This window comes from Actinobacillus vicugnae (genome assembly GCF_901687125.1).
GTDB classification, from domain to species: Bacteria; Pseudomonadota; Gammaproteobacteria; order Enterobacterales; family Pasteurellaceae; genus Actinobacillus; species Actinobacillus vicugnae.
In genome coordinates this window covers 115344-169451 of record NZ_CABFJY010000011.1, presented here as the reverse complement: position 1 = coordinate 169451, position 54108 = coordinate 115344, and the positions used below count along the sequence as shown (strand labels likewise).

At 40.4% G+C, this 54108-nt stretch carries 67 protein-coding genes, 3 tRNA genes and 1 pseudogene (2 of these 71 running past the window's edge); 40 read left to right on the top strand and 31 right to left on the bottom strand.

Annotated features, from left to right (window positions below; genetic code table 11):
- Nucleotides 1-469, top strand: partial view of a C40 family peptidase gene (locus F8M47_RS03940; protein ID WP_150538934.1) — the 3' portion only. The gene continues 128 nt to the left of window position 1, outside the view; 469 of the gene's 597 nt are visible here — the last part of the coding sequence; its start codon lies off the left edge, out of view; its stop codon occupies nucleotides 467-469.
- Between the two features lie 44 nt (nucleotides 470-513).
- Here the strand turns inward: F8M47_RS03940 and F8M47_RS03935 are convergent, their stop codons facing one another.
- Together F8M47_RS03935 and grcA are read right to left on the bottom strand one after the other, a co-directional pair.
- A complete protein-coding gene (locus F8M47_RS03935) occupies nucleotides 514-972 on the bottom strand; it encodes a LexA family protein (protein ID WP_150538889.1) in 459 nt (152 codons plus the stop codon).
- A gap of 227 nt (nucleotides 973-1199) precedes the next feature.
- On the bottom strand, nucleotides 1200-1586 hold the full coding sequence (grcA, locus tag F8M47_RS03930) for an autonomous glycyl radical cofactor GrcA (protein ID WP_150538888.1): 387 nt from the start codon (nucleotides 1584-1586) through the stop codon (nucleotides 1200-1202).
- A 204-nt stretch (nucleotides 1587-1790) separates the two neighbouring features.
- Here grcA and ung point away from each other — a divergent pair, with 204 nt between their 5' ends.
- The 3 genes and pseudogenes from ung (at nucleotide 1791) to F8M47_RS03915 (ending at nucleotide 4731) form a co-directional block, all read left to right on the top strand.
- Nucleotides 1791-2462, top strand: coding sequence for a uracil-DNA glycosylase (gene ung / locus F8M47_RS03925; RefSeq protein ID WP_150538887.1), 672 nt, complete (start codon nucleotides 1791-1793; stop codon nucleotides 2460-2462).
- A gap of 242 nt (nucleotides 2463-2704) precedes the next feature.
- A pseudogene (locus F8M47_RS03920) lies at nucleotides 2705-3685 on the top strand (putative oxygenase MesX).
- A 20-nt stretch (nucleotides 3686-3705) separates the two neighbouring features.
- The gene (locus F8M47_RS03915) at nucleotides 3706-4731 is read left to right on the top strand and encodes a methionine synthase (RefSeq protein ID WP_150538886.1); all 1026 of its coding nucleotides are present in this window, start codon (nucleotides 3706-3708) and stop codon (nucleotides 4729-4731) included.
- Between the two features lie 458 nt (nucleotides 4732-5189).
- On the opposite strand, the gene hrpA is transcribed toward F8M47_RS03915, so the two are convergent.
- The 3 genes from hrpA to F8M47_RS03900 are packed head-to-tail and all read right to left on the bottom strand — an operon-like array spanning nucleotide 5190 to nucleotide 9711.
- On the bottom strand, nucleotides 5190-9095 hold the full coding sequence (hrpA, locus tag F8M47_RS03910; RefSeq protein WP_150538885.1) for an ATP-dependent RNA helicase HrpA: 3906 nt from the start codon (nucleotides 9093-9095) through the stop codon (nucleotides 5190-5192).
- A 24-nt stretch (nucleotides 9096-9119) separates the two neighbouring features.
- Nucleotides 9120-9464 (bottom strand): type II toxin-antitoxin system PemK/MazF family toxin, encoded by a 345-nt coding sequence (locus F8M47_RS03905; protein ID WP_150538884.1) that lies wholly within the window; start codon nucleotides 9462-9464, stop codon nucleotides 9120-9122.
- A gap of 1 nt (nucleotide 9465) precedes the next feature.
- A complete protein-coding gene (locus F8M47_RS03900) occupies nucleotides 9466-9711 on the bottom strand; it encodes an AbrB/MazE/SpoVT family DNA-binding domain-containing protein (RefSeq protein ID WP_150538883.1) in 246 nt (81 codons plus the stop codon).
- Nucleotides 9712-9825: 114 nt separating this feature from the next.
- Here F8M47_RS03900 and F8M47_RS03895 point away from each other — a divergent pair, with 114 nt between their 5' ends.
- Entirely contained in the window at nucleotides 9826-10068 is a 243-nt protein-coding gene (locus F8M47_RS03895) for a hypothetical protein (protein ID WP_150538882.1), read from the top strand.
- Between the two features lie 62 nt (nucleotides 10069-10130).
- On the opposite strand, the gene F8M47_RS03890 is transcribed toward F8M47_RS03895, so the two are convergent.
- Together F8M47_RS03890 and grpE are read right to left on the bottom strand one after the other, a co-directional pair.
- The gene (locus F8M47_RS03890) at nucleotides 10131-10583 is read right to left on the bottom strand and encodes a DUF441 domain-containing protein (RefSeq protein WP_150538881.1); all 453 of its coding nucleotides are present in this window, start codon (nucleotides 10581-10583) and stop codon (nucleotides 10131-10133) included.
- Between the two features lie 65 nt (nucleotides 10584-10648).
- The gene (gene grpE / locus F8M47_RS03885) at nucleotides 10649-11245 is read right to left on the bottom strand and encodes a nucleotide exchange factor GrpE (protein WP_150538880.1); all 597 of its coding nucleotides are present in this window, start codon (nucleotides 11243-11245) and stop codon (nucleotides 10649-10651) included.
- A gap of 248 nt (nucleotides 11246-11493) precedes the next feature.
- Between grpE and F8M47_RS03880 the strand changes: the two genes are divergently transcribed.
- Nucleotides 11494-12576, top strand: coding sequence for an extracellular solute-binding protein (locus tag F8M47_RS03880; RefSeq protein ID WP_150538879.1), 1083 nt, complete (start codon nucleotides 11494-11496; stop codon nucleotides 12574-12576).
- A 185-nt stretch (nucleotides 12577-12761) separates the two neighbouring features.
- Here the strand turns inward: F8M47_RS03880 and gdhA are convergent, their stop codons facing one another.
- The 3 genes from gdhA to yejK form a co-directional block, all read right to left on the bottom strand.
- Nucleotides 12762-14102 carry an NADP-specific glutamate dehydrogenase gene (gene gdhA / locus F8M47_RS03875; protein WP_150538878.1) on the bottom strand — a complete coding sequence of 447 codons (1341 nt, stop codon included), beginning with the start codon at nucleotides 14100-14102 and terminating at the stop codon, nucleotides 12762-12764.
- 342 nt (nucleotides 14103-14444) lie between these two features.
- The gene (gene bamE, locus F8M47_RS03870; RefSeq protein ID WP_150538933.1) at nucleotides 14445-14789 is read right to left on the bottom strand and encodes an outer membrane protein assembly factor BamE; all 345 of its coding nucleotides are present in this window, start codon (nucleotides 14787-14789) and stop codon (nucleotides 14445-14447) included.
- Between the two features lie 70 nt (nucleotides 14790-14859).
- Nucleotides 14860-15861, bottom strand: coding sequence for a nucleoid-associated protein YejK (yejK, locus tag F8M47_RS03865; protein WP_150538877.1), 1002 nt, complete (start codon nucleotides 15859-15861; stop codon nucleotides 14860-14862).
- A gap of 93 nt (nucleotides 15862-15954) precedes the next feature.
- Between yejK and F8M47_RS03860 the strand changes: the two genes are divergently transcribed.
- From F8M47_RS03860 to F8M47_RS03850, 3 genes are all read left to right on the top strand, one after another.
- Nucleotides 15955-16344, top strand: coding sequence for a RidA family protein (locus tag F8M47_RS03860; protein ID WP_150538876.1), 390 nt, complete (start codon nucleotides 15955-15957; stop codon nucleotides 16342-16344).
- A gap of 26 nt (nucleotides 16345-16370) precedes the next feature.
- The gene (gene pgeF, locus F8M47_RS03855) at nucleotides 16371-17114 is read left to right on the top strand and encodes a peptidoglycan editing factor PgeF (protein ID WP_150538875.1); all 744 of its coding nucleotides are present in this window, start codon (nucleotides 16371-16373) and stop codon (nucleotides 17112-17114) included.
- 89 nt (nucleotides 17115-17203) lie between these two features.
- Nucleotides 17204-17280: transfer RNA gene (locus F8M47_RS03850), tRNA-Ile, on the top strand.
- A gap of 65 nt (nucleotides 17281-17345) precedes the next feature.
- On the opposite strand, the gene F8M47_RS03845 is transcribed toward F8M47_RS03850, so the two are convergent.
- From F8M47_RS03845 to F8M47_RS03765, 18 genes are all read right to left on the bottom strand, one after another.
- Nucleotides 17346-18362, bottom strand: coding sequence for a tyrosine-type recombinase/integrase (locus F8M47_RS03845; protein WP_005616866.1), 1017 nt, complete (start codon nucleotides 18360-18362; stop codon nucleotides 17346-17348).
- Nucleotides 18266-18568: a helix-turn-helix domain-containing protein gene (locus F8M47_RS12435; protein ID WP_113667366.1), complete on the bottom strand. Its 303-nt coding sequence runs from the start codon at nucleotides 18566-18568 to the stop codon at nucleotides 18266-18268. Before F8M47_RS12435 ends, F8M47_RS03845 begins: the two co-directional genes overlap by 97 nt.
- 16 nt (nucleotides 18569-18584) lie before the next feature.
- Nucleotides 18585-18806 (bottom strand): hypothetical protein, encoded by a 222-nt coding sequence (locus F8M47_RS03835; protein ID WP_150538874.1) that lies wholly within the window; start codon nucleotides 18804-18806, stop codon nucleotides 18585-18587.
- Between the two features lie 174 nt (nucleotides 18807-18980).
- A complete protein-coding gene (locus F8M47_RS03830) occupies nucleotides 18981-20249 on the bottom strand; it encodes a DNA cytosine methyltransferase (protein ID WP_150538873.1) in 1269 nt (422 codons plus the stop codon).
- Between the two features lie 48 nt (nucleotides 20250-20297).
- A complete protein-coding gene (locus tag F8M47_RS03825; protein ID WP_150538872.1) occupies nucleotides 20298-20528 on the bottom strand; it encodes a DUF551 domain-containing protein in 231 nt (76 codons plus the stop codon).
- The gene (locus F8M47_RS03820) at nucleotides 20512-20943 is read right to left on the bottom strand and encodes a DUF551 domain-containing protein (RefSeq protein WP_150538871.1); all 432 of its coding nucleotides are present in this window, start codon (nucleotides 20941-20943) and stop codon (nucleotides 20512-20514) included. Before F8M47_RS03820 ends, F8M47_RS03825 begins: the two co-directional genes overlap by 17 nt.
- Nucleotides 20936-21394 (bottom strand): nucleoside triphosphate pyrophosphohydrolase family protein, encoded by a 459-nt coding sequence (locus F8M47_RS03815; RefSeq protein ID WP_150538870.1) that lies wholly within the window; start codon nucleotides 21392-21394, stop codon nucleotides 20936-20938. Before F8M47_RS03815 ends, F8M47_RS03820 begins: the two co-directional genes overlap by 8 nt.
- Nucleotides 21395-21405: 11 nt before the next feature.
- Nucleotides 21406-22008 carry a hypothetical protein gene (locus F8M47_RS03810; protein ID WP_150538869.1) on the bottom strand — a complete coding sequence of 201 codons (603 nt, stop codon included), beginning with the start codon at nucleotides 22006-22008 and terminating at the stop codon, nucleotides 21406-21408.
- Nucleotides 22009-22011: 3 nt separating this feature from the next.
- Nucleotides 22012-22170: a hypothetical protein gene (locus F8M47_RS12050; RefSeq protein WP_167509596.1), complete on the bottom strand. Its 159-nt coding sequence runs from the start codon at nucleotides 22168-22170 to the stop codon at nucleotides 22012-22014.
- A 37-nt stretch (nucleotides 22171-22207) separates the two neighbouring features.
- Nucleotides 22208-22867, bottom strand: a complete 660-nt coding sequence (locus tag F8M47_RS03805; RefSeq protein WP_150538868.1) for a hypothetical protein — start codon at nucleotides 22865-22867, stop codon at nucleotides 22208-22210.
- A gap of 133 nt (nucleotides 22868-23000) precedes the next feature.
- A complete protein-coding gene (locus F8M47_RS03800; protein ID WP_150538867.1) occupies nucleotides 23001-23798 on the bottom strand; it encodes a YfdQ family protein in 798 nt (265 codons plus the stop codon).
- A 40-nt stretch (nucleotides 23799-23838) separates the two neighbouring features.
- A complete protein-coding gene (locus F8M47_RS03795) occupies nucleotides 23839-24198 on the bottom strand; it encodes a hypothetical protein (RefSeq protein ID WP_150538866.1) in 360 nt (119 codons plus the stop codon).
- A gap of 61 nt (nucleotides 24199-24259) precedes the next feature.
- The gene (locus F8M47_RS03790) at nucleotides 24260-24574 is read right to left on the bottom strand and encodes a DUF6378 domain-containing protein (protein ID WP_150538865.1); all 315 of its coding nucleotides are present in this window, start codon (nucleotides 24572-24574) and stop codon (nucleotides 24260-24262) included.
- A 14-nt stretch (nucleotides 24575-24588) separates the two neighbouring features.
- Nucleotides 24589-24885 carry a hypothetical protein gene (locus tag F8M47_RS03785; protein WP_150538864.1) on the bottom strand — a complete coding sequence of 99 codons (297 nt, stop codon included), beginning with the start codon at nucleotides 24883-24885 and terminating at the stop codon, nucleotides 24589-24591.
- Nucleotides 24875-25144: a hypothetical protein gene (locus F8M47_RS03780; protein ID WP_150538863.1), complete on the bottom strand. Its 270-nt coding sequence runs from the start codon at nucleotides 25142-25144 to the stop codon at nucleotides 24875-24877. Before F8M47_RS03780 ends, F8M47_RS03785 begins: the two co-directional genes overlap by 11 nt.
- Nucleotides 25134-25376 carry a hypothetical protein gene (locus F8M47_RS03775; protein WP_244298052.1) on the bottom strand — a complete coding sequence of 81 codons (243 nt, stop codon included), beginning with the start codon at nucleotides 25374-25376 and terminating at the stop codon, nucleotides 25134-25136. The genes F8M47_RS03780 and F8M47_RS03775 overlap by 11 nt, the downstream gene beginning before the upstream one ends.
- A 513-nt stretch (nucleotides 25377-25889) precedes the next feature.
- Nucleotides 25890-25965 (bottom strand) — tRNA-Arg (locus tag F8M47_RS03770).
- Between the two features lie 2 nt (nucleotides 25966-25967).
- Nucleotides 25968-26069, bottom strand: a tRNA-Ile gene (locus tag F8M47_RS03765).
- Nucleotides 26070-26820: 751 nt separating this feature from the next.
- Between F8M47_RS03765 and F8M47_RS03760 the strand changes: the two genes are divergently transcribed.
- The gene (locus F8M47_RS03760) at nucleotides 26821-27417 is read left to right on the top strand and encodes a hypothetical protein (protein WP_150538862.1); all 597 of its coding nucleotides are present in this window, start codon (nucleotides 26821-26823) and stop codon (nucleotides 27415-27417) included.
- A 143-nt stretch (nucleotides 27418-27560) separates the two neighbouring features.
- On the opposite strand, the gene F8M47_RS03755 is transcribed toward F8M47_RS03760, so the two are convergent.
- A complete protein-coding gene (locus F8M47_RS03755; protein ID WP_150538861.1) occupies nucleotides 27561-28244 on the bottom strand; it encodes an XRE family transcriptional regulator in 684 nt (227 codons plus the stop codon).
- Between the two features lie 134 nt (nucleotides 28245-28378).
- On the opposite strand from F8M47_RS03755, the gene F8M47_RS03750 reads away from it, so the two are divergent.
- The 8 genes from F8M47_RS03750 (at nucleotide 28379) to F8M47_RS03710 (ending at nucleotide 33657) form a co-directional block, all read left to right on the top strand.
- Complete coding sequence (locus F8M47_RS03750; protein WP_150538860.1) at nucleotides 28379-28591, top strand: helix-turn-helix transcriptional regulator; 213 nt, start codon at nucleotides 28379-28381, stop codon at nucleotides 28589-28591.
- Between the two features lie 46 nt (nucleotides 28592-28637).
- Nucleotides 28638-29420, top strand: a complete 783-nt coding sequence (locus F8M47_RS03745; RefSeq protein WP_244298051.1) for a Rha family transcriptional regulator — start codon at nucleotides 28638-28640, stop codon at nucleotides 29418-29420.
- The gene (locus tag F8M47_RS12225) at nucleotides 29417-30481 is read left to right on the top strand and encodes a conserved phage C-terminal domain-containing protein (RefSeq protein WP_244298050.1); all 1065 of its coding nucleotides are present in this window, start codon (nucleotides 29417-29419) and stop codon (nucleotides 30479-30481) included. The genes F8M47_RS03745 and F8M47_RS12225 overlap by 4 nt, the downstream gene beginning before the upstream one ends.
- Before the next feature lie 2 nt (nucleotides 30482-30483).
- Nucleotides 30484-31008 (top strand): DNA N-6-adenine-methyltransferase, encoded by a 525-nt coding sequence (locus F8M47_RS03730; protein ID WP_150538859.1) that lies wholly within the window; start codon nucleotides 30484-30486, stop codon nucleotides 31006-31008.
- A 194-nt stretch (nucleotides 31009-31202) separates the two neighbouring features.
- Nucleotides 31203-32225 (top strand): DUF968 domain-containing protein, encoded by a 1023-nt coding sequence (locus F8M47_RS03725; RefSeq protein WP_150538858.1) that lies wholly within the window; start codon nucleotides 31203-31205, stop codon nucleotides 32223-32225.
- A 72-nt stretch (nucleotides 32226-32297) separates the two neighbouring features.
- Nucleotides 32298-32663: a RusA family crossover junction endodeoxyribonuclease gene (locus F8M47_RS03720; protein WP_150538857.1), complete on the top strand. Its 366-nt coding sequence runs from the start codon at nucleotides 32298-32300 to the stop codon at nucleotides 32661-32663.
- Entirely contained in the window at nucleotides 32656-33030 is a 375-nt protein-coding gene (locus F8M47_RS03715) for an antiterminator Q family protein (protein WP_150538856.1), read from the top strand. Before F8M47_RS03720 ends, F8M47_RS03715 begins: the two co-directional genes overlap by 8 nt.
- Before the next feature lie 84 nt (nucleotides 33031-33114).
- Entirely contained in the window at nucleotides 33115-33657 is a 543-nt protein-coding gene (locus F8M47_RS03710; RefSeq protein ID WP_150538855.1) for a hypothetical protein, read from the top strand.
- A gap of 29 nt (nucleotides 33658-33686) precedes the next feature.
- On the opposite strand, the gene F8M47_RS03705 is transcribed toward F8M47_RS03710, so the two are convergent.
- Both F8M47_RS03705 and F8M47_RS03700 read right to left on the bottom strand, forming a co-directional pair.
- Entirely contained in the window at nucleotides 33687-34127 is a 441-nt protein-coding gene (locus F8M47_RS03705) for an Aca2/YdiL-like domain-containing protein (RefSeq protein WP_150538854.1), read from the bottom strand.
- Nucleotides 34127-34408 carry a hypothetical protein gene (locus F8M47_RS03700; RefSeq protein ID WP_150538853.1) on the bottom strand — a complete coding sequence of 94 codons (282 nt, stop codon included), beginning with the start codon at nucleotides 34406-34408 and terminating at the stop codon, nucleotides 34127-34129. The genes F8M47_RS03705 and F8M47_RS03700 overlap by 1 nt, the downstream gene beginning before the upstream one ends.
- A gap of 268 nt (nucleotides 34409-34676) precedes the next feature.
- On the opposite strand from F8M47_RS03700, the gene F8M47_RS03695 reads away from it, so the two are divergent.
- The 22 genes from F8M47_RS03695 to F8M47_RS03590 form a co-directional block, all read left to right on the top strand.
- Nucleotides 34677-35060, top strand: coding sequence for a phage holin, lambda family (locus tag F8M47_RS03695; RefSeq protein ID WP_150538852.1), 384 nt, complete (start codon nucleotides 34677-34679; stop codon nucleotides 35058-35060).
- Entirely contained in the window at nucleotides 35047-35679 is a 633-nt protein-coding gene (locus F8M47_RS03690) for a glycoside hydrolase family 19 protein (RefSeq protein ID WP_150538851.1), read from the top strand. The genes F8M47_RS03695 and F8M47_RS03690 overlap by 14 nt, the downstream gene beginning before the upstream one ends.
- 1 nt (nucleotide 35680) lies before the next feature.
- Nucleotides 35681-36046, top strand: a complete 366-nt coding sequence (locus tag F8M47_RS03685; protein ID WP_150538850.1) for a DUF2570 family protein — start codon at nucleotides 35681-35683, stop codon at nucleotides 36044-36046.
- Complete coding sequence (gene lysC, locus F8M47_RS12430) at nucleotides 35976-36239, top strand: Rz1-like lysis system protein LysC (RefSeq protein ID WP_425292560.1); 264 nt, start codon at nucleotides 35976-35978, stop codon at nucleotides 36237-36239. The genes F8M47_RS03685 and lysC overlap by 71 nt, the downstream gene beginning before the upstream one ends.
- A 293-nt stretch (nucleotides 36240-36532) precedes the next feature.
- Nucleotides 36533-37009 carry a DUF1441 family protein gene (locus F8M47_RS03675; protein ID WP_043880767.1) on the top strand — a complete coding sequence of 159 codons (477 nt, stop codon included), beginning with the start codon at nucleotides 36533-36535 and terminating at the stop codon, nucleotides 37007-37009.
- Nucleotides 37010-37011: 2 nt separating this feature from the next.
- Nucleotides 37012-39141, top strand: coding sequence for a phage terminase large subunit family protein (locus F8M47_RS03670; RefSeq protein ID WP_150538849.1), 2130 nt, complete (start codon nucleotides 37012-37014; stop codon nucleotides 39139-39141).
- Nucleotides 39138-39356, top strand: a complete 219-nt coding sequence (locus tag F8M47_RS03665; RefSeq protein ID WP_005613588.1) for a hypothetical protein — start codon at nucleotides 39138-39140, stop codon at nucleotides 39354-39356. The genes F8M47_RS03670 and F8M47_RS03665 overlap by 4 nt, the downstream gene beginning before the upstream one ends.
- A gap of 2 nt (nucleotides 39357-39358) precedes the next feature.
- The gene (locus F8M47_RS03660) at nucleotides 39359-40876 is read left to right on the top strand and encodes a phage portal protein (RefSeq protein ID WP_150538848.1); all 1518 of its coding nucleotides are present in this window, start codon (nucleotides 39359-39361) and stop codon (nucleotides 40874-40876) included.
- Nucleotides 40857-42884 carry a ClpP-like prohead protease/major capsid protein fusion protein gene (locus F8M47_RS03655; protein ID WP_150538928.1) on the top strand — a complete coding sequence of 676 codons (2028 nt, stop codon included), beginning with the start codon at nucleotides 40857-40859 and terminating at the stop codon, nucleotides 42882-42884. Before F8M47_RS03660 ends, F8M47_RS03655 begins: the two co-directional genes overlap by 20 nt.
- 47 nt (nucleotides 42885-42931) lie before the next feature.
- Nucleotides 42932-43258, top strand: a complete 327-nt coding sequence (locus F8M47_RS03650) for a DUF2190 family protein (RefSeq protein ID WP_005613591.1) — start codon at nucleotides 42932-42934, stop codon at nucleotides 43256-43258.
- The gene (locus F8M47_RS03645; RefSeq protein ID WP_126395195.1) at nucleotides 43251-43559 is read left to right on the top strand and encodes a phage tail protein; all 309 of its coding nucleotides are present in this window, start codon (nucleotides 43251-43253) and stop codon (nucleotides 43557-43559) included. The genes F8M47_RS03650 and F8M47_RS03645 overlap by 8 nt, the downstream gene beginning before the upstream one ends.
- Before the next feature lie 2 nt (nucleotides 43560-43561).
- Nucleotides 43562-44086 carry a phage tail protein gene (locus F8M47_RS03640; RefSeq protein ID WP_126395197.1) on the top strand — a complete coding sequence of 175 codons (525 nt, stop codon included), beginning with the start codon at nucleotides 43562-43564 and terminating at the stop codon, nucleotides 44084-44086.
- Nucleotides 44083-44514 (top strand): phage tail terminator protein, encoded by a 432-nt coding sequence (gene gpU / locus F8M47_RS03635; protein ID WP_014991306.1) that lies wholly within the window; start codon nucleotides 44083-44085, stop codon nucleotides 44512-44514. The genes F8M47_RS03640 and gpU overlap by 4 nt, the downstream gene beginning before the upstream one ends.
- Nucleotides 44507-45157, top strand: a complete 651-nt coding sequence (locus F8M47_RS03630) for a phage tail protein (protein ID WP_150538847.1) — start codon at nucleotides 44507-44509, stop codon at nucleotides 45155-45157. Before gpU ends, F8M47_RS03630 begins: the two co-directional genes overlap by 8 nt.
- 55 nt (nucleotides 45158-45212) lie before the next feature.
- Nucleotides 45213-45620 carry a hypothetical protein gene (locus tag F8M47_RS03625; RefSeq protein WP_126395203.1) on the top strand — a complete coding sequence of 136 codons (408 nt, stop codon included), beginning with the start codon at nucleotides 45213-45215 and terminating at the stop codon, nucleotides 45618-45620.
- 44 nt (nucleotides 45621-45664) lie between these two features.
- Entirely contained in the window at nucleotides 45665-45913 is a 249-nt protein-coding gene (locus F8M47_RS03620) for a phage tail assembly protein T (protein ID WP_150538846.1), read from the top strand.
- A complete protein-coding gene (locus tag F8M47_RS03615; protein ID WP_244298049.1) occupies nucleotides 45910-49377 on the top strand; it encodes a phage tail tape measure protein in 3468 nt (1155 codons plus the stop codon). The genes F8M47_RS03620 and F8M47_RS03615 overlap by 4 nt, the downstream gene beginning before the upstream one ends.
- Nucleotides 49377-50114 carry a peptide-methionine (S)-S-oxide reductase gene (locus F8M47_RS03610; protein ID WP_150538845.1) on the top strand — a complete coding sequence of 246 codons (738 nt, stop codon included), beginning with the start codon at nucleotides 49377-49379 and terminating at the stop codon, nucleotides 50112-50114. The genes F8M47_RS03615 and F8M47_RS03610 overlap by 1 nt, the downstream gene beginning before the upstream one ends.
- Nucleotides 50114-50668 (top strand): hypothetical protein, encoded by a 555-nt coding sequence (locus F8M47_RS03605; protein WP_244298048.1) that lies wholly within the window; start codon nucleotides 50114-50116, stop codon nucleotides 50666-50668. The genes F8M47_RS03610 and F8M47_RS03605 overlap by 1 nt, the downstream gene beginning before the upstream one ends.
- Nucleotides 50668-51075 carry a DUF6950 family protein gene (locus tag F8M47_RS03600; protein WP_150538844.1) on the top strand — a complete coding sequence of 136 codons (408 nt, stop codon included), beginning with the start codon at nucleotides 50668-50670 and terminating at the stop codon, nucleotides 51073-51075. Before F8M47_RS03605 ends, F8M47_RS03600 begins: the two co-directional genes overlap by 1 nt.
- A 1-nt stretch (nucleotide 51076) precedes the next feature.
- On the top strand, nucleotides 51077-53119 hold the full coding sequence (locus F8M47_RS03595) for a phage tail protein (RefSeq protein WP_150538843.1): 2043 nt from the start codon (nucleotides 51077-51079) through the stop codon (nucleotides 53117-53119).
- Between the two features lie 39 nt (nucleotides 53120-53158).
- A protein-coding gene (locus tag F8M47_RS03590) for a sialate O-acetylesterase (protein WP_150538842.1) crosses the window boundary here: on the top strand, nucleotides 53159-54108 show its 5' end (the start). The gene runs 1018 nt beyond the window's last position; the window shows 950 of its 1968 coding nt (coding positions 1-950); the start codon lies at nucleotides 53159-53161; its stop codon lies off the right edge, out of view.

Sequence of the window (54108 nt, the reverse complement as noted above, 5' to 3'; positions counted from 1 at the left end):
CAAAATTGTTGCTAAAGCAGCAACAGCCGAGCAAATTAAAGCTCAAGTTGCATATAAAAATGCTAAATCAGCTACAAACAGCAAGGCTTCTGCACAAGAGTATGCTGCCAATTCTGCGACGCAAAGAGTGAATAAAATTTACCGCAAATGGGTTGGAACACGTTATCGTTTAGGTGGAGAAGGGCATAATGGTATTGATTGTTCTGCTTTTGTACAAAAAACAATGCTTGGCGCATTTAATATTGATTTACCTCGTTCAACGGCAGAACAACGTTATTCAGGACGCGCTATTTCAAAATCAGAATTACGTCCAGGTGATTTAGTATTTTTCCGTCGCAATAATCATGTTGGTGTTTATATTGGTAACGGTAAATTTGTACATGCTAGTTCAAGCCAAGGAGTTACAACGAGTTCACTTTCAGAACGCTATTGGGCAAAAACTTATACTCAATCTCGCCGAGTAATGTAAAACAAACTAGAGGTCGCTAAATATAGGTTAGCGACCTTTTTTGTTTATGCTGCATATTTTCTCTCAGTCGTTGTTTGCGCAAAACGATGACGCATTTGATGCACTACATTGGTAATTACCCCTGCAACTGTCACTTCTTGCCAGTTCTGAATACGTAAGTTTGGTTCGCTCACGTCTAATGAAAACAGAATAATTTCTTGAGTGCCTTCGTTATTCTCAATTTCTTTAAAGAATTGATAAAACTTATATTCGCCATTTTTTTCAAGCACAAGTAAATCGTTAACGAAATATTGTGCAGATTGCTCAACGATCAGCAAATCATCAAGTTCAATCCCCCAAGCAATTAAATGCGGATTTTTCACTTGAATAAAGAAGGTTTCGGTCGGGCGTTTAATGCAAAGCGAATTAAGATCTAATTTAATTGAGCGTTCGCTATTCATATCACGGTACATTGGCAGTGGTTGATATGATAATTCACGGGTAAGCGATCGAATTGAAGCCATTTTTTGTATCCTCTATCTAAACTGTTTGTTTATACAGGTTATTTTACTGATTAAAAAAACAGTGTCAATCCTGTGGAATAATTTTTTGTAAAAATATCCAGTGTTTTGTTCGCTTTATCGGTGAGAATTGTTTGGCAAGCGGTCGAATTTCGCCCGAAATTTGCAAATGAGATAATAAAAAAGCACCCGAAGGTGCTTTTTTAAGAAAATAGGCAGTAAAGCTGTTATTATAAGCTTTCTGTGAAAGTACGAGTGATTACATCACGCTGTTGTTCTGGTGTTAATGAGTTGAAACGTACTGCATAACCAGAAACACGGATGGTTAATTGTGGATATTTTTCAGGGTTTTTTACAGCATCTTCTAATGTTTCACGGCGTAAAACATTTACGTTTAAATGCTGACCACCTTCTACTTTGATTGTTGGTGCAACATTTACTGGCACTTCACGGTATGCAATTTGACCTAACTCGCTAATTGCAACGATTTGGTCTTCTTTATATGCATCACCTTTAGCTGCGATGCAGCGTGCTTCGTTTTTCTCTTCGTCTAATAACCAGAAAGAGTTTACTAAGTTGCTGTTTGAAGATTCTGTAATTTGTACGCCTTTGATCATATTGATACTCCTCAGTATTGGCTAGAAAATTATAAAATTTTTTGATAAATTCAAATTTTGTTTATGTGTGAATTTTATCATTTTTTTTGAATAATTCTACTAAAAGTTGAAAAATTGTTATCAAAAAAGCATTAATCGTATAAAAAATAAACTAAGATAAATAGAGAGACTCAACATTTTTAACAAAATTTAATAGGGTAAATTATGAACAATTGGACAGAAGCCTTGGGCGAAGAAAAGCAACAGCCTTATTTTCAACATATTTTGCAACAGGTTCAGCAAGAAAGAGCAAATGGGGTAACGGTTTATCCACCGCAAAAAGAAGTGTTTAGCGCTTTTGCTTTAACAGAATTTAAAGATGTGAAGGTGGTGATTTTAGGGCAAGATCCTTATCATGGTCCAAATCAAGCGCATGGGCTCGCTTTTTCAGTGAAACCACCCGTTGCTCCCCCTCCTTCTTTGGTGAATATGTATAAAGAACTCGCACAAGATATTGAAGGATTCCAAATTCCAGCCCATGGCTATTTAGTTGATTGGGCAAAGCAGGGAGTATTATTGCTTAATACGGTACTTACAGTACGTCAAGGGCAGGCGCATTCGCATGCGAATTTCGGTTGGGAGATTTTTACTGATAAAGTGATCGCTCAGCTCAATCAACATCGCACTAATTTAGTCTTTTTACTTTGGGGCAGTCACGCACAGAAAAAAGGGCAGTTTATCGACCGCTCGCGCCACTGTGTACTAACCGCTCCACATCCTTCACCATTATCTGCTCATCGTGGTTTTTTAGGTTGTCGCCATTTCTCACAAGCGAATGCTTATTTAGCAGCAAAAGGCATTCCAGCCATTAATTGGCAATTACCCTTAACCCTTTAGCTGGCACAAGCGGTCAAATTTTCTTAAAATTTTGCAAAAAATAACCGAAATTTGACCGCTTCTCTTTTCGTACGCAAGCACTTTATTCCCCATAAACTTAATTTGAATGGTTAATTATGAAATTTAATCATGTTCAAGATTAAAAACTATCATTTTATTTCATTTAAATCACTTGTTACACTTTGTTTACATTTTTAATTATTTATTAGCAAAAAGCATTCACAGTAGTTACAGGGGGATATATGTCTCAAGAAATTACCTTTAAGTTATACCGCACTCATTTTGATGAAAATTATGCCCCTGCGGAAGGCACTCGTTTAACCACTAATTTTGCAAACCTTGCTTGAGGCGAGAACCGTCAGCAAAATTTACGCCGTGCCATTGCAATGATTAATCGCCGTTTTAATCAATTAGCGCATTGGGATAATGCGCAAGGCGATCGCTATTCTGTTGAATTAGATATTATTTCGGTTGAGTTAAATGTTGATCAAGCAAATGCAGATTTTCCGTTTATCGAAGTGTTAGAAACTACAATTATCGATCATCATCAAAACAAACGCTATCAAGGCATTGTCGGAAATAATTTTTCTTCTTTTGTGCGCGATTATGACTTTAGCGTATTGCTACCTGCGTTTAATCAGGGTAAAGCTTCGTTTAGCGTGCCAGAGAACTATGGTGATTTACACGGTGAATTGTTTAAGCATTTCTTAAATTCTGACGTCTATCAAGCAAATTTCAGTAAAGCGCCCGTTATTTGTTTAAGTGTTTCAACCAACAAAGTGTACCAACAAACGACCAATAGCCATCCGATTCTTGGTGTGGAATATCAACAAAATGAAAATTCATTAACCGATGCTTACTTCGGCAAAATGGGGCTTAAAGTACGTTATTTTATGCCACAAAACAGCAGCGCACCTTTTGCGTTCTATCATCAAGGTGATTTGCTGAATGATTACTCAGCGCTAGAGCTGATTGCTACTATCAGTACGATGGAAAGTTTCCAAAAAATTTATCGTCCTGAGATTTATGCGGCTAATACTGCAGCGAGCAAACTTTATCAGCCAAGTCTTAATCATGATGATCATGCTACAACACTAGTTGAATACGATCGGGTTGAGCGCTCACAATTAGCGGTGGTGCAAGGGCAATACGCCGATGTGCACTTTATCCAACCATATCAAGCAGTGCTTGATAACTGGCTGGCAACACAACAAACTAAATAACGAACAGGAAAGATTTTATTATGAGCAAATTATTCCCCACATCTACTGTAGGTAGCTTACCTAAACCTTCGTGGTTGGCCGAGCCTGAAAAACTTTGGTCACCTTGGAAACCACAAGGTGATGAATTAATTGAAGCGAAAAAAGATGCTTTATTGCTCTCATTAAAAGAACAAGAGGCGGCGGGTCTTGATATCATCAGCGACGGAGAACAAACACGTCAACATTTTGTAACAACCTTTATTGAGCATTTAAGCGGTGTAGATTTTGAAAAACGAGAAACGGTGCGGATTCGTAATCGCTATGATGCAAGTGTACCCACGGTAGTTGATGCGGTTGCTCGTACCAAACCTGTGTTTGTGGAAGATGCAAAATTTTTGCGAAAATACACCGATCAATTGATTAAATGGGCATTGCCAGGCCCAATGACGATGATTGACACGCTTTATGATGCCCACTACAAAAGCCGTGAAAAACTCGCATGGGAATTTGCCAAAATTCTGAACGAAGAAGCAAAAGAACTGGAAGCCGCAGGGGTGGATATTATCCAATTTGATGAACCTGCGTTTAATGTATTTTTTGACGAAGTAAATGATTGGGGCATTGCTGCACTTGAGCGAGCAATCGAAGGGCTAAAATGCGAAACTGCCGTGCATATTTGCTACGGCTACGGCATTAAAGCAAATACCGATTGGAAACAAACACTTGGTTCAGAATGGCGCCAATACGAAGAATCTTTCCCAAAATTGCAACAATCTAAGATCGATATTATCTCACTGGAATGCCAAAACTCACGTGTACCAATGGATTTAATCGAACTCGTTCGCGGCAAAAAAGTAATGCTTGGCGCAATTGATGTCGCAACGCATAAGATCGAAACCGCCGAAGAAGTGGCTAACACCTTACGCAAAGCATTGCAATTTGTGGATGCAGATAAGCTTTACCCTTGCACCAACTGCGGAATGGCACCGCTGCCACGTGCTGTCGCCCGAGGGAAACTCCACGCACTGAGCGCTGGCGCTGAGATCTTGCGTAGGGAGCTCAAGTAAAAATATTGCGTTATTTATAAAATGTAGGGGCGAGTCCTGTGTCCGCCCGCATAAAAATTTGTGTATTGACTTCTGATAGCGTATCTTCCAACTCATATCTTTTTTGTTGAACTCGTATCAGTAGACGAGAATCCGTCTCTCCCGCAAGAGGTGAGAGTTTGAGTTTATGACAAGCGGTTAAATTTTTCTGATTTTCTGCAAATGCAAAATTTTGAGGAAATTTTCCCGCTTGTTACCTGCTCACTTCGCCAATTACTTCTGCCAAATCTCCCCAAACCCCTCTGTGCTAAAGAGGGGATTTTCTTTAAAAATTAACAGGTTATGAAATTTCGATTACTTATGAACAGGAGATAAGATAGAGCCATAAAGTGGCTCAGTAGGCTAGCAGAGCCTCGTAACCACGTACGGCTCGTGCGTGGGCGGCAATCGAAATACATCGTTTACATCGGGTGCTACATTTATTTTACTTCCCCAATCGCCACCAAAATCCGTTTATCGGAAATCGGGTATTTAGTACCGAGTTGTTGGGCAAATAGGCTAACACGCAGTTCTTCAATCATATAGCGGATTTCCAACGCTTCATCTGGGATTACTTTGGATTTTGGCAGTTTGGCGAGCAGCTGTTTGTAGGCGTTTTCTACCTGTTCTACCCGCAACATTTTCGCGCGATCAGTATTGGTGTCGGTGCCGAGTTTGTCCAAACGCTTGTCGATAGCGGTCAAATAACGGTGCAAATCTGCAAGCCGTTGGTAGCCTGTTTTGGTGACAAAATCAGGGTAAATTAGCCCGCTTAATTGCGCTTTAATATCGCTTAACGCAAACGCCATAGTGAAGTCCATTTTGCCTTTCATTCGCTTGTTGAGTGCAAAGGCAAGCGTGAGGATTTTTTCCACTTGGAGTGCAATTTCTGCGGTGGTGTCGTTTAAATTACCTCGCACAAAGTCGTGCAATTCATGGAATTTTTCCTCATTCCAGACAAAACCGCCGAATTCATCGACCAGTTTATCCACCGCACAGGCGATACAGTCATCAATCAACTCCAACACCTTGCCGAATAGCGCAAAATATAGCCCGAGTTTTGCCTTATTTGGCAATTTTTCGTGCAAATATTTGATCGGTGATGGCACGTTAAGCAATAACAAACGGCGTAACCCTGCCTGCATTGCCCGAGCTTGTTCAAACTCGGTTTCAAATAATTTCACGCCGACAGCGGTTTGCTCATCGACAATCGCAGGGTAGGCTTTGACACTGAAATTGGCTTTTTTCTGTTCGTAACATTGCGGTAGTGTGGAGAAATTCCACAAATGCACGCCACTTTGCTCAATGCCGTCATCTGCAATGGTCGAGAGGCTTTCTTGCACCTGATCTTTGAGGGCAAATTTCAGCTCGTCCAAGTTTTCACTTTCTTGGATTTTCTTACCTTTTTCATCGACTACACGGAAATTTATCCGCAAGTGTGGAGCAATTTCGGCAAGATTCCACAGTTCATTTTCCACTGTTACGCCCGTCATTCGACGTAGTTCATAAGCAAGGCTTTCGAGCAGCGGTTTTTTGTACGGTTCGGCTCTGCCAAGGAAAGCCTCTGCGTAGTTCGGCGCAGGCACAAAATTTCGCCGTGTCGCTTTCGGCAATGATTTAATGAGCGACACCACTAACTCGTGGCGTAAACCTGGGATTTGCCAATCAAAACCCTCCGGCTCGACCTGATTGAGCAACGGCAACGGAATATGTACCGTTACGCCATCGTGCTCTTGCCCGATTTCAAATTGGTAACTTAATTTCAGTTTTAAATCACCTTGATACCAGAAATTCGGGAAATCCAATTCGCTCACGGTATTGGCATGGTCATTCATCAAAAACGATTTTTCAAAATTGAGCAGTTCAGGATCTTTTTTGCTCGCCTTTTTCCACCACGTATCGAAATGACGGCTGGAAACTACCTCAGTGCCGATACGCTGATCGTAAAAATCAAACAAGGTCTGTTCGTCCACCAAAATATCTCGACGGCGAGACTTGTGTTCCAGCTCCTCAACTTCTTTGATCAAGCGGTTATTTTCTTTGAAAAATTTGTAATTGTTATGCCAATCGCCTTCCACCATTGCCGAGCGAATAAAAATTTCACGGCTGACGGTCGGGTCAATTGAGCCGTAATTCACCAAACGGTTCGCTACGATTGGAATACCATACAGCGACACTTTTTCATACGCCATTACCGCACCTTTTGATTTTGACCAGCGCGGCTCGCTGTAACCGCGTTTGATTAAATGGCTAGCGAGTGGCTCAATCCATTCAGGCTCGATTTTTGCCACTGTTCTTGCCCAGAGTTTGGTGGTTTCCACCAATTCCGAAGCGGCAAGCCATTTCGGTTGCTTTTTGAATAGCGCAGAATTCGGGAACACATAAAAATGCGCATTTCTCGCCCCGAGGTAGTGCATTTTCTCGCTGTCTTTTTGCCCGATATGCGACAGCAAACCCGTGAGTAAAGCGGTGTGAATTTGTTGATAATTTGCAGGTTCGCTGTTAATCGGCAAGCCCATTTCACGCACTGCAAGACGAAGCTGATGATAAATATCTTGCCACTCACGCACTCGTAAATAGCTGAGGAAATCTTTCTGGCACTGCTTGCGGAACTGGTTTTTTGTTAGTGCTTTTTGCTGGGTTTGAAGGTAATGCCATAAATTCACAAACGCCAAGAAATCGGAATCATTGTCTGCAAAACGGCGGTGTTTTTCGTCCGAAGCCTGCTGGCGTTCTTGCGGACGCTCACGGGGATCTTGAATCGACAACGCCGAGACAATCATCATCACTTCGTGCAATGAACCGTTTTGGCTTGCTGCAATCACCATACGCCCCAAGCGAGGATCAATAGGTAATTGGGCTAGCTGTTTGCCGATTGCAGTTAATTTGCGTTTTTCCGCTCCAATCGCCCCTAATTCTTCCAACAAACGCACGCCATCTTGTACTTGACGGGTATCAGGACGATCCACAAACGGAAACGCCTCAATATCTGACAGTCCGAGTGAAGTCATTTGCAAAATAACGGAAGCCAGATTGGTACGCAGAATTTCAGGATCGGTAAATTCAGGACGTGCGTTGAAATCCTCCTCAGAATAGAGGCGGATACAAATCCCTTCACTGGTTCGCCCGCAGCGACCTTTTCGCTGATTAGCCGAGGCTTGCGAAATCGGTTCAATCGGTAGACGTTGCACTTTGGTGCGGTAGCTATAACGAGAAATACGTGCTGTCCCTGTATCAATTACATATTTGATATTCGGAATGGTTAGCGAGGTTTCCGCCACGTTGGTGGCTAAAATCACTCGATTTAGACCGCTTGGCTGGAAAATCCGTTGTTGTTCTGCTGCTGAAAGTCGTGCGTAAAGCGGTAGGATTTCGGTAAATCTTAACTCTTGTTTTTGCAATGCTTCGGCAGTATCACGAATTTCACGCTCACCGCTCATAAAAATCAAAATATCGCCACGCCCTTCGGCTTGCAGTTCGTCCACCGCATTTAAAATGCCTTGCAGTTGGTCTTGATCTTCTTCCTCCACAATTGGGCGATAACGCACCTCAACAGGGAAAGTTCGCCCAGAAACTTCAATAATCGGCGCATTGTTAAAATGGCGAGAGAAACGTTCTACATCAATGGTCGCTGAGGTAATGATCACTTTCAGATCAGGGCGCTTGTGCAGAATTTGTTTGAGATAACCCAAAATAAAATCGTTGTTGAGCGAACGTTCGTGCGCTTCGTCAATAATCAGTGTGTCGTACTGATTGAGGTAGCGGTCGTTTTGGATTTCGGCAAGCAAAATCCCGTCGGTCATCAATTTTACCAACGTATTTTCGCCTACTTGGTCGTTAAAACGGACTTTATAACCTACCGTTGCGCCCATTTCGCTTTTCAGCTCTTCAGCGATACGGCTTGCCACCGAACGCGCAGCCAAACGGCGAGGCTGAGTATGACCAATTAAGCCTTTTACGCCACGCCCGAGCTCCAAACACATTTTCGGCAACTGGGTGGTTTTACCCGAACCTGTTTCTCCCGCAATCACCACCACTTGATTTTCGGCAATCAGCTTGAGAATTTCCTCATGGCGAGCCGAAACGGGGAGATCGGGGTAAGTGATTTTAAGGTTGGCGAGTTGTGCTTTTCTCGCTTGGAACGTTGCTTGAGCCGAGATAATTTCACGTTCAATTTCCGCTATTATTTTATGTTTAGTTTCTTCTTTTTTAATGCTTGAAATGCTGTGAATACGAGAGCGTAAGCGACGATAGTCGGTATTCGTGAGATCTTTTAGATTGGCGATTAATGCTTTTTGGCTTTCATCAAGCGGTCTGTTTTTAAAATTTTTTTGCAAAGGTTTCATTGAGATATCGTTATTATTGAAAAGCTATTCGGATAAGATTGCTTCAATGCGTAGTAGCACATCTTCTAAAATAAAATCAGGTACAGTTTCTTTACGTTTAGCGTGGCGCACTCGCCAATCGAGAGATTTTAGCTGATGACAATGTATAGCACCTTGTGTATGTGTGCCACTCCCCATTAAGCTAACTACGGTACCAAATGAGCGTGTATAATTAGCTGCACCTTGTGAGATCGGACAAACAAATGCGAGTCCACGCTCATTAAACAGTTTACTGCTGACAACTAAGGCAAAATGGTCGCCTTTCATTTCTTGCCCACTGGCAGGATCAAATGGTAAATGAATAATATCGCCACGATTTGGAGTGTACATTTTACTTCTCCAAACCAGCATCAGGCATTGTGTCCCAATTTTCTACCATTGGTAATTCTTCGGGCATTTCTGCCAGCAAAGTTTTGAGATCGTATTTTTTCTTTGGCTTTAACGAACGCAATACTAAGCTATCATTCAGTACTTCTATATCGCAACTGTCGTTTTCTTGCCATTGTAACTGCGCCAAAATGGCTTGCGGAATACGTACTGCTGCACTGTTTCCCCATTTTTTAATTTGAACTTGCATAATGCCTCCTTATAGAAAGTAGATACATTATATAAACATAGACTTAAAAAGCAATGTGAGTTAACGGAACTTGAACAAAGCATTTATAAAATACAATTTCAAGATGTTGAGGAAATGATAGAAAGATTGAAGAGAAATATTAAAAATAGAAAGCCAACTTTTTGGGAAAAGGCAGGGAATTATTTCACGAATGCATTTAGCTATATTATTAATGAGTTAGAACTCAGTAATATTAAGGCATTTGTTCATTTTCTTCCTGCTCCAATACAAAAAGTTGTAGCCCCAGTGTTGAAGTATATTCCTCATGTATCCATTATAAAAGATAAAGTACAACTACTTTTATCTAAAAAAGAATAAGTGAGTACGATGTCGCATAACAGCAAGAAGTCATTATTTTTTAATCTGTTATGCGATTTTTATTAACCTTTCCCCACTAGCAATGACAACATCCCTGCGGCAATTAATGGGCCGACGGGGACGCCGCCTAATAATGCCACACCAATAATAGTGCCAATCAGTAAACCTGTAACAAGTAGCGGTTGGCTACCCATTAACGTTACTCCTCTGCCTCCTAGCCAAGCGACTGCAATCCCAGCGACCACTGCAAGCAACATTTTCCAGTTTAGAAATTCATTTAGTGCGGGTAGTGAAATTTTGCCTGAAACAATCGGGCTTAATACGCCGATAGTTAAAATAATAATACCAATGCTTAAGCCGTGTTTATCTAAGAAAGGCAGATATTTGCTGAGAAAAGTTTGTTGTACGAGCAATAATACGGCAGCAGCAATGGTGATTGAATTATTGTTTCCAACGACACCAAGAAAAATCAGTGCAACCAAAAAGAGTGAAATGGGATTAAATTGTAAGGACATAATTTTTGCAAAATTTAGGAAAAATTTAACCGCTTGTTTGGCTAACAAGCGGTTATTTTTAGGGATTAACCAGCAACCATTACCATTGCAGGGCGAAGAACACGACCTTGTAAGGTGTAGCCTTTTTGTAATACCACGCTGATATGGTTTGCTTCAATGCCTTCAGCAGGTTGCATTGAAATTGCTTGGTGAAGTTCTGGATTGAATGCTTCACCCACTACGCCAACTGCTTCTACACCAAATTTTGCAAGGGTAGAGATAAATTCTTTGTGGGTCATTTCTACGCCGTCTACTAATGCTTGCGTTTTTTCATCAGTAACTGCGGTATCTAGTGCATTTAAGCCACGTTCAAGGTTATCTACCACGGTGAGCAATTCTTTTGAGAATTTTTCGAGTGCAAATTTATGTGCTTTTTCTACATCTTGTTCAGCACGGCGGCGAATGTTTTGGATTTCTGCTTGCGCACGTAGTTGAATATCTTTTTCACGGTTGTCTGCTTCTGAAATATAAGTTTCTAACTCATTGATACGTGCATAAGCGGCTGCAAGTTCGACCTCAACAGGTTGTTCTTGTTGGAGTTCGGTTGTTTGCTCTAATTCCGCTTCAGTTGAAATTTCAACTTGTTCGGTTTGAGCTTGTGCATTTTCATTTTGAGTTGTCATATTAAATCCTCTTTGTTTTATTCAAATCTATAAAGTGCAAAAACGCCATTAATATAGCGTTAAATTTGCTGATTTCAAGGTAAAAGCGATAATGTCTATCAATTATTAAAAATAATTTGCAAAAAATAGCGCTTTTAACTAGAAAATCCTTGCAAAATCTAGGGGGTGGCTTAAAATCGCCCTCGTCTTTTAAGCCCTTAGACAAGGCTATATTTTTACTCATCTTTTCTTTAACGGAGAAAACTTAAATGAAAAAATTAGCGGGTTTATTTGCAGCAGGTTTAGCCACAGTTGCATTAACAGCGTGTAATGAAGATAAGCCAAAAGCGGCGGACGCAGCGGCTCAACCAGCAGCATCAGGCACAGTTCACCTTTATACTTGGACTGAATACGTGCCTGAAGGCTTGTTAGATGAATTTACCAAGCAAACGGGCATCAAAGTAGAGGTTTCAAGCCTTGAGTCAAACGAAACCATGTATGCAAAATTAAAATTACAAGGTAAAGACGGCGGTTACGATGTTATCGCACCTTCTAACTACTTCGTTTCAAAAATGGCGAAAGAAGGTATGTTAGCGGAATTAGATCACGCTCAACTTCCTGTAATCAAAGAGTTAAACCAAGATTGGTTAAACAAACCTTACGACCAAGGTAACAAATACTCTTTACCACAATTATTAGGTGCGCCAGGTATCGCATTTAACACAAGTGACTACCAAGGTGAAGCGTTTACCTCTTGGGGTGATTTATGGAAACCTGAGTTTGCCAACAAAATCCAGTTATTAGATGATGCACGCGAAGTGTTTAACATTGCGTTATTAAAATTAGGTAAAAATCCAAATACAACTGATCCAGAAGAGATCAAAGCAGCGTACGAAGAATTGAGAAAATTACGTCCAAACGTACTTTCATTCACATCAGATAACCCTGCAAACTCATTTATTGCGGGTGAAGTTTCTGTAGGTCAATTATGGAACGGTTCTGTTCGTATTGCGAAAAAAGAACAAGCGCCAGTAAATATGGTGTTCCCGAAAGAAGGTCCTGTACTTTGGGTTGATACATTAGCAATTCCTGCAAATGCGAAAAACAAAGAAAATGCACATAAGTTAATTAACTACTTATTAAGTGCGCCTGTGGCAGAGAAATTAACGTTAGAAATTGGTTACCCAACTTCAAACGTTGAAGCATTAAAAACATTACCAAAAGAAATTACTGAAGATCCAGCAATTTATCCAACCGCTGAAGTGTTACAAAAATCACAATGGCAAGATGATGTTGGTAATGCAATTGAGCTTTACGAAAAATACTATCAAGAGTTAAAAGCGGCAAAATAATCTGCTAGTTTAACTCGTCAGCCCTCGAAGAGTAATTTTCGAGGGCTTTTTGTATTGATAAGCGGTCGAATTTTCACAAGAATTTGCAATGCGCTAGGCTCACTTTAATTTGAAGGAGAGAGAAGAGGGGAATGAATGATTGGCACAAAAATAAACCCTCCGAAGAGGGCTTATTTTAAGAGAAGTTAAACAATGCCTTGTTCTAACATTGCAGTTGCAACTTTTTTGAAGCCTGCGATATTTGCACCGTTTACATAGTTCACATAACCGTCTGCTTCTGTACCGTTTTCCACACAGTTTTGGTGGATTGCAGTCATGATATTAAATAGACGTTGATCGACTTCTTCACGAGTCCATGATAAGCGAATTGCGTTTTGGCTCATTTCTAAACCTGAAGTTGCTACGCCCCCAGCATTTGCTGCTTTACCTGGTGCATAAAGAATTTTTGCAGCGATAAACACTTCAACGCCTGCTAATGTGGTTGGCATATTTGCGCCTTCAGCCACACAGAAACAGCCATTTTTCACTAATTCTTTTGCATCTTCACCATCTAACTCATTTTGTGTTGCGCATGGAAGTGCGATATCACATTTTACGCCCCATGGTTTTTGACCTTCAAAGTATTGAATACCTTGTTCTTGTGCATATACAGATAAACGTTCACGGCGTACATTTTTCAATTCTAATAAATCCGCTAATTGTTTTTCAGTCATACCTGAATCAGGGAAGAGTACATAACCGTTCGAATCTGATACTGTTAATACCTTCGCACCTTTTTGAATCGCTTTTTCTGCCGCATATTGTGCTACGTTACCAGAACCAGAAATCACAACACGTTTACCGTCAAAGCTTTGACCTTTAGTTGCTAACATTGCATCTGCAAAGTAAACCGCACCGTAACCTGTTGCTTCTGGACGAATTAAGCTACCGCCCCAAGTAAGGCTTTTACCTGTTAAAACAGAAGTAAATTCGTTACGTAATTTTTTATATTGACCGTACATATAGCCGATTTCACGGCCACCTACACCAATATCACCTGCAGGTACGTCTGTATCAGCGCCAATGTGACGAGACAATTCAGTCATAAATGCTTGGCAGAAACGCATTACTTCGGCATCAGATTTACCTTTCGGATCGAAATCTGAACCACCTTTACCGCCACCCATTGGAAGCGTTGTTAAAGCATTTTTAAATACTTGTTCAAATGCTAAGAATTTTAAAACACCTAAATCTACCGTTGGATGGAAACGAATACCGCCTTTATAAGGACCAATCGCAGAGTTCATTTGAACACGGTAACCACGGTTTACTTGTACCTGACCTTTGTCATCAACCCAAGTGACACGGAAGGTAATAACACGTTCTGGTTCAACAATACGTTCTAGAATACCTTGTTGAGTATATTGTGGGTTTTTCGCAAGGAAAGGCGCTAATGAACCGAAAACTTCTTCCACCGCTTGGTGGAATGGTGCTTGGTTAGGATCACGTTGTTTGATTTTTTGGAACAATGCGTTTAAATCGCTCATAAAATACTCCTGTTTATCATTTAAAATGAAAAATATTTATCAAATGTTGTGTTTTTGATGTGGATTGGAGTCTATCAAGCAATTTTTAATTTGAAAAGATGTAATTAGAAAAATTTATCAAATAAATTACAAAAATTTAGTAGATGGTTAAAATTTGTTCTTTTTTGTAATTTGTTATGATTATAAATTCGTGATTTTTCAGCAAAAGAGGTCGTATCTGATGGTTAAAATAGAAAAACGAGCCTTTTGATTAAAAAAAACTAATGAATCTGTTTTGGATTATAAAATTTAATGGATTGTTATGCTTAACGCTAAAAAAGCCCACATAAGTGGGCTAATCTATTATTCAGCTTGAGCTGTAATTGGCTTGTCTAATTTGATATCGCTAACCAAACCTTGATTATCGAAGTAAACAAATAATGTATGTTGAATAGGATCGTTGTAGCCTTCACGCTGAATAAACACATAATCCCAACGGTTTTGTGCAAAAGTATCTTGTAAAACAGGCGTACCAAGTAAATATTGTACTTGTGTCTTATTCATGCCGATTTTTACTTGATCAATTTTATCTTGCTCTAGGTAGTTGCCTTGTGGCACATCAATACGATACACAACCTTTTTTACTGTAGAACAAGCAGTAACACCTACAGCAAGCAGAGCGATAGCTAAAAGAGATTTCATTTTCATCATATTTATTGACCTTTAAATTGTTCCAAATGATTGGATAGATAATACCCAAACTAATAAAAATTTTCCATTACTTATTACGTTCTAGTTGGTCACGCAAGTTGGCTGGTAACCCTTTGATTGTCAACGTATCGTTTAGTTCATCCCAAATTAGACGTTCACCAAGCAATTCGGCGTTAAAACTAATCGTAACACCTTTACCAGAGCCAGAATATTTGGTTAAAGTCTTTAACGCATTTCGAACAGGAGGGATGTTTTCTTCCAATCCGTATTCTTGATCTTGGGTAAATTGCGCAAAATTTACTTCATTCAGCGTTGGTAATGCTTCGGATAATTCACTTAAGGCAATTTCTTCACCGTTATTAATCTGACCTTTGCAATATTCGAAGACTTGTTTTTTCACTTCACGAGTTTGTGGTGCAGATAATTCCCCTTGATCACAATAATCACTTACCGCTTGTAAAAGCGTTTGATTTTGTAGCTGTGGGTTGAAACCTTCTTCCGCACTCAGGAAATCCATAAAGAAATCCGCAATCTTTCTACCCACACGTCCTTTAATAAAGGTGAGATAGCGGTTTGACTGAGCATTAAGTTTTAATTCCGTAAGATTGATACGGCAAGCAATATCGTATTGAGTAATATCTAAATATTCGGTGCGTTTTATCTCTAGCTGGTCATCTACCAACATAGAAGTGCGGCTATCAATAAGCGCAATAAATAAGTAGTCGGTCGCTAAAAAGTTATAACGACAAAGAATAAATGTGCCCCCTGAAGCAAAAGGATATTTTGCTAATTCAGTTGAGAGCATTTTGGCACAACTATGGCTGAACGGTAAAAAATCCGTTTCTTGTTCTAACAAGCGGTTCAGTTGCTGAGCGAAAACCGATTCAGTTTTGAATACGCCATAAGCTTTTGCTTTGCTTTGATAGGCTTGATGAAGTTGTAACATCATTTGCTCAACTTCAGGACTAATGGCAAGTAAATTATCGCGAAGCACCGTATTAAGCTCAGGTGTTTCAGCTTCCGTTTGGTGAAGCTGATGAAGGACAATTTCAGTAACGTTAATGCTCATGCTATTTCTCTTTGAGATTAGGGGTGGAAATAAAAGGTGGGAGATATTATCATTAAACGCAATATTTTTCATTACCCAAAGAAGGAATTCATTATGACTAAAGTGATTCACACAGAAAAAGCGCCAGCGGCAATTGGTCCTTATGTACAAGCGGTCGATTTAGGCAATCTTGTTTTAACCTCGGGACAAATTCCAGTTAATCCGCAGGCAGGCGAAATTCCTGCGGATATTGTTCAACAAGCTCGCCAATCATTAGAAAACGTGAAAGCCATTATTGAACAAGCAGGTTTAACCGTAGCGGATATTGTAAAAACGACCGTTTTTGTAAAAGACTTAAATGATTTTGCAGCGGTAAATGCTGAATATGAAGCGTTTTTCCGTGAAAATAATCATCCCGCATTTCCAGCGCGCTCTTGCGTAGAAGTTGCGCGTTTACCAAAAGATGTCGGTTTAGAAATTGAAGCCATTGCAGTACGCAAATAAGCGGTCATTTTTAGAGAAAATTTTACATGAAAAACATCACGCCAAATTGGAATGCACCAGCACATATTCACGCATTTACCAGTGTAAGAACGGGCGGTGTAAGCCAAGCACCTTTTGATAGCTTTAACTTAGGCGATCACGTTGGAGATAATCCTACGGATGTACAACGCAATCGTGAATTATTAGTAACGCAATTTGGATTACCTCATTTCCCCGTATTTTTAACTCAAACGCACAGCACGCGAGTTATTCGACTGCCTTACGATGGCGAGAATTTGGAAGCGGATGCCGTTTACACCAATCAGCCGAATCAGGTTTGTTTAGTGATGACAGCAGATTGTTTACCCGTGTTATTTTATAGCAAAGATGGCACCGAAATTGCAGCTGCGCATGCGGGCTGGCGAGGCTTATGCGATGGTGTATTAGAAAATACGGTTGCGGAATTTAATTGCGATCCTGCTGAAATTAGTGCTTGGTTAGGGCCTGCGATTGGACCTAATGCTTTCCAAGTCGGTAAAGAAGTGATTGAACAATTTTGCGCCTTTGATCCGCAAGCGGAGCAAGCCTTTGTCGCAGATACTTCTACAAGCGGTAAATTTTTAGGCAATCTTTACCAAATTGCAAAACAGCGTTTGCAGAAATTAGGGCTCAAAGCAATTACGGGGGGCGAACACTGTACTTTCACCGAGCAGGCACAATTTTTCTCTTATCGACGAGATAAACAAACGGGCAGAATGGCGAGTTTAATTTGGTGGGCAGATAAACTTTGATTTATTATTGAGTATGTTTTTTATGCGAGCGTTCGTCTAGTGCTAGACGGACGCCTCAAATTTCCCTATAATTCAAACACTTCTCTTATCCCCCCTTAGCTCAGTCGGTTAGAGCAGGCGACTCATAATCGCTTGGTCACTGGTTCAAGTCCGGTAGGGGGGACCATTAAACCCATTTATATTTCAATAGTTTATATAGATTCTCATTTTTTAACTCCTTGTGTAAAATAGCTACTGTGACGTAAACGTGACGTGATTTGCGTAGTCCAACATGTGATTAGCGTTCAAGTGAGCATACTTTCTTACCATTTCAAGGGTCTCCCAGCCTCCCATTTCTTTTAATGTGAATAATGGTGTGCCGGCTTGTACGTGCCAACTTGCCCAAGTATGGCGGAGATCGTGAAAGTGAAATGATGGCATACCTATTTTTTCACACGCCTGCCTAAAGTCACGTCTATCAATATCTCCGATAGCGTGTCCCGTGGAACATCTCACGAATACGTACTTAGATTTTGACTTAGTCTTGATTTGCTGTAATAAATCAATGGCTTTGTTGTTCAATGGTAGCGATCTTGCTTTGCCGGATTTAGCTTTATCATTACTGACAATTGCTAAATTTTTTGCAAAATTGACCTTATCCCAAGTTAAAGTTAGAATCTCACTCATGCGTGCGCCAGTAAGTAGTGCAAATGTACAGACGTTACGCATCCATTCTAGCTTTAGAGAATTAATTAATTCTGCTGCTTGAGATTTTTCCAGCCAGCTAACCCTAACTTTGGGTTCGTTTTTTCGCATAATAAAAGGGATTTTTTCAACCCATCCCGCTTTATGCGCAAGTGAAAAAATTCTCAGCAGACTTGAACGGTATCTATTTTGCGTTGCCGGCGAAAGTGGCTTATTTCGCCGATGGCAAAATGTTGGAATCGCATTAATGAGTTCTTCGCTCGTTAAAGATTTCAGAGTTCGACCATGAAAACGTTCTCTAAAATATTGTGCGTGCGCTTGTTTGCTATCAAATCGTTTTTGGCCCTGACCGTCTTTCAGAAATAGCAATAATGCTTCCTCAAAGTATCGGTCAGGTGATTTATTCAGAATTTCGACATCCCATAATTGGGATTTTAATTTGTCATGAAATTCTTGAGCCTGTTTTTTTATTGCCGTTTTAGAAGAGCGTCTAATTCTGCTTCCGCTTGGCGTAACAACATCAACCCACCAGATTGCGCTGTCTTTTCGTTTGTAGATCGACATAAATTATCCTTCTTTCGACCTACAGAGATAACCTGCAAATCATTATCGACGTGTTGTTTATGTTTTTCAAGATCGGAGCGATAAATTCTCCACACTCTCGATCCTTGCATTTTAAATGCACCCCAGCGAAATCTATTGTTATAAACAGTTCTATAACTTAGATTAAGTAGCGCCGCAACATCTTGTAAAGATAGAGTTTGCTCCATTTTTACTCCATTAATATTACCATCTTGGTGTTTTTCTTAAGATATCCGGTACTTCAACGATTTGTAACTGTTCCGGTTTCACGTTTTTATATTTTACCCAATATTGGCAAATTTCTAATGCTTCGCCTTGAGTGACGGTTTTTCTTGTTTCTCTCAAAACTGTCCACTCATTCTTAAATTCTGCTTCAAGCACGATATATCGCTTACCATCCATTACTTGCAATTCGTTTCTAAACATATCGCCCCCGATCAATTAGCCAAAGCCGGATATTCAGGATCATCAGTTTTTCGTCACGCTCTCGTTCATGCAGAGTGTGTAATAGCCAAACTATACGCACGAGGGATAACTCAGCTATTAATAACCATAAATTTGTATCGTTCATATTTGTACTCTTAAACCTCGGTACGGTAATTATTTGAGATAATCAGCAACTCTTTCACCAATCCATTTCATTACAGGCACAGCCATTGAATTTCCAATGGCTTTATAGCGAGGGCTGTCAGGACAGTCTTTTGCGGTTTTATTTCGGTAAGGTATTTTGGTGTAATCGTCAGGAAAACCTTGTAAGCGTTCACACTCTTTGGGTGTGAGTTTACGTAGGATGTATTGATTGCAGACTGCATGAACATCAGTAGCAGTCAATGTATAGCTGATACCACTTTCATCAAATCCGTTACCATTTCCGCCATTTTCAGGTTTTCTACCAATGGTATTCCCGGCAAGAACAATGCAAGGTACATTGTTTCCGCCAGTTCCCATTCTTGATTTTAAGGTAGGGAAAAGAGGCTGTTCCGCAACTCGAACAGCTTCAGCACCTTTGATTTCAAATAACACATTTTCTTGTCCGTTATTTCTACCTAAACAATGAGAAATTTTCGTGTTAATGATAGGATCTTGCGTGCCGTGAACAACAAATATTTCAGATCCGCCACCTAAAACACCTCCACAAGCCTTAAGTGTTCCACCTATATTGGATTGGCGGTAACTTCCAAAGCTGCTTTCAATATAGGTGGTAGTGTTTTCTTCCTCCTGCTTGCTCGAGTTAAAATCCCCTCGCAAGCCTTTTGGCTCAATGAGTATTTGGGCGACACTTCGTTTTCTAGCACTTGCCACAAGGAACACTCTCTTGCGTCGTTGTGCGACTCCGAAGTATTGAGCATTGAGGACTCGCCACGAGATAGCTCTGGCTGAATGCACATAACCAGCGTTTGTCCATTTATTCCCTGTTGGTTGTAATGGCTGATGTTCTTGAGCCAATCCAGCCAGAAAGTGTCCGAAAGCGTTGTCCTTGGTGGATAAAACACCCGGCACGTTTTCCCACACAAGTACGCAAGGTTGTTTTCCGTCTGAGAGTCGGACATAATCAATAGCCTCCAAAATGTGAATAAGGGTTAATGTTAAGTTACCTCTATCATCGTTTAAACTTTCACGTTTGCCAGCCACGGAAAATGCTTGGCAAGGTGTACCACCGACTAAAACATCAGGTGCGGGAATTTCACGATTGAGGATTTTAGGAACTAAGGCGGTCATATCGCCTAGATTTGGAATATCAGGATAGTGATAAGCAAGCACGGCACAAGGAAAAGGTTCAATTTCAGAAAACCAAACTGGCTTTCCGATACCTTTCCAAGCAACCGATACAGCCTCAATACCTGAACATATTGAGCCGTAGGTGAACATTTTTTATTCCATAAATAAAAAAACGCACTTTATAGTGCGTCTTCAAAATTATTTCTTCGCTGGCATTGGCGGAAGTGGTTGCCAGTGGGTTACTTTGCCACATTCGCCATTATCTGAATAAAATCTATTTCCGTTGATCATATAACCTATAAAAATCTCTACATAGTCTTCGAAATCGGATTTATAGCCATATAACAATAAGTTTTCAGATTTTATTCCGCAGTCAAGCTCAGGTTTTTTGTCTTTAACACTAATCCAGCCGTTATTTTCTTTTTCCATTTTTAACCTCCTTAGGTGGTTCTGGAAATTTCATCCAATATAATATCTCGTCATCGCTGTAACAGCTCCATCCTTCCCAAGATTCATAATCTAGCGTAGTCACTTGTCCGTCATCCAAAACAACAAGATAAGTGCCGTCATATTCCGGTCGAGTACTCTCGTTATTATTCCAACTATGCAACGGTCGCCAACTTACAACATCATTGATACTACATGAACTATCTATCTCGGGAATATAGACAAAACGCTTGAGACAATTACCGTCTTCATCGTAAAAATATTCTTCATCTTCGGCAAATTCACGATCTATCGCTTTATAGCTTAAATAGCCAAGCCATTCATGTGACTGATTCATACCTTTTAACTTGATCGTAAAGTAACAAATTTCACCGAAACGTGGTAATTCTTTAGTCATTTTCTAAATCCTTTTTAATAAATTTAGCGAGTTCCGGCTTGAAATAATTCTTGCCTTTTGCAATTTTTCCGTGTTCGTTAAACACTGGTTTACCATCTTCAAACTTGCTGTCATTGCTGTTGGCTACTTCTTGCAGCGCTCCTTGAATATCCATACCGAACATATGCGCTACGCCGATAGCTGTTACAATTTGATCGCATAAGGCATCGAGCAACTCAATTTTGTCAAAATTACTCATACCAGAAATAACATCGTTATAACTTGTTCTATTTTTCATTTTTTCCGATAAAAAATACAATTCATCGCCCTCACTGAATCCTCCCAAACTCATGAGCATCTCACAGACTTCCTCGAGGTGGCAACCTAGCTGCACTCGCTGATTATCAATCGTTGGATTCGGTACTGCGGTTTTAAACCAACTTTCAATTTGATTAATGGTGTTCTGTTTCATTTTCTTCTTCCTTATTTTTTACTTACCACCTTGTTAAATTCACGTGTTGCCCAAGCGATAGCTTGTACGCACCACTTGAAATGGTGAGAATACACATTAAAATCATCCAAACATATATCATTAAGTGCATCGCTCAACGGGTCATAGCTAATTCCTACAAACCATTGCTCAACTTCAAACTGATTTGAAAAATCCACAAATTCAATCGAATCTTCGAATTCCATTAACAGCGCATCTTGCTCGCATTCTTCTAGTTCAGTGGCGTATTCTTCAATATTGGTCCGAATAATATTTTCTGCGCTTTCGCTATCAAATTTTCTGATGTGTGCATTGGTATCTTCCGCTAGGCATTTTTCTGCTAAATAATCGAAGGAGAGAGCAGATTCATTTTGCGAGAAAAACTCATAGGGGTTTACCAAACGCCCAAAAGCGTAATCCCCCATATCTCCAGTAATAATCACTCTATTAGCAGCATAAATCACTGTGAAAGATTGGTTGATTTCGTTTGGCTTGGCACAGCGAAAAATTTTAGCGTTATCCGTATTTTCAATTACGGTAATTTTATGTTCGGCGACATCCGCTAAAAAGCTTTCATTAAATTTCAACTTGCTCATAGTCTAATCCGCCAAAATTGCCCAACAAGTTAGCGCCATTACTAATAGCACTGATATTACTTGAGCGCCGAAAACGCCTGCATTTAATCCGATGAAATATAAATTTGACGTAAACACACCGCTTAATAGAAAAAATAATGACTTCCATTTGTTGGTATTCATTTGCTTACCCTCTTCAAAAACAACAAAACCGCTATTTCTAGCGGCCTTCGTATTGTTTACCTGTGATTGCTTCGATGACTTTTATTACATCTTGTTTTGAATTGTAATATCTTCCATTGACTCGCATTGATGCATGTCGGTTAAAAGGTTTAACTTCTTCCACTTTAAATTCGCCTGTCAAAGCGTCAGCAGCTAGCATATAAACTATATCGCTATTATTTTTAAAGCTGGTTATTGGCTTAGGCAGTTGTAAACTATTAGTTGATAACTGCGGTTCAGGGTCTTTCCACATTGCACACTTCTCAAGCTCATTCAAATGCACTTGACCTAACACAAATGCACCACTTAAGGCTTCCACAATATATTCATGCGTTTCTGTTTTTCGGTTGCTGTAATATATATAACAAGGCTCACCGCTGTAATTAATACATTCCCCTTTCAAAGCTCGATCTAAGTCAAATGGCTCCGGTTTGTCTTGCCATAAACCAATAATATCGAAATGAGCTTGCTTATTTTCTCTGTACTCAAAAACACTCTGAAATGGTTTAAAATCATCAACCGAACCATCATCGTTATAAAAACACCACCAAGTGTGGTCGGATCTCGCGTTTTTACCTAAAAATTTAGCTTTTTGACCCGTTCTAGTCACACCAAAAGCGCCATTCAAAATAGCTTGTTTGTCATTTTCACTTAACATATTGGCCCCTCAATTTCTTATTTGTTCTTCCACAAAGTCCAATGCTCTCTGACTGCAATTAAAATTTTAATGCTATAAAACAAAACCGCTTGAACTTTCGAACAAGCGGTCTGTTTTCAGTCAAAATTTACGATTACGCTAAATTGCCTTCGTAAAAATCTACATCAGGAATGTTTGATTTCAGATTTTCAATCGTTGTCTTAAACGCATCTTCAATCACTTTTTCAGGATTGATGAGTTCATACCATAAGGTTAATAAACCATCTTTAATACGATAACGAATGCGAGCCTTAATTTGGTAGTAGTCGCCATTGTGGAATGGTTGCAAACCTAAGATGATTTCTTCTGGCAAGCGTGTTTTACCACCACCACTTTTTTCATCTGTGAATGCGAATGACATTGTGCCGTCTTGTAAACGTTGTACCGACTTGAACTCAGATTTACGAGTTTCTTCAAAGGTAAGCACCATCGCCAGCAATTCAGTACCGCTTACTACGTTGCCTTCACTTGCTACGCAATGAATGTTGTTTTCAATGAACTGCGCAAATTCAATTTGGCTCATTGCACTTTTATTTTTACCAGCCCAAGCCTTCCAGTCTTTCGAGTGCGGGCAAGTGTAGCTTGCTGTATGGTCACCCCAACGGGCTGCTTGCGGATTTGCGTGGTAATCAAAGATAGTTTGTACGTTCAGTGAATCCAAGTCGCAAAAAATAGCTGTACCGGCAATTTTGAATTTATTGGTGTAATCAATAAGAGATTGTGAAGTGGAGACCGTAACCGCTTGGCGAATACGATTTGGTGTTGGTTGTAAATGTTCTAATGATTTGATTTCAAAATCATCACGGGTAAGAATTGCCGGTGTACCTGCTAATTCGCCAACATTCAAACCATTTGAAGCTAGGCTTGCGATTTCTTTGATAATTTTTTCCATATAATAGGATCCTTCTTATATAAAGTTAGTTAATTAATGATTATGCTGCGGCAGTTGCTAAAACTTTTAAGCTACCTTTCGGTTTTTCTTCAACCGCCTTTAATTCCATTTTAAGCTGATTCGGGTCATCAAATAACACATCACCGCTTGCTGTTGAGAATACAATGCTTTCTTCACGATCAAGTTCAGGGATTTTACGGCTGACTTTCGGTGTGATTTTGATTGAATCTTCGGTACGAGTATTCAGCATAGCAACATTCAGAGTCAGTGTAATTGAACCTTGCTTACGAGTTTGGCGGACGGCTTTGACGACTTCAGCGAGTACATTGGTTAATTCATCGTTAAGTTCTCCACGGTTAAGTTTAGATAATGTTTGATCGAATGGGGTTAAGTTGCTCATGTTGTTTCTCCATGTTGGATTGATTGTTGATTTGGTTAATAAAAAACCGCCGGTTGGCGGTTTATTTGTCGTCATATTTGGTTTTGATGGTCGCACCTGTAATTTCCGTTGTTGCAGGTTTCTCCGGTTCAAAAAGCCCACCACCCAATAATGCGTAGCCGGCAATGTCTTGATAGTTATCTTGATGATTTGCTCCGTTGTTTAGAATTCGGGCAATTTTGAATAACATCATTTCGACCGCAGTTTGTTGTTGCCAAGTGAGCTTTTCGGCGTGTTTATCGCTGACTTTTCGTAAACCGCCGTAGATTTCGCAAAAGCCCTCATAGCTGCCGTGCTGTGCTTGGCGTTCGTTCAAAATGTCTTGTGTAGATTGCATTTTTTTACCTATTGTTAGTTAATATCAGTCAATGTCAGCGTTTGATAAACGCATCTATGATGTTTGCCGAATGTGCCGTCCATCTTCTTGACGTAGCCGTAAATCTTAAACTCTACGCCATCTGATAAAATACGGTTAATAACAATGTTGAATACTTTAATTTCGCTTTTACCAAGCGGCACAAGATCGCCAATTTTTACCGGTGAAATTGTAAGCACAGCGTCAATCTGTAATTGCTCAACATATTTAAACTGGCGATCAAGTTCTTTGCGTGCTTCGATTAGTTGTAGCAGAGTATTTCTAGCGTTCATTTTTCTTTCCTTTTGGCGTTTTAAGCATTGGCGGCGGAGGCGGTTCTTTATAGTGAACCCAAGCATAAACACGTTCAGCACTCTCACGTTCTTTCATTCGAGCATCAAAATCAAATTCATGCTTCATTGCGTCATAATTACTAAGCGTTACGAGCCGGTTTATACCAAGTGATTCGTTCTTGATGGTCACAACTACAAGATAGTTACCGCTTTTAATCGGTCGTTTCTGCGGATATAAATTCCAGTCATCAATAGCCATTGTTAAGTCCTTCGTTATTTACAAATTCGATTGGTGTTGTTTGTGGGTATTGGCATTTGAGGTTTTTTACGAAAAATTGACCACTTTCAACCCACTCCATTGTGCCGCCTTTCTGTTGGCAATGAATGGAATCAACCAATTCTTTGCCGTCTAGATCTTTTGTTGTTACGATCTGCCCTCCGAGAAACATAGCGGCGCTAAGAGCAAGAAGGGAGATTGATAAATTACTCATAATATTGTCCTCGAAGGGATGATTTGGTTAAAAAAAAGCCCCAATCCAATAACTAGAGAGGGGCGAGGAGGTCATTACCTAAGGAAATGAATCGGTCGTTTTAAAGTTTCAGCCGATCAACTTGCCATTTAGAACCGCTCTAACTCGGGCAGAGTGCAAACAAGAAAGAACCCGAGTGGAGACTCTAGAGCGGTTTTAAATAGCGCCTGTTTTACCCAAACAGGCAAGGGGAACTTACAAATCAATCAAAACAGAGATAAATGATTTACATACCATCCTCCTTATTCAACTTACATACATACGCATTTAAAACAATGAACGACAATCCATAACCATTCATTAGAAAGCGCACTAAAGGAGTTTTACAAGCACTTTGACAACGACAATAACGGAGTACCTCCAGTGCGCTTTCTGATAAATACCGCCACCGTGAATGGCGGTATGATTATCGGATATAAATGTCAAATTACGGTGTTCCCACCTATAAGCACACTCAAAGAATATGCTTATAGGTGGCGACTGCAGAGGGATTCGAACCCTCATCCCACCGCTTAGAAGGTGGTTGCTCTATCCATTGAGCTATGCGATCGTTGGTGCTAGGCGTGGGAATCGAACCCACATTACATCAGTTATCTGCTGATTGCTTTCCGGAGTTATAAGTTCCGTCCTATGGCCAATATTAGCAAGCCTAGCATTGGTGACTGTGATTATTTATACTTGCCACAGTCAGCAAGAAGAGTCTTACATACATTCGGGATAATCAGTCCCAATTTAATACTTCTCCTGAAGTCGCTCACTTGTGATTAAATCAAGAGCCACTTTCAAATCCTGTGAAAGTGCCGTAGGATGCTTGTCTCTCCAAGCTGTCACGCCTTTAGCTAACGTTTGCTGTCTGTTGCTTTCCCATTTTTTACCAACTGGAAAACAGACCAAACGGTGTGGTTCTGTCGCCCGCCCAGCTTTGCCATACTGTCGGGTGCCGCTTATATCCGTATCCGATTATCGGAATGTGATTGCTTAGAACATTGAATACCAGTGTTGCGCGTTTAGCTCTTTACACCTTGCGAGTGCACTGCCTAAACATTCATTCCCTCTATGAATGAAGCGTTGAAGTTTACTTCTTGCGGTCTAAATATTCGTTCGCATAAGCACCAAATTGTTAAAGAGCGTTGCAGTTTGTTTTGCTGTACTGCGTTTTGATGTGTGTATTATCACGATTTGTGTTTTATAAGTCAATAACAAATTGTGATTTATTTATCTGATATTTATCACAAATTGTGATAAATTGTTGATTTTTAAAGGAAATAATTTTTTTGCGGATTGGTTTGATTGATTGTTTTTTAATCTATTGAGTGGTTTTAGAAGTGATTCTGAGAGAATGATCACGGAATAAAATTCGCTTTTTCATTAGAATGAAAAAGATTTTTATACCTAAGGAGTTTTTATGAAAAAATTATTAATTGCTTTATTGTGTGTGCCGTCCTTATCTTTGGCACAAGTAACAGGGGACAGTTGCAGCAAGATTGAAGACAGTACGAAACGTCTTGAATGCTATGATGGTGTTTTTATGAAAAAAGAGCAGAAGGCTAATGAGGAAAACGTAGAAAAAGTGAAATGGGAATATCGTCAGAAAAGAGATGAATTGAGGGATGCAACAACGCATACAGCGACGCTTATTTCTAGTAATACTATTGATTTTGGTTTCCCTTATAATGATTCATCGATGAATTTGACTTTGCGCCAAGATCCTAAATATGGCAATGACGTGATATTTTCTGTAAATGGTCAGTTTAATGGCTGCATGATTGAGAGCTGTAAAATTACGGTAAAATTTGATAGTGAAAAACTGGAAAGCTATCGAATGGTTGGCTCTGATGGTGGTGATAACAGTACGCTATTCATTGAAAATCCAAAATCGATGAAAACTTTTGTTGAGAAGTTGAGAAAATCTAATAAGCTGATTGTAGAAGCGAGTTTTTATAATTATGGTAAGGGACAGTTTACATTTGCTACTCAAGGTTTAGAGTGGAAACATTTTTAGTTGATTGGAAGAGATTAAATAATGCAAGTTTTAATTCCCCCGAATTCGAGGGAATTAAAAACGCATCTGGCTCAAATAGAAAAAGCTACGCATGAACGTAGCTTTTTGACTGTTAATTCGTCAGCGAAATACGGTGTTTAATCTTACGATTCGATAACCGGATCAATCGTTTCAAATGCTGTAAAACGAGAGGCCTTAACAATTGCTCCCACGGTGTGAATATTAACCACTTCATGTTCCGGTAGATTGAATGGCGGATGAGAGTTATTAATACTTGAAAAGCGATATTCACCATCACGGTGCCAATCAAGAGTCTTAATCATATACTGACCCGAAGTAGTGCAAATCAGCACATCATCACCATTCATTGCGGGTGTATTTGGTTCAATCACGATATATTCACCGCTTTTAATGCGTGGTTCCATTGATGAACCTTTGCCACGAACGGCGTAAGCATCAGGATCTGCGCTGTATAAATTGATGTAGCCTGTTCTTAATTCTTCCAATCTTACAGTTTCGTCACGTCCCATTGCTGCTTCACCCACTACTGGGATAATCCCATCCTTTGGTTTTCCTATTATTTCAAGTTCATCGCTACCAAAAGCTAATTCTGAAGGCTCGGTTTTTAATACTGTAGCAATGATTCGAATATCATCTAAATCCGGTACTCTTGCGCTTGTTTCGTAATTCCCTATTCGAGACTGTCCCCATTTAGAACCTTTCTTTCTTGTATCTAATTTTCCGCATAGATCAGCTAATTCTTTTTGGCTTAATTTTTGCGCATTTCGTAAGTCTTTAATTTTTTCGCCAATCGGTTTTGTATTCATAGCATTAGCCCTCTTTGATTTGATGAAATAATAATATCACGAACCGTTATATAAAACTAACGACAAAAAGTGATTGCCATTAATCACTTAATGTGATTAAATTATTTTATTTTAAACACAAAGTGAAATTTAAAATGAATAAACTTGCAGAATTTAGAAATAAGATTGGCATTTCCCAACTGCAATTGGCTCAAGAGCTTAACTGTGGGCAAGGGAGAATTTCCAACTATGAGCTTGGAACAAGAACGCCTTCATTAGCAATTTCAAGAAAACTAGTAGAAGCGTTAAATAAGTTTGGTGCAAATGTATCAATTGATGATGTGTTTCCACCAGAAAACAGGCAATAAAAAACCAGCGCTATATCACTAGCGCTGGTCTTGATAGGAGGCATAAATGCCAGCTTCAATGTACATAAATAGTTTACCGCTTGGCGGACAAAATGCAAGCGGTTTATTAATGAAAAGCACCGAGGTGGCGGAGTTAGTCGAAGCTCGTCACGATAATGTAAAACGCACGATTGAGCGGTGTGCCGAACGGGGCGTTTTTGTTCGCCCTCCAATGGAGGATGAACCGATAGCAGATATGTTAGGACGTGCTCGCACACAAAAAATTTATCGTTTGGGCAAGCGTGAATCATTAATTGTTGTAGCGCAATTATGCCCTGAATTTACCGCAAGAATTATCGACCGCTGGCAAGAGCTTGAAGCTCAGTTACAGCAACAAACACCGGTAATCCCACAAACGTATGCGGAAGCATTACGTTTAGCAGCCGATCAAGCGGAGCAGAATCAAATCTTACAACTTGAGAATAAGCAAAAAACCGAAGAAAACAATGCGCTGAAATCATATTTCGAACCCGGTTTAACACCGGCGCAATTTGTTAAAGGTTTGAACGGTGTAAATAGTAACAAAATCAACGATTATTTGCGCTCAAAGGGTTGGCTCTATAAAGATAAATACAGTTGGCGGGTATTCGCTCACGCTCGAGATAAGTATTTAACCGAATCATTTAAAAGAGTTGAGGTGGATCCTGTATCAAGGATTGAACTCACAGTATATAAACCGGTGTTATTAGAAACCGGTGCTATCAAAATTTTTGAAGACTACATGAAAGGTAAGCTCCCGATGAAATCGGACTGGAACGGAAAATATTATCACAGCAAGGTGGCAGCATGAGATATTCAATACACATTAATCAAGTGCGTTGTCTTGAGTGGGGTATAAAGCCATCTCTTGGCGGTATTGTTGATTTAATCAATCAAGCGTCATCGTGGGCTAAAGCGACCGTTATCAATGGTTTTACATATTATTGGGTGGAGCCAAGTAAAGTGGCTGAAGAGTTACTTGCCGAAGGTTGGAAACGTGATACTGCTCGACGTCACATGAATGCGCTTAAAGATAAAGACATTATAGACATGGTGTTAATGGATGGTAAGTATTATGTACGCTTAACCGATAAGGGCTCTGAGTGGAATCAAATCACCCCAATTCGCGAGGCGGAAAAAAATTCGTCAGGCGAATTAAAATCCGAAGAACAACGAAAAAAAATTCGTGAAGTCGCGGAAAAAAATTCGCCAGATAAATATATACAAGATATTAATAATAATAGAGATCAATCCCCCCTTAATCCCCCTGTGGGGGAAACACAGCTCGAAAGCGTTGCTGTGTTAAATCATTTAAATGACCGCTTGGCGGAATTAAGCGATGTGGTGGGAATCAAATTGCCAAAATTCAAAACCTCGGGTAATTCGCTAAAACTTGCGACGGCTCGCTTGAAGGATTCTACCCGTCAAGATTGCGAACTTGTGATTGATTACCTCGTTGCGAAATGGGGTCGAGATGGAAAAATGCGTGAACATCTTGGGCCTAAAACGATTTTCCGATCTTCGAACTTTGAAGATTACTTGCCGAAAGCAACCGCTTGGGCAGAATCTGGCAGACCGGTAGCGGTAAATGGCAAGTGGGTGAGCGAAGCGGAAGCAAACCGCAAAGCACAAATTGCGGATATGCCATCGGTGGATGAGGTACGAGGCGTTTATCAGCGTTATCTAAGTACGCCGACACTATTCAATCGTACGGATTTTAGAGATCTACGCAAAAAATTCGTGTACTACTGCGTTATCAAAACAAAAAACGCACACCCGACCGAGCATAATATTAATTCCGTGATTGCCGGCAATATCAAAGCCGTGGCGGAGCAAATTCACGATTTACCGATCCCGACATTAGGAGCTTAGCAATGACTGATTTTGACAAAAACACTTGGCAAACACCGCCGGAATGCCGCACTTACGCCAAATACCGGTGGTTAGTAAATTGGGATGGTGCGGCGACAGCAGAGAATGCTATTTGTGAAAGATTTATTACTCCTGAAATTGATTTTCTGAATTTTGACGCGGTTACGCAGATTATCCCAAATCACGCACGAATTTTTATTAATCCGCCATACGGCAGAGGCTATGTTAAAAAATTTGTGCGTCAAGCCATCCGGTTAATGCGTGAGAAGCAATGTTTTATTGTGATGTTGCTCAATGCGGACAAATCTACAGAGTGGTTTCAACTCATTAGAGAAAATGCCACAGAGGTGATCGACATTATCGGGCAAAGAGTTGCGTTTATTAACCCAGTAACCGGCTTGCCGGTGAGTGACAACCCTAAATGGCAGATGTTTGCCGTATTTGACCCATACGCAGAGGGATTTTTAACAAGTTATGTTAGCTATGACAAAATCAAACAGGTTGGGACCAATGATAACAACGCATAAATGCCCTAAATGTAACGCTCCGCTGACAGATTGGTATGTACCGGATTTACCGGCTCTTTGTAGCGAGATGAGAGATGACCGATTCCAATGTGAGGGACATTTAATTGAGCCGAAGCCATTCCCACAAGTAAGCAATGGTTGCTCATTAAATCGCACGAAAAGTTGTGGCTATTTTGGTATATGGGAACTAACAGATGACTGAAGCATTATTACTCAAACCATACTTTCAGACCGAAGCGGGGATTGTGTTTTATCGTATTCCGCCAACGGTAAATAAGCTAGCGTTCGGTGAGCGTACTATTTTAATGCCGGCGACAGATAACTTAAAAACGCAACCGTCCGGCAAGATAGAAATTGCAAAAAATTTGCAGAATTCGACCGCTTGTCCACAACTAGCTGACTTTGCGAAATCGGAATTAGTACGCAAAGCAGCGGGCGGAGAAGCTGAATTATCCAAATGGGTACGCAAAATTGCAATTTGTCAGTGTAGAGACGGCGCTTATTGCCATAAAGAAATGACGGTTACACGCACGAAAACAGGTTTTATCCGCACTTGTTGGCACCATGATGGTATAGCGCACCGGGGCGAAGCAAACGAGGAAGAGTTAAACGCATTGGCGGAAGAAAATTGGGTGCAGTTTGTTGCATATAAAATTCGTAAAGACCTAAGTCTCCAAGCGGATGAAAGCGTGAATTTAGGGTGCTTGTTCGCGTGGGCAGTTGCGAAAAATTGTATTAATGCAATTAATGAGCAAGACCTTCGTCTGTTATTAAATCTACCGCCAAAAGAAACTCACGATCATAGAGAATCTACGACTTACGCAGCGGAGCAAGCAGACCCGCATAAGATTTTTAAAACACTAGCGCAGCCGATTTTAAAGCTAAAAGCAGATCCTGAACCGCCGGCAAGTTTTATGGCAAAACCGAAAGAGATACGATTTGAATCAAGTAAGTGGTTGCAGTTTGTAAAATCACAACCGTGTGTTTGTTGCGGTAAACGAGCCGATGACCCACATCACATCATTGGGCAAGGGCGAGGCAAGATGGGAAGTAAAGAGCATGATTTATTCGTGATTCCGCTATGCCGAGTACATCACAACGAATTGCACTGTAATGCGCAGTTGTTCGAACAAAATTACGGTAAGCAAACGGATTTATTATTTAGATTTTTAGATAGAGCATTAAGTTTAGAGGCGTTGAGTGTTAATGACAGATAAAGATATTTTTATTGGCGGTTGTTTTTTATTAAGTGTGTTTTGTGCGCTTATAAGTATTAAGTGGGGGTAAAAATGAGTGATTATATTGAAATGGCTTTGCCATATCCGCCAAGCGTCAATCACTACTGGCAGCGTGTAGGGCGAAATAAAATGGCAGTGAGCCCACGGGGTAAAACTTATCAATGGCAAGTGTTTATTGCGAGTCAAGGGTTATATAAATTTGGCGGTCAAGTCGAAATTGAGTTAGATGTATATTTTCCGGATAACCGAGACCGTGATTTAGATAATTTGGGCAAATGTATTTTGGATTCGTTAGTGCAGAGCCAAATGATCGTGGATGATTCGCGAAAGTATGTCAAAAAACTCACATTTACCGACAAGGGCAACAAGAAAGGCGGAGCGGTGATCGTTAGAATTAAGGAGATTGCAAATGCTTAAAATTGATATTGACGCAACGTTATTTAGATGGGGGAGACACGCTAAGTCACGCGTCGGCACGGAATTTCCGTGTAAGTGTGCGAGTTGGGTGGCTGATTCGCCTAAAAAACATCACTGCATCGTTCTGACAACCGACGATGATTTGATCGAAATTGATGGAATAATTAAAAATCTCAAGCAATATGATGAGCAGGCATATTATGTGTTACTTGGTAACTACGTGATGCGCTATGACGAAAAACAACTAGTCAAAGATTTGGATATATCAAAGACCACACTTTACCGGTCTTTGACAATTGCCAAAAGTTTTGTTCTTGGCGCTGTAATTGCGAAGAATTTGTCGGTTTGCTACAAGTTAGATTCATAATTTTGATAAGCCCTGTGTAATTGCAGGGCTTTTTTATTAAACATGAAGTATAATAATTACAACTGTTGTCATTTGGAGTTATGTATGCGTAAATTATTATTAATTTTGGCGGCTTGTCTTATTAGTGCTTGCGGAGATAAGCTGCCGGTGCAAGCGTTTGGTATGTCTTGGGATATGAGCGAGGCGGAGATTTCAAATTTAAAATCAAGCGATACTAGATTTAAAAATTTAGCAGTTGGCAGATATGAGATTATTCCGCCAGCACCTGATATTAAAGACGGTCACTATCTCGCACAATTCGATGGAGCTAAACTTGTGTCTGTGTCGGGTTATTTTTTAGACATATCGCAAAAAGAATCAAGTCGAATTTTTGATTTCTACGACTCAAAATTAACTGGTAACGGGTTAGGAAAATCAGAACTCGCTATTTTGCCGCAAGCTCATAAAGTGTGCGTTGAGACAGGTTACTGCGTTATAAAATCTTATCAGTACGTAAAAGATGATTTACTGGCAACAATTTCGGTTAGACAGGACGACACATTGTCAGATATATCTGACTCGGTCGTTGTGACTTATAATCGACTCGACTATTTCAGTAAATCTCGAGCAAAAGCGCTAAGTAAATAATAAAAGCCTCCGATTGGAGGCTATTGGTGTTAATTAATAACTTTTTCGCTTTGTGTTGCAGCCCAATGACTGCGTGAAGCTTGATTATCTTCTAAGTTATGAACAGTTAAAAATTGGTTGTAGCTCTTAATATCAAATGTTACTAGTTGTGCGCCAAAATCAATCGACAAAGTAGTCGCAAGAGATTGACTAAAGCGCCATTCGATCACGTCTGAACAATATTCCGGAGTCGGATAATAGATAACAGCTATTTTCTTGGCGGATTGCCCTTGTTCGATTATGCTTTCTAAAATCTCCTTCCGTCTCGCTAACAATTGATTAATTACTCTTTCCACGTCATCTTTGACGTTAAAGTTACCGCTTTCCCAATATTCCCAGCTTCTTTTTGAAACTTTGCCAATGTGTTCAGCTGCTTCTGCAATAGTTAGCCCGAGAGTGTGTCGGGCTAGTTTTAATTCTAATCCTGTCATTATCTTAGCTCTAATTCAAATTGTGATTCATCACTAGTCAAGCTTGGCTTGCTGTAATTCATTTTTGTGTATGTCACGGTGATTTGACCTTTGAAATTACGTTTTCCTGCAAATCTCAAGATGGCTTCACGACTCCAACGTCCGTGCAGTACGTATCTTTTGTTTTCAGGCATTGACTGGATCACCGCTCTGCGTTCATCGGCTGTATTGCGGCTCGCTAAAGCGTTGATCTTTTCTTGAGTAGTGAATGTTAGAAAGGTTTTTACTGCTGAGGTATACATAATAAATTCTCCTAAAGATTCAATCGCACCATTGCGTCTTGATGTGTATATATTACTTCGCATTTGCGAAGTTGTAAAGTGTTTTTTTGCAAAATTTATAAAAAAATAAAAAACTTATCTCTTGACTTGTGCGCACGTGAATGATAGATTCACTAATATCCTTGCGGTAGGTGCAAGCGCATCACGCAACTACAAATTTTATAGCCCTGATCGGTTTTTGCCGGTCGGGGTTTTTTATTGCCTCGAAAAAGATAAAGCGGGGTGGAGTATGTATAAAATGCCGGATAAAACACCCGAGATTTGGACTGCTTTATTAGTCTATCTACAACAAAATTACAGTGCCATTACAGGATTTGTGATGGCTTTTTTTATGTCTATGTTACGTGGTTTTTTTTTACAACAAAAGATTACCTTCCGCCAGCGGTTGCTTGATGGTGCAATTTGTGGGGCGCTAACGTTATCGTCTATGTCGCTATTAGTGTATGCCGGCGTTGGTGAGAGTTTATCTACGTTTGTTGGCGGAATGCTTGGATTTGTCGGGGCTGAAAAGATTCGTGAATTTTTGTTTGCTTTGATTCGCAAAAAGATTGACGTTAACGACGTAGGTTTCGGCAAACAAGACAAGGTTAATGATTACGATGAGTTTAATTAATATGATGCAGCAAATATCAGATTCGCTAGATGTCAAAATGCACATTTCTGAGTCTAAATTTCTTTCTGTCTTTCCCAATTCCAAGCCTCTAATTTATCACGAGATTGCTAAATATATTGGTTTAGCCGGTTGCAAGACAAAAGAGCAACAGGCTATGTTTTTAGCTCAATGCGGGCACGAGACGGCGGGCTTTAGTGTGTTTACCGAAAATCTGAATTATTCGGACGTGGCGCTACTCCGTACGTTTCCGAAATATTTTAATTCCGGTAATGTAAAGGCGTATGCGAGACAGCCGGAAAAGATTGCAAACCGCGCTTACGCTAACCGTATGGGTAATGGTGACGAGCAAAGCGGTGATGGCTATAAATTCCGTGGTCGTGGCTTAATTCAAATCACCGGCAAAAACAATTACACAGCCTTCCGTAAGTGGCTGGGTCGAGAGATTAAACTCGATGATGTTGGTACAGATTTAGAGTTGATCGTACTTGCCGGCATTTGGTATTGGCAGAAAAACAATCTCGCAGCACTCAAACGTGTAGTTGATGTGACTAAGCGAGTTAATGGCGGGTTAAACGGTTTGGCAGATCGTCAAGCTAAGTACGACAAATTGATGAGTTAATATGTTTACGTTATTAAGTAAAGCAAAACTATGGGCGGCGGGTATTCTGGCCGCCTTATTTATTGGTCTGCTTGTTAAATTATGGACAACGCAAAATCAGCTATCTGTACTAAAGAGCCAGTACGACAAGCAGACCTCTCAAATCCAATCGCTTGAGACGACTAACGCAACGCTTGAGGCTGAGACTGCTAATCTCAAAGTCTCATTAGTGGCGGAGCAACAAGCAGTCGAGCAACAGTCCGCTTTAGCTGCACAATTTAGACGACAAGCGATAGATAAAAAAGAGGTGGTGAGATATGTGCTTAAAGACAATCAGTGTGCTAACCAGCATTTGCCTGACGCTGTTATTGAGCAGTTGCGGCAATAAGCCAGTTGTTACAAAGACGATATATCAATATCCACCGCAAGCGTATCTTGTTCCGTGTGAGCGTAGCCAGTTTACTGGTAAGACATACAAAGATGCGTTGGAGCATTTAATCACAGTAACAGCTGAGCGTGATACTTGCGCAAGTCAGGTTGACGGTATCAGGCGATGGCAAAAGCAACATACCAATAAATAACTTCAAATAACCGCACTGTAACAGGTGCGGTTTTCTTTTATGTAAACCAAATGCTACATGATTTAGCCATGAATCTGAGTGTATGCCAAGACACTCGGGGTCATAGCTAAGTAATGTAGCCTGTATATGGCAAACCAAGGCTTTATACCTTAAAAAGGTACTCCGGAGGGGGTACCCTTTCCACGGGGTTGGGGGCTCGCGGTTTTCGGCAGATTTTTCGATTTCTAGGCATCATCATCATGTGGCGTTTGTGGGATTTTTAAGCGGTGTTTTTTGATTAGGTTTTTGTAGTTATGGAAAATTTTCACGAGCTAAAATTAAACATTAATCAGATCGCAGAAATCACTGGAATGCACCGTCAGACGGTGTCTCAGCGTGTTTCTCCGATTACACCAGCACAGGGTAGTAACCCGAAGCTAAAGCTATATCTTCTACGCGATTTATTGATGATGGGATTCGCTAATAAGATGTTGGCAGATGTCGATTCGATGACACCGTCTGATCAACTGTCTTACTGGCGCGCAAAGCGTGAAGAATTGGAATATAAAAAACGTACCGGTGAATTGTGCGAAGCGACCGAAGTTGCATTAGAAATGTCGGCAATGGCGAAAGCGATTGTTCAGCAATTAGAAACATTGCCTGATATTTTAGAGCGAGATGCCGGACTGCCGCCGAAAGCATTAATTCGGGTTCAGGAGCTAGTAGATGATTTTCGGGATCAACTAGCTATTCATATTCAGAATGCAGATAGCGAACCGGAGGAAGAATAAAAATGTTTGCTTCTCCGAAAGAAATCCGCAAAGACATTGCATTATCCGTAAAAGCACCACGCCGAATGCAGATTGCTGATGCAGTTGCCGAATATATGCGAGTTCCGATGGGTGGCGCAAACTCAGTAAAATGGGATAGAAATACCGCCGCTTATATGCTGGAACCAATGAACTGTTTAAACTCTCGTGAATACGATTCTGTTGTGTTTGTCGGGCCGGCACGAACTGGGAAAACAATCGGTTTGATTGACGGCTGGATAACATACGCCATTGTGTGTGATCCTTCGGATATGTTGCTTGTTCAGCTTACTCAAGAAAAAGCAAGTGAACACAGCCGGAAACGTCTTGATCGAATGTTCCGTTGCTCTCCTGAGGTTGCTAAGCGATTGAGTCCGCGCAAAAATGACAACAACGTCCACGACAAGTATTTTCGTGCGGGTAACTTGCTAAAAATTGGCTGGCCATCCATTAACGTGCTTTCATCTTCGGATTATAAATATGTTGCGCTAACAGATTATGACCGCTGGCCAAATGATATTGATGGCGAAGGTGACGGATATTCACTTGCTTCCAAACGTACCACCACATTTATGTCTGCCGGCATGACACTTGTTGAAAGCTCACCGGGTAAAGATATAGCCGATGTGAAATATAGACCAAGCTCAACGCACGAAGCGCCGCCGACAACTGGAATATTATCACTTTATAACCGTGGTGATCGCCGCCGGTTTTATTGGCCATGTCCGAGTTGCTCAGAATATTTTGAGCCAAGTATGGCGAATATGGTCGGTTATCGTGATGATTTAGACTTGGTAAAAGCAAGTGAAAATGCTCGCCTACAATGCCCGCATTGTTCGCATTTGGTTTCTCCAGACTTAAAGCGAGAACTTAATATTAAAGGTGTTTGGCTTAAAGAAGGCCAAACAATCGATAAGCGTGGAGTAATTAGCGGTGAAGGTAGAAATTCTCGTATTGCTTCATTTTGGTTAGAAGGACCAGCAGCGGCTTATCAAACTTGGTCACAACTTACTTACAAATTGCTGAATGCAGAAAAAGAATACGAGGATACCGGCAGTGAAGAAACACTAAAAGCAGTAATAAATACTGACTGGGGATTACCATACACGCCGAGATCAGCACTCGAACAAAGACGAAGTGATGAGTTGCTGGAACGCACAGAGCAAACGGAAAAAAGAACTGTTCCCGATCGCTGTCGTTTTTTATTGGCGGCGGTAGATGTACAAGGCGGAAGGAAAAGACGTTTTGTTGTTCAAGTCGTTGGTTATGGCGAGAATGGCGAACGATGGCTTATCGATCGATACAATATTCGTTACTCATTACGAGCGAATGAACATGGTGAAGCATTACCTATTGATCCTTCAGCTTACCAAGAAGATTGGAATCTACTGATTACTGATGTGCTCGATAAGCAATACCGACTATCCAACGATGAAAATAGATTTATGCCTATTACGGCTATGGCTGTGGATAGTGGCGGTGAAGATGGTGTAACCGATAACGCTTATAAATTTTGGCGCTATTGTCGAGCAAACAAAATTTCAAAACGAGTTTATTTGATAAAAGGTGATAGCACCAAACGCAGTAAACTTATTACTAAATCTTATCCTAATAACATGAATCGCTCCGATCGTCATGCAGATGCGCGCGGCGATGTTCCGATTTATCTCCTTCAAACAGACTTATTCAAAGATCAAATTGCTAATGCACTCAATCGCGAAACGGTAGGTGCTAACTATATTCATTTTCCTAATTGGTTGGGGGAATGGTTTTTCGAAGAATTGGTTTATGAAGAAAGAGGACCGGACGGAAAGTGGCGTAAACCCGGCAAAGGCAATAATGAAGCTTTCGACTTGTTTTGCTATTGCCAAGCGGTTGCGATGTTACGAGGTTATGATCGTATTAAATGGGATGACGAAAGCAGTATTCCAGCTTGGGCGCAGCTTCCTGATACAAATCCCAATATTATTGTTAAAGATGAAGCACCAATGCGAGAAACTGAACAAACGGCGATCAATAAATCAGTGGTAAATGCAAAACAACCCGTTACCAAGCCTAAACAGTCTAATAACTGGATTAATGGTGGCGGTAGAAAAACAGGAGGGTGGCTATGAATCCTATTGAAAACGCTCAAGCAATGGTGGAAGCCTATACAAAAGCGGAAATGGACGTACTCCAAGGGAAAACAGTCACATTTAACGGTCGCTCAGTTTCACGAGAGAATTTGTCGGAAATTCGTAAAGGCCGTGAATACTGGGAGGAGCGCTTAGCGAAGTTAAAGGCTCGTCGTGTGCGTGGCGGTGTGACGTTTAAGGTGGCGAGATTCTGATTATGAAGCTCATTGAAAAAACAATTGCATTTTTCTCTCCCGGTTGGGCGGCAGAGAGAGCCAAAGGCAGACACATTCTAAATATGTACGAAGCCGCCAAGCCCACAAGAACACATAAAGCACAACGTGAATCATCAGGTGCTAATGTTTCTGTGGCGCATTCGGCTGTTTCATTGCGTGAACAGGCCCGAAAGTTAGAACAAGATCACGATATCGTAAGTGGTCTATTTGATAAATTGGAAGAAAGAGTAATTGGCTCGCGTGGTATTCATGTAGAGCCGCAACCGCTTGATCTTGCTGGTAATGTTAATGAGGCGTTAGCCGAACAAATTCGGAAGAAATGGGCTGAATGGTCAATTTCTCCTGATGTCACCGGACAATTCACGCGCCCAGTGTTGGAGCGATTACTACTTCGTACTTGGTTAAGAGATGGAGAAGTTTTTATCCAGCTCGTTCGTGGGAATGTTACCGGCTTGAATTACTCAACAAAAATACCGTTTGCGCTTGAAGCATTAGAACCTGATTTCATTCCGATGAATCAATCGGTTTCTGATGGTAGCCTAGTACAAGGTGTATATTTAAATGCTTGGCGTAAGCCGATAGCCTATCAAGTTTACACAGAAAATCCACAAGAAACCTATCGTTCGTTTGGCAAAGTTAAACGTGTACCTGCAGAGAATATGCTACACCTTGCTTTACGCAAGCGACTACACCAAATCAGAGGTGTAAGTACGTTGCATTCCGTGCTTATTCGTTTGGCTGATTTGAAAGATTACGAAGAATCCGAACGAGTAGCGGCGAGAATTGCTGCAGCGTTAACGATGTATATCAAAAAAGGTGATCCAGCTATTTATGATGCCGAAGAATACGCTAGTAATGCTGAATCAAATCGTTATTTTGATATTGCACCTGGTCAAGTGGTAGATGACCTAAAGCCTGGTGAAGATATTGGTATGATTAATAGCAATCGACCAAATACAAACCTTGAGGCGTTTCGCAACGGTCAAATGCGTGCGATTGCAGCTGGTACACGGTCGAGTTATTCGAGTATTGCGCGTGATTATAACGGCACTTATTCCGCTCAACGTCAAGAATTGGTCGAAAGCTTTGAAGGCTATGCAGTGTTACAAGATACATTCGTCGCCTCAATTAGCCGGCCTATGTATCGTGAGTGGTTAAAAATGGCGATTGTAAGCGGTGAAATTAAAATTACACCGGACATCGATCCTCAATCTATTTATAACGCTGTGTATTCTGGGCCTGTTATGCCTTGGATTGATCCTGTTAAAGAAGCAGAAGCATGGCGCAAACGTATCGTTGGCGGTTTGGCAACAGAAAGCGAAGCGATTCGTGCTTCTGGCAATAATCCAGCCGAAGTCAAACGTAGGCGAGTAGTAGAGGTTGAAGAAAACCGTAAACATGGTCTTAAATTTGATACTGATTTAACAAATACACAAGGGAATTCAAATGAACAAAGCGGCAATCTTGAATCCGGTCGCCATGACGACCGGAACGAATAAAGACGGCGAGAATAAAACTTGGTTTGATATTAAAGCCAAATCGAATAATCAAGCTGAAATTTCAATCTATGATGAAATTGGCGGCTGGGGAGTGTCAGCACAGCAATTCGCTACTGACTTAAAGGCATTAGGCAGCAATATAAAACAAATTGATTTACATATTCATTCGCCAGGTGGCAGTGTCTTTGATGGTATTGCCATTTTCAATTTATTAAAAAACCACCCTGCAAACAAGACCGTCTATATTGACGGTCTTGCCGCTTCTATGGCGTCTGTTATTGCCATGGTTGGAAATAAAGTCATCATGCCGGAAAACGCTATGATGATGATTCACAAGCCATGGGGAATCCAAGGCGGTGATGCGGATGATATGCGTAAGTACGCTGATCTATTGGATAAGTTAGAAGCTACTTTAATTCCGGCTTATGCTAGCAAAACTGGTAAAACGGAGGAGGAGTTAGCTCAAATGCTAGCTGTTGAAACTTGGATGAACGGAAAAGAAGCGGTCGAACAAGGTTTTGCAGACGAACTCGCCGAGCCAGTACAGGCAATGGCACAAATTCAATCTAAACGTTTAGAGGACTATAAAAATATGCCTAACTCATTAAAAAATATGTTGTTTAAGCCACAAGGTAATGCTGGCGCAACTCCTGCACAAAATGCAACGCCGGCTGCTCAACCAGTAGCAGAACCGGCAGTAAATCAGGTGAATCCATCTGCTGTTGCTCAGGCAGTAGATAACTCAGCACAAGTTAAAGCTGAAATGGCTAAGCGTGTTGATTCTATTAAAGCGGTTTTCGCTCCGTTTGGTTCAGCTCACCAAGATCTACTTGTAGATTGTTTAGGTGATATTAATATCACAGCGGAACAAGCGAAAGATAAGCTATTAGCTCGTCTTGGTTCGGGTACAACCCCAAGCACACCGAATAATGTCGCTACTTATGCTAGCAATGGTAATATCGTTGGCGATAGTATCGCACAGGCGTTATTAAGTCGTGCCGGTTTTGATAAAGATAAAGCTAATGCGAAAGACAATAACTATACCGGTATGTCATTGCGTGAATTAGCTCGTGCTTCACTTATTGATCGTGGTGTGAGCGTATCGGGCCAAAGCGCGACTCAAGTTGTTGGCTTAGCATTTACTCACACCAGTAGCGATTTTGGCTCAATTTTATTAGATGTAGCACATAAATCGGTGCTTGAAGGTTGGAACAATGCTACTGAAAATTATGAACAGTTCACCACGAAAGGCACTGTAACCGATTTCCGTAAACATAGCCGTGTTGGTTTAGATGGTTTCGGCACGTTACCAGTTGTTGGCGAAGGTGAAGAATATAGTTATGGTACTTTAGGTGACAAACAAGTAGATGTTGCAATTGCCACCTACGGCAAAATGTTCTCCATTACTCGTCAGGCAATTATTAATGATGACATGGGGATGTTAACTCGTATTCCAATGTTAATGGGGCAATCCGCACGTGCTACAGTAGCAAAACTGGTTTTTGCGTTAATCACCGGCAATACAAAATTAGCAGATGGCAAACCGCTATTTGATGCTTCTCGTAAGAACTTAACCACTAATGCTGCATTAGATGTTGCGAATATTGCTAAAATGATCACCGCTATGAATGGCTTTGTTGATGCTAACGGTGAGCCTTTAGCGATTGAGCCTGAATTCTTGCTTGCACCTACATCGCTTTATTTCTCGGCTAAGCAAATCCTTGAATCTGAAAGTGTTGCTGGCGCAGATAACAACTCGGGTATTACCAATCCGATTCGCAACTTATTAACTCCAATCAAGTCACCACGCTTACAAGCGTCGGATGCTAAATCTTGGTATGGTATTAACAAGCGAGCGATTGAAGTTAACTATCTTGATGGCAACGATTCACCGTATCTCGAAACTGAACACGGTTTCACGGTTGATGGTGTACAGTCAAAAGTACGTATTGATGTTGGCGTGAATGTGATTGATCCTCGCGGCCTTCATAAGGTTACTAACTCTTAATTTACAAGCCCTCACAATGAGGGCTTATTTTTTATAAGGATGCAATTATGGCAAAGAATTTAATTCAAGACGGTAATACCGTGCGCTTTGTAGCAGCGAAGAAAATCAAAAGCGGTGATGTTGTAGTCATTGGTGACTTGGTGGCTATTGCGTTAAGCAATGTTGAAGCGAAAGAAGAAGGTATTGGCGCAACAACTGGCGTGTTTAATGTACCAGCAAAACAGGCAGATGATATTAAACAAGGTGCAGTTCTGTATTGGTCAGATACAGAAGGTGCAACAACCACCAATGGTGGCAGTAACAAACGCCTAGGTATTGCTTGGCAACCATCTGGCACACAATCGACAACGGTTGATGTGAAAATTAATGTCTAGTCTGTTTGATGTAGCTTTATCAGGTGCGGACAATACCATCTTAAATACCATGATGTCAGATTGGGAGATCAACGGCGTGATTTATCCCGCCGTCTTTGATGAGTCTCAGCGCACTATGGACGGTATTTTAAGTCAAGATGAATTATCTGCTGCTGGTCAAGGGACTTCTCGAGTATTAACTTTATACCGTTCAACTGGTTATAAACCTCGTGTCGGCGACACGGTGTCACGTGGCGTAAAGTCGTATTTTGTGAAGTCCTATTATTATGAAGATGGACTAATCTATGTTCGGTTGGAATAGTTATGACTGTTAAAGTTTCGGGGCTAAACGAAATTAGCCGTAACTTGGAAAGAGTTGTTAATCAAAAATTGCCAAATGCTGTCAGCAGATCGTTAAATACCATCGCTCGGAAAGCAATGTCTAGCGCAACAAAAGAGGTTGCGAAGGATATTGGTGTACCACAAAAAACCATTCGCAGTCGGTCGAAGATCACCAAAGCTAATAAAAGCCGCCAAATGGCAAATATTCGAGTTATACGCTCAAATATGCCGGCTATTCGGCTTTTTGAAAATCGAAGTAATCGAATGTGGGTCGGGCGAGGCGCGATAATTGTTGGTAAGTATGCTATTAAGAGAGGGTTTATTCAAAGACTCAAGACTGGTCGTACTCATATCATGCAAAGACGTGGTAGAGAGCGCTATTCCATTGATGTTGTGAAAATTCCGTTGGCGAGACCTCTTACAAGTTCGTACGAGAAACAGCTTGATAACTATCCTGAACAAATTAAAACCGAACTCACGAAAAATTTAATGGTGGCATTGAAATGATAGCCAATAATCATGTTAGACAAAAGGTCTTAGAATTTTTGCAAAAAAAATTTCAGGATCAACAACTGACAATTGAGCAGTGGTTTAATGGTCGTCCTACATTTGTAGATTTTGAAGAACATACACCAGCAGTTGCAGTATTTATAGATGAATGTATGGCTGATTCCGTATCGTTTTGTGGTATGGAATTATCTGCTGATTTAAATATTCAAATTTATCTTAAATCAGGCAATGACGCTCAAGCCAAATTAGATAAATTTGCAGAATTTATCTTACAAAGCTTAACAGGCGATGAAGATATATTGAGTGTTGTAGATACACTGCAATTTGCTAAATATAGTTATGATCAGGATTCGCAACAAGTTAGTTGGCATACAGCGACCATGACTTTTAATGTCACATACTCCGTAGAGGTAAATAATGAGTAAAAAAACTACGCCGGTTCAAGGCACAAAATTTTATGTCGGTGTTGGGCTTGAAGCCACCAAAAAAATCACCGCTTGTACTGTAGAAACACCTACAATTACCGTTGCTTCCTCTGGTTTAGTAGCTGGCGATTGTATTTTTATTAGTGGTCTTGGTGGTATGGATGGGTATTATCCCGTTAAAGCCGTGGCCGATAGCTTGATTACGTTAGCTGACGAAGTAAGCTGGAAACGTTTTGATCTGCCTAAAGACTTTTCGAAGGCTACCATTGCCAAAGTGCAGTATAGCGATCAGTGGTGCACATTGACTTCAATTGAAAGTGAGGGAGATAGCCTTGGTGAAGAAGATGTGACAACTATTTGCGACGAAGGAAAAGTTACAGAACCAGGTGAAATTGAATTTGGTGCTTTAAACTTCAAATTCTATTATAAGCCTAGCGATAAAATGCAATCCGTACTTCGTGGCAAATTTTACAACAAAGAAACTTTTCCTTATAAATGCGTATTTCCAAATAAAGAAGGCGCTTTATATGGTTCAGGCTTTATTCAGACATCAGCAGGTTTCAGCGGTGAAGTATTAGCGAAGTTTGACAGTAACGTCAAAATTAAAAAATCAACACGTGATTATTTATTAATTACAGCATAATTGGATAGAAAGCCACCTAAATAAAAAAAGGTGGCTTTTTTATTAGGTGGGAAATATGAATTTAAGAGAATTAATTTTGCAAAATAAAGCCAATGTTGGTCAGTTTGATTTTGAAGGCACAACTTATTATTTCAAACACTTAGATGTTGGTGATAAAAATCGCGTTATCTATGGTGCAAGAGCTTATCAAATTAAGCTAGCTGAAAGTCAAGGCATCGAGCTAAATTTAGATGACGAAAAACAATTACAGAAGCAGTTAAGCGCACTTTATGATCCGTTTGTGCTCGCTCGCACTATGGCTTCTCGCTTGTGTGATCAAGACGGCAATTTACTGTTTAATCTTGATAGTGAAGAAGACTTGCAACAACTATCGTCTTTATCCAACGAATTTATCGAAAAATTTTCTGAGGCGTTTACGCAAGGTGAGCCAAAAAACTCACAGATCGCCGAAGATTCCAAATAACACTATCTTTGGCGCTCGGTAAAACCTTATCGGAAATCGAACTAATGCCAGAATCTCATTTGCAAGAATATGAAATGTTCTATGCAGAACAACCATTTGGCCTATTCCGTGAAGATTATCGTATGGCTCAGTTGTTGCAGCTGCTCGCTATTGTGAATAAGGATAAAGACACACCAACTCCTGAGATTCAGGATTTTATGCCATTTTTTAAATCCTCTTTTTCTGATGAAAATGAAGAAGAGGGACAAACATTACAAGATTTTCTGGCACAACGACAGGAGCAAAGATTGTGAGTGTAGGTAATTTAAATATTCAGCTAAGTTTGGATTCTGCAAAATTCAAACAAGGTATTTCTGATGCAGATCGACAAACCAAGCAATTTGCGAACAATGCAAAATCAAACCTATCTCAAATTGAAAACTCTCTTGGCGGAATGGGAACGAAGTTGTCCATTATTGCTGGTGATGTTTTAGGTGGTTACGCCGTACAATCTGTAAAAAGTGTTGCGACACTTACGGATAACTATACTGAGCTTGGAAATAGATTGCGCTTGGTAACGGAAGGTGAGACGCAGCATACGCAAGCGATGCAATCTGTTTTTGATATTTCCCTCAAAACAAATCAACAATTAACTTCGACCTCCACAATTTATCAGCGTATTGCGCAAAATGCGGAGACGTTAAAAATTTCGCAGTCACAAGTGGCTGGCTTGACCGAGACTGTAGCGAAAGCCGTAGCCATTTCTGGTGCAAGCACAGCATCAGCGGATGCGGCGCTAATGCAATTCGGCCAATCGTTAGCGAGCGGTGTATTCCGTGGTCAAGAATTTAACTCAGTCATGGAACAAACACCGGCACTTGCTTATGCGATTGCAGATGGATTAGGCGTGTCAGTCGGTGAACTAAGACGTTTAGCTGGTGAAGGTGAGCTAACCTCCGATGTTATTATTAGAGCATTGGAAAAAGCCAAAGGCAGCGTTGACGAAAAATTCAATACACGAGTTGTAACGCTTGGGATGGCGTGGACAAATTTCAACACGCAAATGACTCGATTTGTTGGCGAAGCTGATAAATCAATTGGTGCTTCTCAGTTACTAGTTTCAGTATTGGATGGATTATCTAGTAATTTATCTAGTATAGTAACTATTGCTGGTTCGGTTGGTGTGGCTTTTGCTGGTGTGAAATTATCACAACGAGCTCAAGAAACACTTGCATTGTCTGCTGCAAACCGACAAGCCGCGCAATCAGCGCTTGTAAGCGCACAAAACATAAAATTACAAGCTACAGCAGATCTTGAACACGCTCGTGCGTCCATGCAGTCTTTATCTGCTCAATTGCAACTTGCTCGAACAGAGCAAGAAAGAACCGTTATTCGTGAGCGCATGAAAGCGCAATCTGCGCAAATTATTGCATTAACGAAAGCTGAAACCGCTGCAATGGCTGGATTGGCAACCGCTCAGAAAGGAGCAAGCTTATTTAGTAATGCGTTAAGTTTTATGGGTGGGCCTATCGGGTTAGCCATTACAGGGTTAACACTTGGCGCAAGTGCTTTATACGAATGGTATAGCAATGCGGAACAAGCTCAACAGAAAAACTTAGACTTTGTCAAATCGCTAGATGGCATTAATCAAGAAATGACTAAGATGTCATCTCTTGAATTAAAGGTTACGATCGCCGACACGCAAGATAGTATCGGTGCTCAAAAAACAAAAATTAAAGAATTAGAAGGCGAACTTAAAAAACTGCAAGATCAAGCAGAAGTTAAAGTTCGTTTTGCAGTAGATGAAAACGGTAATATAGCTGAAATCACTAAATCGCTCCGTCAGCAACAAATCGAAGCTGATGCGGTTACTCGAAAAATGCTTGAGCTCAAACAAGCAAAAGATGATTTAGAAAAAACTGAAGCGAGCCTTTCGGCTCAAATGGATGCCGTACCGCTAGCGGATTTAAGAGCAAGAATTGAAGCACTGAATCCACACATTGATACATCAACAATCAATTTCAATGATCTTGGTTGGTCAGTGGATCAGTTAAATAATATTTTCCCTAATGCGAGCGCCAACGGTTCGTCATTTATGGGGATTGTTAGTCAGCTTGGCATTGCTGCCATGGTGTCTGCCGGCAAGTTTGATGTATTGGCTGAATCAGCCGCTAAAGCGATGAATGTTAAGTTAAGTAACCACTTGGCGGATAACGATCTACAAATTCAGATCAATAAAGCCAAGCAAAATGGTAATACTAAACTCGCTAATGAATTAACGGCGAAGCGAAACACAAATAATAAATTGGAATCGCTTGGTGTTAAAGCAGGATCAGATGATTATAAAAAATTGTTTGAATCAGAGCTGCAATTAGTCGCGTCAAGCGGAACTGGTGGAAGAACCAAAAGTAAAGGCGGAAAAAGTTTTGCGCAAGAAATGGAGCAGTTACGCCATAATCAGCGTGTAGCAGGTCTAAAAGGAGCTAATAAATTCCGTGCAGAAGCAGAATACCAAGCCAAAGAAAAGGGTTATAAAGGTAAGGATGCTGAAGCTTATATTGATCAGTTTGTGAAAACAAAATTAGCGGAAAATAATCATAGTGGTGGTTCGAAAACTGATTATAAAAAGCAGTTCACGGATCAAATCACAGAAATGCAAAACCGCTTATCCAGCTTAAAAGCTAATGCCTCAGATATTTCGCTATACGGTCAAACGTCACAATATCAAGAAGTAAAAAAATTAACTGAAGATATTGCTGAAAACGCAGAAAAATATAGTGCTTACGGCACTGACGGCGTTAAAAAATTACAAGAAATGGCGGCGCAGATTGATGAAGCTCAACAAAAAGTAGCAATTGCACAATTTAGTTTTGATAACACAGAAAAACTACAAGCAATGGAATTTGAGTTGAGTCTATTGGGCAAATCAAGACAAGAGCAAGAGTTATTACAATATAACCACTCGCTAGATCTTGAAGCATCTAAGCTTAAAATCGGTATGAGCAAAGAGAATATTGCTCAACTTGATATTGAGATTGCCAAACTTAAAGAACGCCACGCAATTTTGCAACAAAAAGCAGAAGCTAACCGCTCAGATCCTGTTGCCGGATTTAAAGGAGGTCTTCAAGCTATCGAAGATGATGTTACTAATGTGAATGAGAATATTAAAAGTATTACCGTTAGCGCTTTTGGCACGATGTCTGATTCTCTGAATGACTTTATTATGACTGGTAAAGCAAACTTTGGGGATATGGCTAAATCTATTTTGAGTGATATTTCGAAGATGATTGTAAAAATGCTAATGTTTCAGGCTATTAAATCTGGAATGTCGGCATTGGGATTTGGTGGTTTTTCTGAAGGTGGATTAGTTGGCGGATCATTTGCTGTCGGAGGCTATACTGGAGATGGTGGGAAATATACACCGGCCGGAATTGTTCATCGTGGCGAATATGTGATCACCAAGGAAGCGACATCTCGTTTAGGCGTGGATTACTTGAATTATTTAAATTACGGTACTCGCCGAGGATTTGCTAATGGCGGAGGTATTGCTGTTCCGAAAGTACCGAGCCCAAGGATACCAGTTCAAATGGCATCTCAAAAACAATCATCAAGCATTCAACTTAACCAGCATTACACGATTGATGCACGAGGTGCTGATCACGGTGTTGAACAACGTATTTCTAATTTGCTGAAGCAAAATAAAAGAGAAACTATTGCTGAAATTCGAAACCAAATCAGACGCGGTGGACAATTCGGCAAAGATTTTGGAGTTGCGTAATGGCGAAAATTATTAAATTTCCTGAAAATATTCGCCCAAAATCGGCGAGTTTTTTCTTAAAGGCTCATACAACAACATTTACTAATCCGTTTTCAAATACCATTCAGACACAAGAAATGCCAGGTGCGGTGTGGACTTTTAAGGCTGATTTTTACTTAAATGAGGAGCAAAAACGAATATTTCGTGCTTTTATTGCGAAGTTACGAGGATCAGCGGGGCGCTTTTATTATCCAGCTGAATACTGCCCTAGGTTTATCCCAAGTTTTGGAGAACCAGAGCTCCCGAGCTTAATTGATTCTTCGGTGACTGCCGATGAAGATGATTGGTATTCCGCAGATCTAGATATCACAGCAGATAATGAGCATAAGTATCGAGTATCTCCATTAAGAACATTATCAGTTGTTAATCCTGCTACTCTTAAAGTTGAATCGAATAAGTCTTTTGGTGAATTAGTGTTAAAAGCTGGTCAATATATCTCTTTTGATCTAACAAATGGTTACAGATATTTAGGGATTGTCACAGACGATTGTTTTTCATTGTCGGATAATACCGTTCAAATTTCCATTGAGCCACCATTGCGCGATACACCGATTGATAATGCTCCGATTCATACCGCACGCCCAAGTGCAGTTTTTATGTTATCTGACGACGAGCAAGGACGCATTTCGGATCTATTGTATAGAAAAGGAGAAGTATCGATCGAAGCAATTCAAGCTAGACCATTAAGGATTGATTAATGAGAGATTTAGATAGTGTTTCAAAAGCTGAGAGCAAAAAGGATCTGCTTAGACCTTTTTCAGCCGTTGAATTGGACTATCCGGACGGGATAGTTCGTTTATCATTCCTGCCTTTTGATGTGGTTATTGATGGGCATACTTTTACCGGTGCCGGTGAACTGGGTGCTATGAGTATGATTACTGAAGGTGCTGAGCAGAAAAGCTATGGTATCACGATCGCTATAAGCGGTATCCCTAGTGTGAAAACGGATTATTTGCTCAAGCAAGATATCCAAGGCAGAATAGCAAAAATTTGGATGGGTTTTTTAAATGAAAATCATCAACTAATCGGGAAACCTATTGTTATTTTTGTGGGAAGAATGGATACACAATTACTGAAAGTTGGAAAAACTACAGAAATTGAATTAGCGGTAGAGAGTTTATTCATTGACTGGCAAAGAGCAAAAGTTAGGCGTTTTACAAATGAGGATCAGGTGGCGGAATATCCTAATGATAGAGGTTTTGAGTTTGTTTCTGCTGTTGCCGATATGGAATTAATATGGGGACGAGGATAATGCGGTATTTAGATTGGGAGAAAAGGCTGGTGGATGTTATCGAAAGACATCAAAACCAGCCTTTTTTATTAGGTACTTTGGATTGTTGTCAATTCGCAAGAAATTGTCTTGTTGCATTAAGCATCGAAAATATTCCGGAAATTCCGAACTACAATTCATTAAGAGATGCACTCTCTGTCTTGCGTGATTTAGGGGGTATTTCCGGTGTTGCTCAATATCTAACGGGCAAGCAGTCTGTGTCTGTCCTTAAAGCGAAGAGAGGAGATTTACTAATGATTAAAAGTGATGATCCTGTTTTTAATTATCAAGCTTTAGCTATTTGCGCGGGCAATGTAGCGTTAGCAACGGGCAAGAATGGGCCTGTTCCTGTCAGTAGAGATAAGTGGCTAAAATGTTGGGAGATTTAATATGCCAGCGGTAATTCCTGTTATTGCAGCTGTTGCTGCGGCATCTATTGCCACTTCGGCGGCTGTTATTGCCGCAATTGGTGTAATAGGTGCTACAACTCTTGGGATGGTTGCTGCTTTTGCTATTACGACGGTAGGCAATAAATTAACACAGGCAAAACCGCCTAGCATACCACAACAAGAACTCAAGCGAACCATAAAAGAATCAGCGTCCGCACGGCGAATTATTTATGGGACAGTGCGTTCAAGTGGAGCATTGATATATGCCTCTGTGTCAGATAAAGAAAATAAATATCTAGACATGATTATCGCATTAGCACACGGCAGGATTCACGAGATTGATTCTATTTTTTGGATTAATGATGATAAGACCGACGATCCTAAATTTGATGGATTGGTATCTATGTATTACCGGAAGGGATATAAAGAGCAATCGGCAATGTTGGGGTTGGTTAATAAGAAAAACGGCGAATGGACGGAAGCACATACGTTAAATGGCGTATCTTATGCCTATGTTAGGCTTAAATATGATCCTGAAATATTCCAAAGTGGAGTGCCAAACATTTCATTCTTAATTAAAGGTCGGCCAGTTTATGATCCTCGTATCCGGCAAATGGTCCACTCTAATAATCCCGCTTTGTGTATTTTGGATTGGTTGCGTGCCAAAGAAGGAAAGGCTGTACCAAATGACTTGATTGATTTTGAGTCATTTATCACAGCTGCGAATATCTGTGATGAGGAAGTGCCAAGTAAGGATGGCAGATATGAACTGAATGGGAAAGCAGGATTTGTGAAGCGATATACTCTTGACGGCGTTATTGATATGTCTGCGGCACCATCGAAAATTATTGAAGAAATGCAGTTATCTTGTCATGGTAATTTAGTATTTTCGCAAGGAAAATACCGGTTTTATGCAGGTGCGTATGATTATCCATCATTAACAATTACTTCAGAAATGTTGCGTGAAGCTCCAACAGTGCGAATGAAACCGAGCCGAAATGAACTTTTTAATATTGTATCAGGTTCGTATATTGATCCTGCTCACAACTGGAATGAAACGGATTTCCCGCCGCAAAGAGATGATAGTTATATAAAACGTTATCAAGGGGAGGAAATTAAGCAAGATATCAAACTACCTTACACAACCAATGGCGCAATAGCTCAGCGTTTAGCGAAAATTAAGTTAGTAAAAGGGAATAATACAATTACAGTAAATTTAAATTGCAATTGGGCTGCACTATCCATCAGATTGTGGGATGTTGTAGAGTTGAATATTCCTGAAATATTTCAAGTTGGCACAACATTTAGAGTCACTGAATTTTCTTTCGCCGAAGGTGGAGGTATTGATTTAACTCTCAGCTCTGAGCGACCGGAGTTTTATTATTGGGATCACAATGAAGATGAAAAATTAATTGAACCGACTAAAAAACCAATATCGGACGATGGTAAGCCCGAACCGGTTAAAAATCTAGTCATCAGCGGGGAACCTAAATATAGCAAGCCTTATTTGTCTATAAAATGGGAGAAACCAGAAAACGAGAGAATCACTTATTATTACAAAGTGATCGTTGAAAGAAGGAATAAGAATAGTACGTCTTATCAGACTTTTCGAAGTTTTAAAACCACAGAAACGGAATTAAGCCAAGAATTAAACTCAGAAGATGTGCCTTATCTATATCGAGTGAAAGTTTCAAAGTATCTAGGGTTTTATAGTTCTGATCAAATCACAAGTGATTTGGTTGAGATCAAGACAATCTCAACTCCGCCAGAACCTCCGACTTATATCAGCGTATCCAACAATGCTGGAGAAGCAGTACTGCGTTGGCGCGCCCCAACTAATCATGATTTTAATCATAATATCATTTATCGGAGCGCAGAGAATGATGCTGAACAAGCAGTGGAGGTAGTAAAAATCAAAGTAGATAAGGGGAGTTATAACTCTCATTCGGATGTTATAGAAAGTACGTCATACTACTGGATATCATCAGTAGATACGGCAGGGAACGAATCAGATAGAATCTTCGCTGGTTCCGTCATTATTTAACACAGGCACTCGAAAGAGTGCTTTTTTATTGGAATTTTTATGGCTATTGCAGAACAACATTTAGTAAACATTGGACGATATGCCAATGATGGAAAAGGTGATTCAGCCCGAGTCGCTTTTGAGAAATTGAATAAGTTAATTATTCAATTAGATAGTAATATTAAAAGCGGGGCTATTGGGTACTTAGATTACTCCTCAATGCAATTGGATCAGAGCAAGCCTGACGGCACAATTGCTCAACTGACTAATGGTGACATTTATATTCGATTAAATGGAGAGTGGGTTAAAGCTATCGATAAAACAGAAGCGCAATCGGCGGAATTTGATAAAAAATTAGCAGATGTTGCGCGGTCAGTGGTCAATGTCAATTTATATGAAAGCCAGATATCTTTAGCTCAGGCGTGGACGGATAACAAAGATAAAATTGCCATTGGCATAACGGAACGAGGGGATTTCTATCAACCATCAGCCGAACAACGTGAGTCAGGTTTTCCTGGATGGGGAGTCACTGATAATCAAGATCGCTTGTTGATAGGGTTCAATACCGCAACGGCGGAATTTGTTGCCTCGGATAAACGAGAAGGGTTTACATCTACCCAGGCATTTGTCCAGACCGACAGTAATTATAAAGTTTCCGAGCAATCATTAATTACAGGTGAAAAATATGTACCTGCTGGCATTGTTTCTGACGCTGGCATCTGCTTTTTACAGAATGGTGATGTATATCTACAAAAAGGTTCCGTTACTACGCAAATTACACAACGTGGTGATGTGGTTGCTTGCGAGATGTCAGGTTCAGCGGTGCGTTATGTTGCTCCACGCCGTGGCTTATTCCTAACATACGAATGGCGTGATGGCGAGACATCACAAGTCTTTGAGCCTTGCGATATTGACGGATACTTCTTAACTGGGCAATCACTTGCTGTAAGCATGAATAATCCAGCAATAAACACTGCCGCAATACCAGAAAATGCCTTTACAATTTCCAC

What these genes read in the sequence shown, in the direction of transcription:
- F8M47_RS03935 (WP_150538889.1), bottom strand. Translation starts at nt 972, where the DNA reads ATGGCTTCAATTCGATCGCTTACCCGTGAATTATCATATCAACCACTG.
- grcA (WP_150538888.1), bottom strand. Translation starts at nt 1,586, where the DNA reads ATGATCAAAGGCGTACAAATTACAGAATCTTCAAACAGCAACTTAGTA.
- ung (WP_150538887.1), top strand. Translation starts at nt 1,791, where the DNA reads ATGAACAATTGGACAGAAGCCTTGGGCGAAGAAAAGCAACAGCCTTAT.
- F8M47_RS03915 (WP_150538886.1), top strand. Translation starts at nt 3,706, where the DNA reads ATGAGCAAATTATTCCCCACATCTACTGTAGGTAGCTTACCTAAACCT.
- hrpA (WP_150538885.1), bottom strand. Translation starts at nt 9,095, where the DNA reads ATGAAACCTTTGCAAAAAAATTTTAAAAACAGACCGCTTGATGAAAGC.
- F8M47_RS03905 (WP_150538884.1), bottom strand. Translation starts at nt 9,464, where the DNA reads ATGTACACTCCAAATCGTGGCGATATTATTCATTTACCATTTGATCCT.
- F8M47_RS03900 (WP_150538883.1), bottom strand. Translation starts at nt 9,711, where the DNA reads ATGCAAGTTCAAATTAAAAAATGGGGAAACAGTGCAGCAGTACGTATT.
- F8M47_RS03895 (WP_150538882.1), top strand. Translation starts at nt 9,826, where the DNA reads ATGATAGAAAGATTGAAGAGAAATATTAAAAATAGAAAGCCAACTTTT.
- F8M47_RS03890 (WP_150538881.1), bottom strand. Translation starts at nt 10,583, where the DNA reads ATGTCCTTACAATTTAATCCCATTTCACTCTTTTTGGTTGCACTGATT.
- grpE (WP_150538880.1), bottom strand. Translation starts at nt 11,245, where the DNA reads ATGACAACTCAAAATGAAAATGCACAAGCTCAAACCGAACAAGTTGAA.
- F8M47_RS03880 (WP_150538879.1), top strand. Translation starts at nt 11,494, where the DNA reads ATGAAAAAATTAGCGGGTTTATTTGCAGCAGGTTTAGCCACAGTTGCA.
- gdhA (WP_150538878.1), bottom strand. Translation starts at nt 14,102, where the DNA reads ATGAGCGATTTAAACGCATTGTTCCAAAAAATCAAACAACGTGATCCT.
- bamE (WP_150538933.1), bottom strand. Translation starts at nt 14,789, where the DNA reads ATGAAAATGAAATCTCTTTTAGCTATCGCTCTGCTTGCTGTAGGTGTT.
- yejK (WP_150538877.1), bottom strand. Translation starts at nt 15,861, where the DNA reads ATGAGCATTAACGTTACTGAAATTGTCCTTCATCAGCTTCACCAAACG.
- F8M47_RS03860 (WP_150538876.1), top strand. Translation starts at nt 15,955, where the DNA reads ATGACTAAAGTGATTCACACAGAAAAAGCGCCAGCGGCAATTGGTCCT.
- pgeF (WP_150538875.1), top strand. Translation starts at nt 16,371, where the DNA reads ATGAAAAACATCACGCCAAATTGGAATGCACCAGCACATATTCACGCA.
- F8M47_RS03845 (WP_005616866.1), bottom strand. Translation starts at nt 18,362, where the DNA reads ATGTCGATCTACAAACGAAAAGACAGCGCAATCTGGTGGGTTGATGTT.
- F8M47_RS12435 (WP_113667366.1), bottom strand. Translation starts at nt 18,568, where the DNA reads ATGGAGCAAACTCTATCTTTACAAGATGTTGCGGCGCTACTTAATCTA.
- F8M47_RS03835 (WP_150538874.1), bottom strand. Translation starts at nt 18,806, where the DNA reads ATGTTTAGAAACGAATTGCAAGTAATGGATGGTAAGCGATATATCGTG.
- F8M47_RS03830 (WP_150538873.1), bottom strand. Translation starts at nt 20,249, where the DNA reads ATGTTCACCTACGGCTCAATATGTTCAGGTATTGAGGCTGTATCGGTT.
- F8M47_RS03825 (WP_150538872.1), bottom strand. Translation starts at nt 20,528, where the DNA reads ATGGAAAAAGAAAATAACGGCTGGATTAGTGTTAAAGACAAAAAACCT.
- F8M47_RS03820 (WP_150538871.1), bottom strand. Translation starts at nt 20,943, where the DNA reads ATGACTAAAGAATTACCACGTTTCGGTGAAATTTGTTACTTTACGATC.
- F8M47_RS03815 (WP_150538870.1), bottom strand. Translation starts at nt 21,394, where the DNA reads ATGAAACAGAACACCATTAATCAAATTGAAAGTTGGTTTAAAACCGCA.
- F8M47_RS03810 (WP_150538869.1), bottom strand. Translation starts at nt 22,008, where the DNA reads ATGAGCAAGTTGAAATTTAATGAAAGCTTTTTAGCGGATGTCGCCGAA.
- F8M47_RS12050 (WP_167509596.1), bottom strand. Translation starts at nt 22,170, where the DNA reads ATGAATACCAACAAATGGAAGTCATTATTTTTTCTATTAAGCGGTGTG.
- F8M47_RS03805 (WP_150538868.1), bottom strand. Translation starts at nt 22,867, where the DNA reads ATGTTAAGTGAAAATGACAAACAAGCTATTTTGAATGGCGCTTTTGGT.
- F8M47_RS03800 (WP_150538867.1), bottom strand. Translation starts at nt 23,798, where the DNA reads ATGGAAAAAATTATCAAAGAAATCGCAAGCCTAGCTTCAAATGGTTTG.
- F8M47_RS03795 (WP_150538866.1), bottom strand. Translation starts at nt 24,198, where the DNA reads ATGAGCAACTTAACCCCATTCGATCAAACATTATCTAAACTTAACCGT.
- F8M47_RS03790 (WP_150538865.1), bottom strand. Translation starts at nt 24,574, where the DNA reads ATGCAATCTACACAAGACATTTTGAACGAACGCCAAGCACAGCACGGC.
- F8M47_RS03785 (WP_150538864.1), bottom strand. Translation starts at nt 24,885, where the DNA reads ATGAACGCTAGAAATACTCTGCTACAACTAATCGAAGCACGCAAAGAA.
- F8M47_RS03780 (WP_150538863.1), bottom strand. Translation starts at nt 25,144, where the DNA reads ATGGCTATTGATGACTGGAATTTATATCCGCAGAAACGACCGATTAAA.
- F8M47_RS03775 (WP_244298052.1), bottom strand. Translation starts at nt 25,376, where the DNA reads ATGAGTAATTTATCAATCTCCCTTCTTGCTCTTAGCGCCGCTATGTTT.
- F8M47_RS03760 (WP_150538862.1), top strand. Translation starts at nt 26,821, where the DNA reads ATGAAAAAATTATTAATTGCTTTATTGTGTGTGCCGTCCTTATCTTTG.
- F8M47_RS03755 (WP_150538861.1), bottom strand. Translation starts at nt 28,244, where the DNA reads ATGAATACAAAACCGATTGGCGAAAAAATTAAAGACTTACGAAATGCG.
- F8M47_RS03750 (WP_150538860.1), top strand. Translation starts at nt 28,379, where the DNA reads ATGAATAAACTTGCAGAATTTAGAAATAAGATTGGCATTTCCCAACTG.
- F8M47_RS03745 (WP_244298051.1), top strand. Translation starts at nt 28,638, where the DNA reads ATGCCAGCTTCAATGTACATAAATAGTTTACCGCTTGGCGGACAAAAT.
- F8M47_RS12225 (WP_244298050.1), top strand. Translation starts at nt 29,417, where the DNA reads ATGAGATATTCAATACACATTAATCAAGTGCGTTGTCTTGAGTGGGGT.
- F8M47_RS03730 (WP_150538859.1), top strand. Translation starts at nt 30,484, where the DNA reads ATGACTGATTTTGACAAAAACACTTGGCAAACACCGCCGGAATGCCGC.
- F8M47_RS03725 (WP_150538858.1), top strand. Translation starts at nt 31,203, where the DNA reads ATGACTGAAGCATTATTACTCAAACCATACTTTCAGACCGAAGCGGGG.
- F8M47_RS03720 (WP_150538857.1), top strand. Translation starts at nt 32,298, where the DNA reads ATGAGTGATTATATTGAAATGGCTTTGCCATATCCGCCAAGCGTCAAT.
- F8M47_RS03715 (WP_150538856.1), top strand. Translation starts at nt 32,656, where the DNA reads ATGCTTAAAATTGATATTGACGCAACGTTATTTAGATGGGGGAGACAC.
- F8M47_RS03710 (WP_150538855.1), top strand. Translation starts at nt 33,115, where the DNA reads ATGCGTAAATTATTATTAATTTTGGCGGCTTGTCTTATTAGTGCTTGC.
- F8M47_RS03705 (WP_150538854.1), bottom strand. Translation starts at nt 34,127, where the DNA reads ATGACAGGATTAGAATTAAAACTAGCCCGACACACTCTCGGGCTAACT.
- F8M47_RS03700 (WP_150538853.1), bottom strand. Translation starts at nt 34,408, where the DNA reads ATGTATACCTCAGCAGTAAAAACCTTTCTAACATTCACTACTCAAGAA.
- F8M47_RS03695 (WP_150538852.1), top strand. Translation starts at nt 34,677, where the DNA reads ATGTATAAAATGCCGGATAAAACACCCGAGATTTGGACTGCTTTATTA.
- F8M47_RS03690 (WP_150538851.1), top strand. Translation starts at nt 35,047, where the DNA reads ATGAGTTTAATTAATATGATGCAGCAAATATCAGATTCGCTAGATGTC.
- F8M47_RS03685 (WP_150538850.1), top strand. Translation starts at nt 35,681, where the DNA reads ATGTTTACGTTATTAAGTAAAGCAAAACTATGGGCGGCGGGTATTCTG.
- lysC (WP_425292560.1), top strand. Translation starts at nt 35,976, where the DNA reads ATGTGCTTAAAGACAATCAGTGTGCTAACCAGCATTTGCCTGACGCTG.
- F8M47_RS03675 (WP_043880767.1), top strand. Translation starts at nt 36,533, where the DNA reads ATGGAAAATTTTCACGAGCTAAAATTAAACATTAATCAGATCGCAGAA.
- F8M47_RS03670 (WP_150538849.1), top strand. Translation starts at nt 37,012, where the DNA reads ATGTTTGCTTCTCCGAAAGAAATCCGCAAAGACATTGCATTATCCGTA.
- F8M47_RS03665 (WP_005613588.1), top strand. Translation starts at nt 39,138, where the DNA reads ATGAATCCTATTGAAAACGCTCAAGCAATGGTGGAAGCCTATACAAAA.
- F8M47_RS03660 (WP_150538848.1), top strand. Translation starts at nt 39,359, where the DNA reads ATGAAGCTCATTGAAAAAACAATTGCATTTTTCTCTCCCGGTTGGGCG.
- F8M47_RS03655 (WP_150538928.1), top strand. Translation starts at nt 40,857, where the DNA reads ATGACGACCGGAACGAATAAAGACGGCGAGAATAAAACTTGGTTTGAT.
- F8M47_RS03650 (WP_005613591.1), top strand. Translation starts at nt 42,932, where the DNA reads ATGGCAAAGAATTTAATTCAAGACGGTAATACCGTGCGCTTTGTAGCA.
- F8M47_RS03645 (WP_126395195.1), top strand. Translation starts at nt 43,251, where the DNA reads ATGTCTAGTCTGTTTGATGTAGCTTTATCAGGTGCGGACAATACCATC.
- F8M47_RS03640 (WP_126395197.1), top strand. Translation starts at nt 43,562, where the DNA reads ATGACTGTTAAAGTTTCGGGGCTAAACGAAATTAGCCGTAACTTGGAA.
- gpU (WP_014991306.1), top strand. Translation starts at nt 44,083, where the DNA reads ATGATAGCCAATAATCATGTTAGACAAAAGGTCTTAGAATTTTTGCAA.
- F8M47_RS03630 (WP_150538847.1), top strand. Translation starts at nt 44,507, where the DNA reads ATGAGTAAAAAAACTACGCCGGTTCAAGGCACAAAATTTTATGTCGGT.
- F8M47_RS03625 (WP_126395203.1), top strand. Translation starts at nt 45,213, where the DNA reads ATGAATTTAAGAGAATTAATTTTGCAAAATAAAGCCAATGTTGGTCAG.
- F8M47_RS03620 (WP_150538846.1), top strand. Translation starts at nt 45,665, where the DNA reads ATGCCAGAATCTCATTTGCAAGAATATGAAATGTTCTATGCAGAACAA.
- F8M47_RS03610 (WP_150538845.1), top strand. Translation starts at nt 49,377, where the DNA reads ATGGCGAAAATTATTAAATTTCCTGAAAATATTCGCCCAAAATCGGCG.
- F8M47_RS03605 (WP_244298048.1), top strand. Translation starts at nt 50,114, where the DNA reads ATGAGAGATTTAGATAGTGTTTCAAAAGCTGAGAGCAAAAAGGATCTG.
- F8M47_RS03600 (WP_150538844.1), top strand. Translation starts at nt 50,668, where the DNA reads ATGCGGTATTTAGATTGGGAGAAAAGGCTGGTGGATGTTATCGAAAGA.
- F8M47_RS03595 (WP_150538843.1), top strand. Translation starts at nt 51,077, where the DNA reads ATGCCAGCGGTAATTCCTGTTATTGCAGCTGTTGCTGCGGCATCTATT.